Source organism: Streptomyces sp. NPDC094147, assembly GCF_044764265.1.
Taxonomy (GTDB): domain Bacteria; phylum Actinomycetota; class Actinomycetes; order Streptomycetales; family Streptomycetaceae; genus Streptomyces.
The window spans coordinates 1-56,851 of the sequence record NZ_JBIWHT010000015.1 but is presented as its reverse complement, the minus strand read 5'-3'; the positions used below and the strand labels follow the sequence as shown (position 1 = coordinate 56,851).

Annotated in this window: 51 protein-coding genes, 3 pseudogenes, 2 CRISPR repeat arrays and 2 riboswitches (1 of these 58 cut by a window edge); of the genes and pseudogenes, 30 read left to right on the top strand and 24 right to left on the bottom strand. The window is 68.6% G+C overall.

The features are described 5' to 3' along the window. On the bottom strand, positions 1-734 hold the 5' end (the start) of the coding sequence (locus ACIQ8J_RS22135; RefSeq protein ID WP_403273923.1) for a hypothetical protein. Its footprint begins 1,474 nt before the window's first position; the window shows 734 of its 2,208 coding nt (coding positions 1-734); its start codon is at positions 732-734; its stop codon lies beyond the left edge, outside the window. Positions 735-858: 124 nt separating this feature from the next. On the opposite strand from ACIQ8J_RS22135, the gene ACIQ8J_RS22130 reads away from it, so the two are divergent. Continuing rightward, positions 859-1,371: a hypothetical protein gene (locus ACIQ8J_RS22130; RefSeq protein ID WP_403273922.1), complete on the top strand. Its 513-nt coding sequence runs from the start codon at positions 859-861 to the stop codon at positions 1,369-1,371. Positions 1,372-1,441: 70 nt separating this feature from the next. Continuing rightward, positions 1,442-1,936 (top strand): hypothetical protein, encoded by a 495-nt coding sequence (locus ACIQ8J_RS22125; protein WP_403273920.1) that lies wholly within the window; start codon positions 1,442-1,444, stop codon positions 1,934-1,936. An 86-nt stretch (positions 1,937-2,022) separates the two neighbouring features. Here the strand turns inward: ACIQ8J_RS22125 and ACIQ8J_RS22120 are convergent, their stop codons facing one another. Then, positions 2,023-2,523, bottom strand: coding sequence for a flavin reductase family protein (locus ACIQ8J_RS22120; protein WP_403273919.1), 501 nt, complete (start codon positions 2,521-2,523; stop codon positions 2,023-2,025). 133 nt (positions 2,524-2,656) lie between these two features. Between ACIQ8J_RS22120 and ACIQ8J_RS22115 the strand changes: the two genes are divergently transcribed. The 8 genes from ACIQ8J_RS22115 (at position 2,657) to ACIQ8J_RS22080 (ending at position 9,541) form a co-directional block, all read left to right on the top strand. Continuing rightward, positions 2,657-3,256, top strand: a complete 600-nt coding sequence (locus ACIQ8J_RS22115; protein ID WP_403273917.1) for a dihydrofolate reductase family protein — start codon at positions 2,657-2,659, stop codon at positions 3,254-3,256. A 213-nt stretch (positions 3,257-3,469) separates the two neighbouring features. Beyond that, positions 3,470-3,934 (top strand): STAS domain-containing protein, encoded by a 465-nt coding sequence (locus tag ACIQ8J_RS22110; RefSeq protein WP_403273916.1) that lies wholly within the window; start codon positions 3,470-3,472, stop codon positions 3,932-3,934. Positions 3,935-4,111: 177 nt separating this feature from the next. Beyond that, positions 4,112-4,483: an STAS domain-containing protein gene (locus ACIQ8J_RS22105; protein ID WP_403273914.1), complete on the top strand. Its 372-nt coding sequence runs from the start codon at positions 4,112-4,114 to the stop codon at positions 4,481-4,483. Positions 4,484-4,877: 394 nt separating this feature from the next. Next, the gene (locus tag ACIQ8J_RS22100; protein ID WP_403273913.1) at positions 4,878-5,687 is read left to right on the top strand and encodes an SDR family NAD(P)-dependent oxidoreductase; all 810 of its coding nucleotides are present in this window, start codon (positions 4,878-4,880) and stop codon (positions 5,685-5,687) included. A 37-nt stretch (positions 5,688-5,724) separates the two neighbouring features. Further along, positions 5,725-5,799, top strand: a complete 75-nt coding sequence (locus ACIQ8J_RS22095) for a 50S ribosomal protein bL37 (protein WP_397717501.1) — start codon at positions 5,725-5,727, stop codon at positions 5,797-5,799. A 95-nt stretch (positions 5,800-5,894) separates the two neighbouring features. After that, the gene (locus ACIQ8J_RS22090; protein ID WP_403273912.1) at positions 5,895-6,686 is read left to right on the top strand and encodes a GNAT family N-acetyltransferase; all 792 of its coding nucleotides are present in this window, start codon (positions 5,895-5,897) and stop codon (positions 6,684-6,686) included. A gap of 179 nt (positions 6,687-6,865) precedes the next feature. Continuing rightward, entirely contained in the window at positions 6,866-7,417 is a 552-nt protein-coding gene (locus tag ACIQ8J_RS22085) for a hypothetical protein (protein WP_403273911.1), read from the top strand. Between the two features lie 138 nt (positions 7,418-7,555). Then, the gene (locus ACIQ8J_RS22080) at positions 7,556-9,541 is read left to right on the top strand and encodes an APC family permease (protein WP_403274062.1); all 1,986 of its coding nucleotides are present in this window, start codon (positions 7,556-7,558) and stop codon (positions 9,539-9,541) included. A gap of 18 nt (positions 9,542-9,559) precedes the next feature. On the opposite strand, the gene ACIQ8J_RS22075 is transcribed toward ACIQ8J_RS22080, so the two are convergent. Beyond that, complete coding sequence (locus tag ACIQ8J_RS22075) at positions 9,560-10,825, bottom strand: serine hydrolase domain-containing protein (RefSeq protein WP_403273910.1); 1,266 nt, start codon at positions 10,823-10,825, stop codon at positions 9,560-9,562. Between the two features lie 176 nt (positions 10,826-11,001). Beyond that, positions 11,002-11,484 carry a MarR family winged helix-turn-helix transcriptional regulator gene (locus ACIQ8J_RS22070; protein ID WP_403273909.1) on the bottom strand — a complete coding sequence of 161 codons (483 nt, stop codon included), beginning with the start codon at positions 11,482-11,484 and terminating at the stop codon, positions 11,002-11,004. A 114-nt stretch (positions 11,485-11,598) separates the two neighbouring features. Between ACIQ8J_RS22070 and ACIQ8J_RS22065 the strand changes: the two genes are divergently transcribed. Both ACIQ8J_RS22065 and ACIQ8J_RS22060 read left to right on the top strand, forming a co-directional pair. Then, the gene (locus ACIQ8J_RS22065; RefSeq protein ID WP_403273908.1) at positions 11,599-12,138 is read left to right on the top strand and encodes a hypothetical protein; all 540 of its coding nucleotides are present in this window, start codon (positions 11,599-11,601) and stop codon (positions 12,136-12,138) included. Positions 12,139-12,252: 114 nt separating this feature from the next. Then, positions 12,253-13,692, top strand: coding sequence for a hypothetical protein (locus ACIQ8J_RS22060; protein ID WP_403273907.1), 1,440 nt, complete (start codon positions 12,253-12,255; stop codon positions 13,690-13,692). A gap of 78 nt (positions 13,693-13,770) precedes the next feature. On the opposite strand, the gene ACIQ8J_RS22055 is transcribed toward ACIQ8J_RS22060, so the two are convergent. Together ACIQ8J_RS22055 and ACIQ8J_RS22050 are read right to left on the bottom strand one after the other, a co-directional pair. Beyond that, positions 13,771-14,472 (bottom strand): metal-dependent hydrolase, encoded by a 702-nt coding sequence (locus tag ACIQ8J_RS22055; RefSeq protein WP_403273905.1) that lies wholly within the window; start codon positions 14,470-14,472, stop codon positions 13,771-13,773. A gap of 187 nt (positions 14,473-14,659) precedes the next feature. Continuing rightward, the gene (locus tag ACIQ8J_RS22050; RefSeq protein WP_403273903.1) at positions 14,660-15,331 is read right to left on the bottom strand and encodes a mechanosensitive ion channel domain-containing protein; all 672 of its coding nucleotides are present in this window, start codon (positions 15,329-15,331) and stop codon (positions 14,660-14,662) included. Between the two features lie 154 nt (positions 15,332-15,485). Further along, positions 15,486-15,659, top strand: a riboswitch (M-box (ykoK) riboswitch). Positions 15,660-15,959: 300 nt separating this feature from the next. On the opposite strand from ACIQ8J_RS22050, the gene ACIQ8J_RS22045 reads away from it, so the two are divergent. Both ACIQ8J_RS22045 and ACIQ8J_RS22040 read left to right on the top strand, forming a co-directional pair. After that, entirely contained in the window at positions 15,960-17,603 is a 1,644-nt protein-coding gene (locus ACIQ8J_RS22045) for an NRAMP family divalent metal transporter (RefSeq protein WP_403273902.1), read from the top strand. An 87-nt stretch (positions 17,604-17,690) separates the two neighbouring features. Further along, complete coding sequence (locus ACIQ8J_RS22040) at positions 17,691-18,059, top strand: VOC family protein (RefSeq protein ID WP_403273900.1); 369 nt, start codon at positions 17,691-17,693, stop codon at positions 18,057-18,059. Here the strand turns inward: ACIQ8J_RS22040 and ACIQ8J_RS22035 are convergent, their stop codons facing one another. Beyond that, on the bottom strand, positions 18,060-18,389 hold the full coding sequence (locus tag ACIQ8J_RS22035) for an ArsR/SmtB family transcription factor (RefSeq protein ID WP_403274061.1): 330 nt from the start codon (positions 18,387-18,389) through the stop codon (positions 18,060-18,062). A 398-nt stretch (positions 18,390-18,787) separates the two neighbouring features. Between ACIQ8J_RS22035 and ACIQ8J_RS22030 the strand changes: the two genes are divergently transcribed. Together ACIQ8J_RS22030 and ACIQ8J_RS22025 are read left to right on the top strand one after the other, a co-directional pair. Continuing rightward, a complete protein-coding gene (locus tag ACIQ8J_RS22030) occupies positions 18,788-19,540 on the top strand; it encodes an MgtC/SapB family protein (protein ID WP_403273898.1) in 753 nt (250 codons plus the stop codon). 44 nt (positions 19,541-19,584) lie between these two features. Next, on the top strand, positions 19,585-20,052 hold the full coding sequence (locus ACIQ8J_RS22025) for a hypothetical protein (protein WP_403273896.1): 468 nt from the start codon (positions 19,585-19,587) through the stop codon (positions 20,050-20,052). Between the two features lie 16 nt (positions 20,053-20,068). Here ACIQ8J_RS22025 and ACIQ8J_RS22020 read toward each other — a convergent pair whose 3' ends face one another. The 4 genes from ACIQ8J_RS22020 to xerC all read right to left on the bottom strand — a co-directional run bounded on the left by ACIQ8J_RS22020 (position 20,069) and on the right by xerC (position 26,181). Next, positions 20,069-21,370 (bottom strand): NRAMP family divalent metal transporter, encoded by a 1,302-nt coding sequence (locus ACIQ8J_RS22020; protein ID WP_403273895.1) that lies wholly within the window; start codon positions 21,368-21,370, stop codon positions 20,069-20,071. After that, positions 21,367-22,713 (bottom strand): magnesium transporter MgtE N-terminal domain-containing protein, encoded by a 1,347-nt coding sequence (locus ACIQ8J_RS22015; RefSeq protein WP_403273894.1) that lies wholly within the window; start codon positions 22,711-22,713, stop codon positions 21,367-21,369. Before ACIQ8J_RS22015 ends, ACIQ8J_RS22020 begins: the two co-directional genes overlap by 4 nt. Before the next feature lie 309 nt (positions 22,714-23,022). Next, a riboswitch (M-box (ykoK) riboswitch) is annotated at positions 23,023-23,195 on the bottom strand. A 117-nt stretch (positions 23,196-23,312) separates the two neighbouring features. Beyond that, positions 23,313-24,278 (bottom strand): pirin family protein, encoded by a 966-nt coding sequence (locus ACIQ8J_RS22010; protein ID WP_403273892.1) that lies wholly within the window; start codon positions 24,276-24,278, stop codon positions 23,313-23,315. 298 nt (positions 24,279-24,576) lie between these two features. Next, positions 24,577-26,181 (bottom strand): tyrosine recombinase XerC, encoded by a 1,605-nt coding sequence (xerC, locus tag ACIQ8J_RS22005; protein ID WP_403273891.1) that lies wholly within the window; start codon positions 26,179-26,181, stop codon positions 24,577-24,579. Between the two features lie 126 nt (positions 26,182-26,307). On the opposite strand from xerC, the gene ACIQ8J_RS22000 reads away from it, so the two are divergent. The 5 genes from ACIQ8J_RS22000 (at position 26,308) to ACIQ8J_RS21980 (ending at position 29,460) form a co-directional block, all read left to right on the top strand. After that, complete coding sequence (locus tag ACIQ8J_RS22000; RefSeq protein ID WP_403273889.1) at positions 26,308-26,553, top strand: DNA-binding protein; 246 nt, start codon at positions 26,308-26,310, stop codon at positions 26,551-26,553. 337 nt (positions 26,554-26,890) lie between these two features. Beyond that, positions 26,891-27,829 carry a recombinase family protein gene (locus ACIQ8J_RS21995; RefSeq protein ID WP_403607930.1) on the top strand — a complete coding sequence of 313 codons (939 nt, stop codon included), beginning with the start codon at positions 26,891-26,893 and terminating at the stop codon, positions 27,827-27,829. A gap of 153 nt (positions 27,830-27,982) precedes the next feature. Continuing rightward, on the top strand, positions 27,983-28,105 hold the full coding sequence (locus tag ACIQ8J_RS21990; protein ID WP_403607928.1) for a hypothetical protein: 123 nt from the start codon (positions 27,983-27,985) through the stop codon (positions 28,103-28,105). A gap of 31 nt (positions 28,106-28,136) precedes the next feature. Further along, the gene (locus tag ACIQ8J_RS21985; RefSeq protein WP_403607926.1) at positions 28,137-28,472 is read left to right on the top strand and encodes a hypothetical protein; all 336 of its coding nucleotides are present in this window, start codon (positions 28,137-28,139) and stop codon (positions 28,470-28,472) included. Between the two features lie 463 nt (positions 28,473-28,935). Further along, entirely contained in the window at positions 28,936-29,460 is a 525-nt protein-coding gene (locus tag ACIQ8J_RS21980; RefSeq protein ID WP_403273887.1) for a hypothetical protein, read from the top strand. Between the two features lie 113 nt (positions 29,461-29,573). Here ACIQ8J_RS21980 and ACIQ8J_RS21975 read toward each other — a convergent pair whose 3' ends face one another. The 10 genes and pseudogenes from ACIQ8J_RS21975 to ACIQ8J_RS21930 all read right to left on the bottom strand — a co-directional run bounded on the left by ACIQ8J_RS21975 (position 29,574) and on the right by ACIQ8J_RS21930 (position 39,874). Next, positions 29,574-29,711 carry a hypothetical protein gene (locus ACIQ8J_RS21975; RefSeq protein ID WP_403273885.1) on the bottom strand — a complete coding sequence of 46 codons (138 nt, stop codon included), beginning with the start codon at positions 29,709-29,711 and terminating at the stop codon, positions 29,574-29,576. 89 nt (positions 29,712-29,800) lie between these two features. After that, a CRISPR array of direct repeats spans positions 29,801-30,622; the repeat unit is 29 nt; unit sequence CGGAACACCCCCGCGTCGGCGGGGAGGAC. 19 nt (positions 30,623-30,641) lie between these two features. Further along, positions 30,642-30,972 (bottom strand): annotated as a pseudogene (gene cas2e, locus ACIQ8J_RS21970) (type I-E CRISPR-associated endoribonuclease Cas2e). A 1-nt stretch (position 30,973) separates the two neighbouring features. Beyond that, positions 30,974-31,900, bottom strand: a complete 927-nt coding sequence (cas1e, locus tag ACIQ8J_RS21965) for a type I-E CRISPR-associated endonuclease Cas1e (RefSeq protein WP_403273884.1) — start codon at positions 31,898-31,900, stop codon at positions 30,974-30,976. A 50-nt stretch (positions 31,901-31,950) separates the two neighbouring features. Then, the gene (gene cas6e / locus ACIQ8J_RS21960; protein ID WP_403273883.1) at positions 31,951-32,607 is read right to left on the bottom strand and encodes a type I-E CRISPR-associated protein Cas6/Cse3/CasE; all 657 of its coding nucleotides are present in this window, start codon (positions 32,605-32,607) and stop codon (positions 31,951-31,953) included. Further along, positions 32,604-32,750 carry a hypothetical protein gene (locus tag ACIQ8J_RS21955; protein WP_403273881.1) on the bottom strand — a complete coding sequence of 49 codons (147 nt, stop codon included), beginning with the start codon at positions 32,748-32,750 and terminating at the stop codon, positions 32,604-32,606. The genes cas6e and ACIQ8J_RS21955 overlap by 4 nt, the downstream gene beginning before the upstream one ends. Next, entirely contained in the window at positions 32,747-33,571 is an 825-nt protein-coding gene (gene cas5e, locus ACIQ8J_RS21950; RefSeq protein WP_403273879.1) for a type I-E CRISPR-associated protein Cas5/CasD, read from the bottom strand. Before cas5e ends, ACIQ8J_RS21955 begins: the two co-directional genes overlap by 4 nt. Further along, entirely contained in the window at positions 33,568-34,743 is a 1,176-nt protein-coding gene (gene cas7e, locus ACIQ8J_RS21945; protein ID WP_403273877.1) for a type I-E CRISPR-associated protein Cas7/Cse4/CasC, read from the bottom strand. Before cas7e ends, cas5e begins: the two co-directional genes overlap by 4 nt. A gap of 23 nt (positions 34,744-34,766) precedes the next feature. Further along, complete coding sequence (casB, locus tag ACIQ8J_RS21940; RefSeq protein WP_403273876.1) at positions 34,767-35,441, bottom strand: type I-E CRISPR-associated protein Cse2/CasB; 675 nt, start codon at positions 35,439-35,441, stop codon at positions 34,767-34,769. A 27-nt stretch (positions 35,442-35,468) separates the two neighbouring features. Further along, the gene (gene casA, locus ACIQ8J_RS21935; protein WP_403273874.1) at positions 35,469-37,079 is read right to left on the bottom strand and encodes a type I-E CRISPR-associated protein Cse1/CasA; all 1,611 of its coding nucleotides are present in this window, start codon (positions 37,077-37,079) and stop codon (positions 35,469-35,471) included. A 65-nt stretch (positions 37,080-37,144) separates the two neighbouring features. Further along, a complete protein-coding gene (locus ACIQ8J_RS21930) occupies positions 37,145-39,874 on the bottom strand; it encodes a CRISPR-associated endonuclease Cas3'' (RefSeq protein WP_403273872.1) in 2,730 nt (909 codons plus the stop codon). 866 nt (positions 39,875-40,740) lie between these two features. After that, positions 40,741-41,808: a CRISPR direct-repeat array (repeat unit 29 nt; unit sequence GTCTTCCCCGCCGGTGCGGGGGTGTTCCG). A 2,953-nt stretch (positions 41,809-44,761) separates the two neighbouring features. Between ACIQ8J_RS21930 and ACIQ8J_RS21925 the strand changes: the two are divergent. The 5 genes and pseudogenes from ACIQ8J_RS21925 (at position 44,762) to ACIQ8J_RS21905 (ending at position 50,872) form a co-directional block, all read left to right on the top strand. Continuing rightward, a pseudogene (locus ACIQ8J_RS21925) lies at positions 44,762-45,624 on the top strand (NADP-dependent oxidoreductase). 1,873 nt (positions 45,625-47,497) lie between these two features. Beyond that, on the top strand, positions 47,498-47,857 hold the full coding sequence (locus ACIQ8J_RS21920) for a hypothetical protein (protein WP_403273870.1): 360 nt from the start codon (positions 47,498-47,500) through the stop codon (positions 47,855-47,857). A gap of 5 nt (positions 47,858-47,862) precedes the next feature. Next, the gene (locus ACIQ8J_RS21915) at positions 47,863-49,164 is read left to right on the top strand and encodes a radical SAM protein (RefSeq protein WP_403607924.1); all 1,302 of its coding nucleotides are present in this window, start codon (positions 47,863-47,865) and stop codon (positions 49,162-49,164) included. Beyond that, on the top strand, positions 49,161-50,066 hold the full coding sequence (locus tag ACIQ8J_RS21910) for a radical SAM protein (protein WP_403273864.1): 906 nt from the start codon (positions 49,161-49,163) through the stop codon (positions 50,064-50,066). The genes ACIQ8J_RS21915 and ACIQ8J_RS21910 overlap by 4 nt, the downstream gene beginning before the upstream one ends. Before the next feature lie 35 nt (positions 50,067-50,101). Then, on the top strand, positions 50,102-50,872 hold the full coding sequence (locus ACIQ8J_RS21905; RefSeq protein WP_403273861.1) for a hypothetical protein: 771 nt from the start codon (positions 50,102-50,104) through the stop codon (positions 50,870-50,872). Between the two features lie 58 nt (positions 50,873-50,930). Here the strand turns inward: ACIQ8J_RS21905 and aspS are convergent, their stop codons facing one another. Beyond that, the gene (aspS, locus tag ACIQ8J_RS21900) at positions 50,931-52,241 is read right to left on the bottom strand and encodes an aspartate--tRNA(Asn) ligase (protein ID WP_403273859.1); all 1,311 of its coding nucleotides are present in this window, start codon (positions 52,239-52,241) and stop codon (positions 50,931-50,933) included. 319 nt (positions 52,242-52,560) lie between these two features. On the opposite strand from aspS, the gene ACIQ8J_RS21895 reads away from it, so the two are divergent. Further along, positions 52,561-52,971 carry a hypothetical protein gene (locus tag ACIQ8J_RS21895; RefSeq protein WP_403273857.1) on the top strand — a complete coding sequence of 137 codons (411 nt, stop codon included), beginning with the start codon at positions 52,561-52,563 and terminating at the stop codon, positions 52,969-52,971. 23 nt (positions 52,972-52,994) lie between these two features. Beyond that, entirely contained in the window at positions 52,995-53,741 is a 747-nt protein-coding gene (locus tag ACIQ8J_RS21890; protein WP_403607922.1) for a hypothetical protein, read from the top strand. 254 nt (positions 53,742-53,995) lie between these two features. Here ACIQ8J_RS21890 and ACIQ8J_RS21885 read toward each other — a convergent pair. Continuing rightward, positions 53,996-54,261 (bottom strand): annotated as a pseudogene (locus ACIQ8J_RS21885) (transposase); the annotation flags it as partial. Positions 54,262-54,796: 535 nt separating this feature from the next. Here ACIQ8J_RS21885 and ACIQ8J_RS21880 point away from each other — a divergent pair. After that, positions 54,797-54,973, top strand: coding sequence for a hypothetical protein (locus tag ACIQ8J_RS21880; protein WP_403273852.1), 177 nt, complete (start codon positions 54,797-54,799; stop codon positions 54,971-54,973). Between the two features lie 431 nt (positions 54,974-55,404). After that, on the top strand, positions 55,405-56,253 hold the full coding sequence (locus ACIQ8J_RS21875; RefSeq protein ID WP_403273849.1) for a helix-turn-helix domain-containing protein: 849 nt from the start codon (positions 55,405-55,407) through the stop codon (positions 56,251-56,253). 304 nt (positions 56,254-56,557) lie between these two features. Here ACIQ8J_RS21875 and ACIQ8J_RS21870 read toward each other — a convergent pair. Continuing rightward, a partial coding sequence (locus ACIQ8J_RS21870) for a transposase family protein (RefSeq protein ID WP_403607920.1) occupies positions 56,558-56,851 on the bottom strand: 294 nt, incomplete at its 5' end.

Sequence of the window (56,851 nt, the reverse complement as noted above, 5' to 3'; positions counted from 1 at the left end):
AACAGATGCCAGGCGACGATGCGCGCCTGCACCCCTTCGGGGTCGGGATGCGCGGTGCTCAGCCAGCGGTGCGAGACGAACACGTGGTGGTGGCCGACGTGGACGCCGACGGCCAGCCGGGATGCCGCCTCCCTCATCTCAAGGAACCGGCCGCCCCGGATGAGCTCGTCCAGGGGCAGCCAGAGCGATTCGGCGAGGTGCGGCCGGATCGAGTCGGTGGGCTGGGGGCGCAGGTCGGCCGGTTCGGCGAGCGCGTCCAGCGTCCGGTTCGGCAGCCCCAGCGGGAACCTGCCGAGGACCTCGCCGTCGCGTTCCGCCATGACGTAGAGCAGGCCGCGTTCGATGCCGTACCGGGCGCGGCCGTCGGGCGGCACGAGCCGACGGTGCGTCAAGTAATCGTGCTGCGCGGCGAGTTCGGCCAGATCGTCCGGCGGTCGCAGCCGCTCCCGGCGCCTTTCCTGCTCGGCCAGGCCCGCGAGGGTCTCGACGGTCGCGTAGGGCTGCTCGGGGCATGCGCTCTCGTACCGGAAGGCGAGGTCGTCGTAGCGTTGCGAGACGCCGCCGTGAGCGTAGCCCAGCGCCCTCGCCGACGCCTCGCCCGCTCGCCGGGCGTACAGCATCCGAGGGTGCCGCCGCAGCTTCTCCGGCGGGAGGGACAGGAGGGCCGCGAAGTCGCCGCCCGGCGGCGCCGCGCGTTCACCCTCACGACCGGGAGGATTCTCGTTCCGATGCAATCAACTCACCCGTTCAGCAACGCTAGTTGGCGGCTGACGCAGCGTCAACACAGCTATTCGGAGATCGAGTTAGCAGTTCTTGAAGGCAGTGGTGGGGAGGCGGGCGGTAGGGAATGATGCCGCCATGGCTGAGATCAGCGAGGTGCTCTGGAACGAGCAGGTGACCGCGTCCGACTACACCGACGCGAAGGCGACCTACCACGCGGCGGTGTTCGAGCAGTACAAGCTGTGCGTGGAGATGGCCGACCGGGTCAGCGCCCGCCGCAACTTGGCCAACACCTTCTTCCTGACGCTCCACAGCGGCCTGGTCGCCTTCCTCGGCGCATGGCTGTCCCAGGAGCACCGCGGCAGGCTCTCCGTCCTGCTGCTCCTCGCGGGACTGCTGGTGCTGCTGGCCATGTGCACGGCGTGGTGGTTCACGCTGCGCTCCTACCGGCAGTTGAACGAGGGCAAGTTCCGGGTGATCGGCGCCCTGGAGGAACGGCTTCCGGCCCGCGCCTTCCGGGCCGGCGAATGGGAAGCGCTCCACCGGGGTGAGGACTGGCGCGTCTATCTGCCCCTGACCCGGGTCGAGCGGTGGGTCCCGGTCATCTTCGGCGCCACCTACGCCCTGGGATTCATCGGGCTCGCCCTGTGACGCGTTCGCAGTGGCTCCGACAGCGGGTAGCGTGACGGCGGAAAACCCCGTCCGAAAAGGGAGTTGCCGCGTGCCCACCATCGCTGTCACCGGCCATATGGACCTGGCGCCGGAGGCCGCCGGGCCCGTGCGCGCCGCCCTGCGTCAGCTGCTCACGGGGCTGGGCGGCGACGGCCTCGTGGGTCGCTCGTGCCTCGCCCGCGGCGCCGACACCTTTTTCGCCCAGGAAGTCCTCGCACTGGGCGGCCGGCTGTCCGCGATCATCCCGTCCCGCGACTACCGGGAGGCCGTGGTGCGCGCGGCGGACCTCGCGCGGTTCGACGCGCTGTGCGAGGCCGCCGACGACCTGGTGGTCATGCCGTACGAGCACGCGGGGCAGCCCGCCTACGAGGCCGCAAACCACCGGCTGCTCCAGGGGGCGGACCGGCTGGTGGCCGTATGGGACGGCAGTACGCCATCGGCGCGCGGCGGCACCGCGGACACGGTGGCCGCGGCGCGAGCGGCCGGAGTACGGGTCGACGTGGTGTGGCCGACGGGGGCGCTGAGGGCCGGCGCCGAGAGCTGAATCGGCCGGATCTTTCCCCCGCCTCGGCGAGACCGGCACCGCGGCGGAGATCGGCGCACTGCCGGCGAAGAGCCGCCCCTGACGCGTCAGGCGTCCGGCACGGGATGGCCGGCCTCGATGCTCCGGCCGTCGCTCAGCCGGAACGGCTCCCAGTCCGGCGACGGCGGCCCGGGAGCGGCGGCCTCCAGCGGGCTGAGCAGAAACCCGACGTGGTCGCCGCCCTCCACGAGCCGCTCGACGCGCCCGACGAACCAGGCCACCGCGTCGTCCAGCACGACCGCGCCCGCGGGGCCCTCGTGCCAGGCGACGCCGGCGAACTTGTCGACCTCGTCCCCCGTCCGCCCCCCGAAGTGCTCGGCCAGCGCGTACTGTTCACAGCCCAGCAGGTGCACCGCCAGGACGTCGGCCGCACGGGCCACGCGGTACGTCCTGTTGGCCGTGGACAGCCACATCATGAACCGCACCGGCACGATCGAGCACTGCGAGGCGAACCCGACGAGACAGCCGGCCCGCTCCCCGTCGGCCGCCGCCGTCACGACGTACATCGGGTAGTCAAGGCGGTCGATGAACGACTCCATGGCGGTCATGGTGCTCGCCCCTTCCTCCATCCGTCGGGCGGGGCCCGGTGGACGCGATTATTTTTGGCCAGGGCGGCAGTCTCCCTTGCCGTACACCCCCGGAACCGCCGTACACCCGAAGTGAGAAAGAGGAGCGAGTCCCATGCGCATCGTGATCAGTGAGTTCATGAGCCTGGACGGCGTAGTGCAGGCACCGGGCGGTGCCGACGAGGACACCGACGGCGGTTTCGCGCACGGCGGCTGGTCGCACCGGTTCTTCGACCCGGAGATCGTGGGCGGCGCGTTCGCCGAGGCGACGGCCAAGGCCGAGGCGCTGCTGTTCGGGCGCCGTACGTGGCAGACCATGGCCGCCGCGTGGCCCGGTCGGGCCGGGGACCCCTTCGCCGACCGGATGAACGCGATCCCGAAGTACGTCGTGACGCAGACGCTGGGCGACGACGAGCTCACGTGGCACAACACCACGCGCATCCCCGGCGACGACGCCGTCGCCCGCATCAGCGACCTGCGCGCGATGGAGGGCGGCGACCTGCTGGTCATGGGCAGCCCCACGCTCGTACGCACCCTCCTGAGCGAGGGCCTGGTCGACGAGCTCCGGCTCATTCACATGCCGGTCCTCCTCGGCGGCGGCAAGTCGATCTTCCCGGAGGACGGCGGGCTGCGCGCCCTCGAACTGGTCTCCACCGTCACCAGCGAAAAGACGGGCGCGCAGGTGTGTACGTACCGCCCGGCGGCCAAGGGGTAGTCCCCGGAGGGGCCGGAGCACACCTCCGCCATACGAGCACCTTCGTCCGCCGAGCAGCCGGCAATGCCGGAGCCACCGGAGCCGAACCCGGCGCGGAAAACTGGCGAAATTACAGAGTGTCACGCACGTGAGTTTCGCTGATCGTTGGGGCATGACGTCTAGCAGGGGCTTTGCGTATCGGCTTCTCTTCACGATCCCCTGAAGTTACGGAGAGTGAGATATCGCGTGCGGGGCGCGATATCCGGGCACCTGGCGCACAGGGAGACGGGCAGGCGCGACGTGGGCGCAGACGAACTGGCCTTCCGGCTACGGACTCGCTCCGTGGACGGCATCATCATCATCGAACTGCACGGCGAGCTGGACATGTTGGCCCATCAGGAACTCGGCCCGCGCGTTCACGCACTGACCCGGCTGGCCACCCGGGGGGTCGTCGTGGATCTGCGTGCGGTGACCTTCTTGGACGCCGGCGGCATCCGGCTACTTTTGACGGTACGTCAGGAAATGGTCCGCCGAGGAGGTGAACTGCGCCTGATACGCGGCATTCCCCAGATATCGAAGGTTCTGCGGATCGTCCGCCTGGACGAAGTGTTCACCATACTCGACGACCTCCCTCCAACCCTGGCGGACGGCACGCCCGCCCAAGAGCCTCCACCCAGCACACCCGTTCCGCTGCACTGAGGCTCGCTGCGGCCGATTACCGACGGCGGGCCCGGCTTCGATGCCGAGCCGCCTTGTACGACTGACGACGTTGCGTAAGGGACCGTCCCCGTCGCGGCGCGGGCAGAGGCGGGACTAGGCTTGTACGTGCACAGTCACAGCCCCGGTGGCGCGAGGATCGCTCCCAGGAGGCGCACGGTGTTCAGAGATGCCGCAACCGCGGACGAGGCCCGCACGGTCGTCGTCACCGGAAGCCTGGGCCTCACCACCGTGCCCGACGTGCGCAAGCGCCTGCTGCGCGCATGCGACGGTCCCGGAATCCGCCTGCTCCTCGATCTGTCGGGCGTCACCTCCTGCGACACCCTGGGCCTCGGGCTGCTCGTCGCCATCGCACGCAGAGCCCGCTCCCTGGACAGCAGCCTGCGCCTCGTGTCCCCGAGCCCCGCCGTGGCCGACGCGCTGAGCGCCAGCGGCCTCGTCCGGCTGTTCCGCGTCCTCCCCGACATCGAGGAGCCGGCAGGAACCCCGGCCGCCGACACACCCGAGCCACACCTGCCGGAAGCGGCTTAGGGGGTGTATCGCCGTCAAGCGCTTGACCTCCATGTCCACCACCTTCCAGGCGGTGAGGACGGAGAGAGCCACCTCGACGGCGTCCGCATCCCACATGCGGGCCTCCGCCGAGCCGTATCAGAGCCTCGTCAAGGACTGCGCGCCGCTCTTGAGCCGCCCCGCGCAAGGCAGTTGTATAGGGCCCGTGAACAGCAGTCTGCGCCATGACGACCGGCCGCCGAATACGGCGCCCCCGGTAGTGCGCGCTGTTCTCGTGCCGGCTCTCTGAGCCAGGCCTCCCTACGCCGTACGCCGCCGTCGCGCCCACGCCCGGCGGCGTACGCGCGCTTCCTTCCCGCACGCCCGCCGCCCCGAATCCGGGCGGTTCCGGCGTACCCACACCCAGGAATTCCTCATGACTTCTGCGTCCCTGTCCGGCCGTACCGTGCTGGTCACCGGGTCCACTTCCGGCATCGGATACGAGACGGCACGCCTGCTCGCCGAGCGCGGCGCCACCGTCCTCGTCCACGGCCGCACCACCGACGAGGCCCAGGCCGCCGCCGACCGCCTCATCGCCACGGCCGGTGTCGAGGCCGGTCAACTCTGCGCGTACGCCGCCGACTTCAGCCGCCTCGAAGAGGTCGAGACGCTCGCCCGACGGGTCGCCGAAGTCCACCCACACCTGGACGTCCTCGTCAACAACGCGGGCATGGCCGCCCCCGAGCGGCACACCATCACCGCCGACGGCAACGAGATCGCCTTCCAGGTCAACTTCCTCGCCCACTACCTGCTGACCTGTCTCCTGGAGCCCGCGCTCACCAGCGACCCCGGCGGCCGCGTCGTCAACGTGTCCTCCTCGCTGCACCGCACCGGCAACATCCAGTGGAGCGACCCCAACCGCTCCCGCCGCTACTCCCGGCTCGCCGCCTACGCACAGTCCCAGCTGGCGCTGACCGTCTTCGCCGCCGACCCGCGCGTGACCGCCGTCTCCGTCCACCCCGGCATCTGCGACACCGCCCTGCTGCCGCTGTACGCACACGAGGGCACCAGCGCCGCCGAGGGCGCCGCCCACGTCGCGCGCCTCTGCGACCCGGCCACCGAGATCATCAACGGCGCCTACTACGACCGCGACGAGCGCGTCGACCCGGCACCCGCCGCCACCGAGAACCGCTCGGTCCAGCGCCTCAACAAGCTCGCGTCGCTGCTCGTCGGCCACAGCGCCTGAAGAACACCCGCTCGAACACCCACTGAAGGAGCCACCCATGTCCAAGCGCGCCCGCAAGAAGAGGGACCGCCGCAAGAAGAAGGCGAACCACGGCAGCAAGGCCAACAGCTAGCAGCCGATGCGCCAGGGGCGGACTGAACCCGGGAGACCCAACGCCGGGTTCAGTCCCCCCACTCCGTACCCCACGACCGAAACAGGTGACCCGACGTGCTCATCGAACTCCCTTCGCACCAACTCCCGGCCCACCTGCGCCGGTTCCCCCGCGGGACCGCCGGGCCGACCGCGCTGGCCGAGCACGTCCTCGCCACCCGGGTCGGCCGCCTCTGGGCGGACCACCCCGACCACCCGCGTGCGGTCGCCGTCGCCTGCGCCGGCCACGTCCTGCTCAGCGGCGACCCGGGCGCCCTCGACCCGGCCTCGCTGGCCCCGCTCGCCGACCGCTATGTGCTGACCCCGGACCGCTTCCTGCCGGCGCTCGGCTCGGCCTTCGACCGGGTCGTGCCCTGGGAGCGGATGGTGTACGTACGCCGCGAGAAGCCGACCTCCCGGCCGCAGCCGCCGCGCGGTGTGACCGTGCGCCGCCTCGTCGCCACCGACGCCCTCGCACTCGCCTCGCTGGACGCCAACTCAGCTTGGATTCACGCCAGTTGGGGTGGCGCCGCCGGGCTCGCCGGGTCCGGGCACGCCTGGGGCGCCTTCCACAAGGACCGCCTGCTCGCCGTCGCCTGCACCTATTTCCTCGGCAGCCGCTACGAGGACATCGCCGTCGTCACCCTCCCTGAACACCGCCGCGAGCAGCTCGCCCTCAGCTGTGTCCTGGCGCTCTGCGCGGATGTCGAGGCCCGCGGGAACACGCCCAGCTGGACCTGCTCCCGCCACCACCGCGCCAGCCGCCTCCTCGCCTGGACCGCCGGGTTCCGCCTGCAACGGGAGTACGTCCACTACGCGACCGGCGACGTCGCCGCGAAACGGCACGCGCTTACCCGCGCCGGGGTCTGAGCGGACTTGCCGAAGTCCGGTGCGGTGTCACGCCTCACAAGGGGCGTGGGGAACCGCACGACTCCTGGTCACGGGGCCGTCAGGGCGGCGTAGGGACCGTGTCAATATCGGCCGCCCCCGCATCAGCGCCGCGTCAATGAGCGGCCGCGGGCGCGTGCGTGCCCCTACCGTCCCCAACCATGGGACGACGGACCATCCGCAGCGCCGCGAGACGTCCTTCGACCGCGGCCGAAGGTGTCGTGCACGACACCACCTGGGCCGGTGAGGCCCGTTCGGCGGTCGGCTGCGCCCTGTTGCTGCTCGGGCTGCTGCTCGCCGTCGACACCGGCGCCGCCACCCTCACCAATGGGCGGGCCGCGGTGTGGGCCGCTCTCGCCCTGCTCCTGTTCGCCGTGCTGTGGCCGGTCCAGGTGTCGGTGAGCCGGGGCCGTCTCGTCACCCGTGGGCTGCTGGGCCGGACCGAGGTCCGCACCGACCGGCTGGTGTCGGTCCGCACCTCCGCGGGGGTGGCTCAACGCCTGGTGCTGCGCGACGCCGACGGCAACCGGGCCGAGATCGATCCGAGGGTGCTCATCGCCAACCCCGCGATGTGGCACGTCCTCGACACGGACGCCCGCACCAGCGCGGACCGCGGCACGCTCCGCTGCGGCGAGCCGGCACTGCGGCGGATCGCGGCCCGCCTCGACAAGGAAACGGCCCGCACCGTGTTCAAGCTCTCCGGTCTCAAATAGCCCACTTCATCACGAATTTGCGCCAAGATCCCGCGAACCTTGACGGCTCCTTAACGGTCACTCCCCCTCAGCTGTTCATACGCTCGCGCCGTGTTCAACGTGACTGGCGTCCTCAAGCGCCTGGTGATCGGCCGTGCCATGCGCAGCGAGGAGCTGGGCGAGACCCTGCTGCCCAAGCGGCTGGCCCTGCCGATCTTCGCCTCCGACCCGCTGTCCTCCGTGGCGTACGCGACGCAGGAGATCCTGCTCGTACTGACCCTGGGCGGCCTGGCCTACCTCCACTTCACGCCATGGATCGCGGCCGGGGTCGTCGCGCTGATGGCGGTGGTGGTGCTCTCCTACCGCCAGGTCGTCCACGCCTATCCGAGCGGCGGCGGGTCGTACGAAGTGGTGTCCACCAACCTGGGCCCGTCGGCCGGTCTGGTGGTGGCCGCGTCCCTGCTCGTCGACTACGTGATGACGGTGGCCGTGTCGGTCGCCTCCGGTGTCGACAACATCATCTCGGCGATACCCTCCCTGGCCGGGCACCGAGTGCTGCTCGCCCTCGGCTTCGTGGCGATCCTGACCGCGATGAACCTGCGTGGCGTACGCGAGTCCGGCCGCGCCTTCGCCGCGCCCACCTACCTCTTCATCGGCGGCGTCGTCATCATGGTCGCCACGGGCCTCCTCCGTTACGTCCTCGGTGACGCGCCGGTCGCCGAGTCGGCGGCGTACGGGATCAGCCCCGACAAGTCCGCCTCGCACCTCACCGGTCTCGCCCTGCTGATGCTGGTGCTGCGCGCCTTCTCCAGCGGATGTACGGCGCTGACCGGCGTGGAGGCGATCTCCAACGGCGTGCCGGCCTTCCGCAAACCGAAGTCGAAGAACGCGGCGGGCACCATGGCGGCGATGGGCATCATCGCGGTCGTCATGTTCGTCGGCGTGACGGCGCTCGCGCTGATCGCGAAGGTCCATATCACCGAGAACTCCTGCCAGTTGACGGGCATCGGCGGCGGCTGCGACAGCTTCACGCAGAAGACCGTCATCGCCCAGCTGGCCTCGGCGGTGTTCGGCGGCGACCACAGCATCGGCTTCTTCGTCATCCAGGCGGCCACCGCGCTGGTCCTGATCCTGGCCGCGAACACCGCCTTCAACGGCTTCCCGCTGCTCTCCTCGATCCTGGCCCAGCACCGCTACCTGCCCCGCCAGCTGCACAACCGGGGCGACCGGCTCGCCTTCTCCAACGGCATCCTGGCCCTCGCGGTCGTCGCGGGCGCGCTGCTGTGGACGTACAACGCGGACGTCACGAGCCTCATCCACCTCTACATCCTCGGTGTGTTCACCTCCTTCACGCTCTCCCAGCTCGGCATGGTCCGGCACTGGAACCGCGCCCTGCGCACCGAAGGCGATGCGGCCGCCCGCCGCCGCCACCAGTCGGCCCGGATCATCAACTCCCTCGGCGCGTGCGTCACCGCGCTGGTCCTGGTCATCGTGCTGATCACCAAGTTCACCCAGGGCGCCTGGCTGGCGGTGCTCGCCGCGATCGTGCTGTGGCTGATGATGCGCGGCATCCGCCGCCACTACGACCGCACGGCCACGGAGCTGGCCGTCGAGGACCCGCGCGAGGAACTCGTGCCGCCGTCAAGGGTGTTGGGGGTGGTCCTGGTCTCCACGATCCACAAGCCGACCCTGCGCGCCCTCGCCTACGCCCGCGCGTTCAAGCCGCACCGCCTGGAGGCGCTGACCGTCGCCGTAGACAAGGACGAGACGGCGGACCTGCAACAGCGCTGGCAGAACCTCGACGTGGACGTACCGCTGAAGGTGCTGGCCTCGCCCTACCGCGAGATCACCCGGCCGGTCGTCGAATACGTCCGCACGATGCGCCGGGAGAGTCCCCGGGACGTGGTCGCCGTCTTCATCCCCGAGTACGTCGTGGGGCACTGGTGGGAGAACCTGCTGCACAACCAGTCCGCCCTGTGGCTCAAGAGCCGGCTGCTCTTCACCCCGGGTGTCATGGTCACCAGCGTCCCCTGGCAGCTCACCTCCGCCGCCCGCGCCGACCGTCCGGCCGCCCGTGCGCCCGGCTCGGTCCGCCGCGGCGAACCGACCGTGCCGCGACGGGAGGACGCCGCACCGCGACCGTGACGAACCCGCCGACCGCCGTCACCGGGAGGGCGACGGGGAGGCCGGAGACGTGGTCGGCGAGGAGGTCGGCCGTGGCTCCACGGCCGGTATGTTGAACACGTGCCCGGGGGTCACGATGCGGGTGATCGCCTGGCCGAAGAGAGTGCTGGGCTCCGTGTTGTTGTGCAGGATGTCCGTGTTGAGGACCACGGTCAGCGTGGCCTTCGCTTCGGGGAGGTACATGGTCAGGCACTCGTACCCGGGCAGTGAGCCGTTGTGGCCGATCCAGCCCTGGATGTTGAAGACGCCCAGACCGTAGCCCGCGCCCGGAATCCCCGTCGGGAGGGTCTTGAGCCGCTCGGCCTGCGTCTTGGGGGACAGCAGGGTGCCGGTGGCGAGAGTGCTGGCCCAACTGCGCAGGTCCGACAGGTCGGAGATCATCGCTCCGGCCGCCCAGCCCCAGGAGGGGTTCCAGTCCGTGGCGTCCTCGACCTTTCCGGAGAGGGTCTGGTCGGTGTAGCCGTGGGCGTGCGGGCTGGGGAATTCGTTCCCGGTCGGGAAGAGGGTGTGGGGCAGCCCGGCGGGTTTCACGACCTTCTGCGCGATGAAGTCGTTCAGCGGCATGCCGCCTGCCTTCTCCACGACCAGGCCGAGCAGGATCAGGTTGGTGTTGCAGTAGACGAACCGCTCACCGGGCTGGAACTGCACCGGGTGCTTGAAGGCGAAGGCCAGCAACTGCTGTGGCGTGAACGGCTTTTTCGGGTCGGTGAGCAATGCCTTGACGAAGCCCGGGTCAGCGGAGTAGTTGAACAGCCCGCTGCGCATGTCCGCCAGGTCGCGCAGGGTGATCTTGTCTCCGTTGGGGACTCCCGTGACGTACTTCGAGATCGGATCGTCCAGCCCCACCTTGCCCTGGTCGACCAGTTCGAGCAGGGCGGTCACGGTGAAGGTCTTGGTCACGCTGCCGATCCGGGTGTTCAGATCGGGCGCCATGGCGGCGCCGGACGCCTTGTCGGCGACACCGAAGGACCGGAGGTAGCTCCCCTTGCCGGGCGCCGACAGACTGACCGTCACGCCGGGCACGTTCGCCTCGCGCATGACCTGCCGGACGGCGGCGTCCAGGCGCGCGGCGACCGCCGGACTGAGCTCGGGGAAGCCGGTGTTGCTGGAGCTCGACGCGGAGGGGGACGGCCCCGGGGGCGGTGTGGCACCGTACGCGGTTCCCACGGTCGCCGGTACGGCCAGCACCGCGGCCGCCGTCAGCCCCACGCACGCCCTGCGCCAATGGATCCGTGAATACCTCATGGGCAGGCCTCCTGCCGGACGAGGACACCCGGACGACGACGTCCGGGCAGGACATCAATCCTGTTCCACGCTAGGCCCGCCGGGTCACCCTCGCATGGCGGCGCCCGGGTTGCGGATCCCGCGAGAGCGTGCTGCCGTCCCTTGCGGCGCGTGGGCGCCTTCGCCCGAGGCGGCCGTCACGCCCGCCTCGTCTTCCGGACGGACGGGCCTGATGCCGCGTCGGGGAACCGGCGAGGCGTCTGGTCCGCCACGAGGAGTTGGTGGAGGCGGGTGAGGGCGGCGGTGAGGGTGGCCCGTTCGTCCTCGCCCGCTCCGGCGAGGGCCGCGGTCAAGGTCTTGTCGGCGCGTGAGGCGCGGCGCTTCGTACCGGCCGCGCGGACGTCCTCGGTGAGGTCGACGAGGGTCTTGCGGCCGTCGCCGGGGTCGGCCGAGGTGGTCGCCCAGCCGCGTTCGGTGAAGGACCGGACGCTGGTGGAGACGCGGCTCTGGGCCAGGCCGGTGCGCTGGGCGATGTCCTTGATGGGGCTGCGGCCGTTGAGGAAGAGGTCCTGAAGGACGAGGAACTCGCCGGGGGCCAGGCCGAGTTCATCGGCACCCATGTCCTCCAGTGCGATCTCGGCGAGCCGACGGCCGAGCTGGTACAGGTCACTCATCTCCATCCCTCCAAGATACATCTCTGTCTATACATCCTGACTGATTCATCTTGACAGATGCATTTTCAGGGATGCATCTTTGGAGATGTAGATGAGCGGTCACTCTTCCTGGAGGACACCATGAGCGTCAGCGACTACCTGCTCTACACCGGCCTTTTCGTCGCGATCCTCGCCACCCAGCTCGGCACCCGCCGTCCGGACGCCAAGCGGCTGCTGCTGCCCGTCGCGATCGTCGCGGGCGTCGGCTTCAAGTACCTGCACACCATGCCCTCCGGGAGCACCGCCCGGCTGATCGAGGCGGGCGGGCTCGCGGCGGGGCTGGCGTTCGGGCTCGCCTCGATCGCGCTGATCCAGGTCCGCCGGGACCCGGCCGACTCGCGAGTGGTCACCGTGGCCGGCTGGCCGTACGCCGCGCTCTGGACGCTCGCCATGGTGCTGCGCCTCGGCTTCGCGTACGGCTCCACCCACTGGTTCACCCACGCGCTGGCCGCGTTCTCGATCCGGCATCACGTCCCTGCGGCCACCTACGGCACCGCGTTCGTCCTCATGGTGCTCGCCATGATCACAGTGCGGACCGTGGGCGTCCTGGTCCGCGCCCGCGCCCAGGGCGCCACCGTGAACCTCGGCTCACTGCGCATCGCCCGCCGCCTCGCCCGCTGAAGACTCCCCGCCGCGCACCACTGCCGCCAGGGCCCCGCTTCGGCGAGCGAGGGTTCACATCCCCTTCCGCGGGGGAGTTCCGTACTCTCTCCACTGCTTTGGACAGGAGTCCTCATGCGTTCCGCATTCTCTTCGCGCGTCGCTGTCGTCGCGGCCGCCTGCCTCCTCTCCGTGGGGGCGGCCTCGGCCACCGCCTGCCCGAACCGGGTGCCGCTGCCGCCGCACAACCCGTACGCGGGTCCGGACGGCACCGCGACGATGCACGCCGACACCGGTTCCTCGGACGCCACCCGCCTGTCCGGCCCCGGCACCGGCCCGCTCACCTCGCACCTGGCCGCGCTCGCCGCGGCCTGCCCGACCGTGCTCGACGGCTCCGACGGCCATCCCGTCGCCCTGTGCACGACGCACGCCGGGCAGATCCCCACGGTGCATCTCCTGGACCCGCACACCGGTGACTCGCTTGCCCAACTCCCGCTAGCCAAGGGCTCGTTGCTCGGTGGCGTCTACGCGTATCTCGACAACCGGGACCGCCTGGTGGTCGTCGACGGCAACCGCGACCTGCTGCGCATCGCCCACCGCAGGAACGAGGACGGCACCTGGCGGCTGTACGTGGATCACTCGCTCTCGCTGGCCGGAGCGGTGCCGGCGGGCGACGCGGTGGTGGGCCTGTCCCCGGACTGGCGCGGGCGGGTGTGGTTCGCCACCGCAGGCGGCGTCGTCGGCACCGCCGACGACCGAACCGGGGCCGTGAAGACCCTCGCCCTGCCCGCCGGTGAGCACATCGCCAACAGCATATCCACCGCCCCCGAGGGCACCCTGGTCTCGACCACGTACGCGACGTATCTGCTCACCGCCCCGGCCGACGCCACTCCCCGCATCCGCTGGCGGCAGGGCTACGACCGGGGTCCGGGCCGCAAACCCGGGCAGCTGAGCTGGGGCACCGGCTCCACACCGACCTTCTTCGGACCGCGCACCGGCACCGACTACGTCACCCTCGTCGACAACGCCGCCCCCACCGTGAACCTCCTCGTCTATCGCACCCGCGACGGCCAACAGGTGTGCAGGGTACCGGTGTTGAAGGCAGGAGGCAGCGGTAGCGAGAACTCCCCCATCGGTGCGGGCCGTTCGGTGTTCGTGGCCAGTACGTACGGCTACCCCTACCCCGCGCTGCCACCGGACGCGGGCCCCAGCGTGCCCCCGTCGGCGCCCTTCACCGGCGGCATGAGCCGAGTTGACGTCCGCCGCGACGGGACGGGCTGCGACCTGAAGTGGGACAGCACGGTCCGCTCCGCCGCCGTGCCCCGCCTCTCCCTGGGCGACCACCGGATCCACACCGTGCTGCGCGAGCCGGCGACACCGGGGTCCGGCACGCCATCGCCGCGGGACTCCTTCTCGTACGCCCAGATCGACCCCGACACCGGCAAGGTCACCCGCACCCTGCCCCTGGGAGCGGGCGCGCCTTACGACACCCTTCAGCAGGTCGGCACCATCGCGCCCGGAGGTGTCGTCTACGAAGGCACCATCGCCGGCATCCTGCGCATCGCACCACGCTGACGTGCCGCGGCGGCGCGCACGGCGATGACCGGCGCATCGCACCGCTGCGGCCGATGGCGAGCCCGTGAGGCCATTCCGTCAGCCGAGGGGGTGGGGCGACAGGACGCTGAACCACAGCATGGCGATGGTGGCGACGCCCATCAGCGGGGTGAGTATCTCCGTCTCCATCTTGTTGCCGCTGCTCTTGATCAGCACAATCTCGTAGCGGGTCTTCAGCGGCCACAGCCACGGGGCACCGCGCTTGGTGATGGAGTCACCCAGGAGGTGCGCCACACAGCCCAGGCCGATCGCGTAGGGCAGCCAGCCCGGCGCGGACGGAATGAACTTGGCGATGGCGGCGGTTCCGAGACCGGCCATGGCCACGATGGTGCCCCAAGCGTGGAAACCGTGGCCGGGCGGGCAGAGATTGAGGGCCCGGACCGCCAGCGCCAGCAGAAAGAACGTCATGCCCACGGTGAACGGGCGGCCCAGGTAGGTGACCCCGGCCCAGCTGCCCAGGGTCATGAAGGCCACGAAGAACAGCGAATGCGTGGCGTGGCGGTGCCCGCCGGAAATCCAGGCCACGAAACGGCAGAGCGTTTTGGAGACCGGGCCCAGGAAGTTGGCGATGGTGCCGTCATGGTGGTCGAGATCGGGCAGCAGCGCGGCACCCGCGCAGAGCACGGTGCCCATCAAGATCTCCTGCGGCGCCAGGTGCGTGTGCATGATCAGCGGCGGCAGGTACGGCGCTGTCCCTGCGAAGAGCAGTGCACCGCTGACGGCGTGCGAGTGGCCCATCATGGCGTGTTCGTTCTCCCCCTCGGATCTGTCGCGTTCCCGGGCCTCGCGGCCCCAGCGGCATGGACACACCCGCGAGGAGGAACACCTTCGCCCCGCATGCTAGTTGCTTGATTGCGCAATGCGAAAACAGTGTCGAAGGTCAGGCCCCCAGAGGCCGTTGCAATGTGTCAGGGGGCACTCCCCCCCTTCAGATCAGCGGCGTCTCGCGGGCGGGCGGGCCGATCGCCGCGCCGAGGACCGCGTTGTTGGGGAGGAGCATCTTGCCGTCCTCCGTGTGGAGTTCGACGAACAGCAGAGTCATGTCGGTGACCTCGCCCTCGATGCGGCCGCCGAGCGGTCCCGACTGGACGCTGACCTTCTCGCCGATCGTGAAGGGGTGCGAGACCAGCAGCACCAGGCCAGCGAAGATGTTTCCGAGGACGGGCTGGGCGGCGATCCCGAGGACCACACCGGTCAGCGCACCGCCCAGCAGCAGCTTGCTCCACTCCACCCGGAGCAGGCTGAGCGCGCCTAGGATCACCAGCGCGTAGCCGGAGAGCAGGCAGATCACGCGCAGCGCGGCGGACCGGTTGTCGCTGATCCGGCCGGTCAGCAGCTTCACCAGATCGTCCGTGGCCCCGCGCACCGCGATGAGCGCGCCCACCAGGAAGATCCCGGCGCTGATGCCGGCGATCACCCGGGAGGTCATCGACTGATGGCTGTCCGGGTTGCCCAGCAGTCCGCCGAAGTTGAGCGAGACGACGAGGCCGCCGACGGCGAGCGACGTGGTGATGACGGCCCGCCGGGTACGGATCACCCCTCGCCAGTGCAGACCGTGCCCGACGGCCGTGCTGCCTGCGGGTTTGCTGTCGTGATCCACCGATGAGCTCCCTGTGGTGTGCATGTCGCGGAGCAGAGTACCCGCGCCGGGGCGGCGGTGCCGAGGGGACCCGAACGAGCCGTTCCGCGTCAAAGGTTCACCAAGCAGTTGCGTGATCGTGCAACAAAGAGGCTATGCTTCTGGAGGTTTGAAGAGGGCACCTCGTTCGGTGAGGCGTCTGCACGGACACAGGCCACTGACCCCACGACGTCGAGAGACGCCCAGGGTCAGGCCAGGTCTCCCCGGCCTAAGGGGTGACCCCAAGTGGCTTCCCCGGCAAGGGGATTACGCCGTGCAGTGCCAAAGCTCTGACGAGTTGGGGTGAACCGGGTCACGCCCGGTCCGCTCCTTGCCGCGTCGTCCAGCGCCCACGTGCGCTCCGGCCGGAAGGAGGCGAGAGACATGGATTGCAGTTGCAGTAGTCCGGGCCACAGTTGCCCCTCATTCCGTATGCCCTCGCTCTTCCGTGGCGCACGGTAACCACCTTTCCCGCAAGCGCAGCAGCGACACCGCCCATGCCCGGCGCGGCCCCCTGGCCGCCCCGGGGCGATGAGCCGCGCTCGCGGGCAGGATTGCTGCCGTGCGTCCCCCAACACCTCCCCCTGCCAGGGGAGTTGGGAGACCCACCATGACCACCGCACCCGTCAGGCCCACCGTTCCGGCACCCCGCGCGGCAGTTCTCGACGACGCCCACGTCGGCGACATCCGCGGCGCGCTCGGCACCATCAAACTGGACGACCAGGCCGAGCGCCGGGGCCTGTCCGCCAAGCTCAAGACGCTGCTCGCGATAGTCGGCCCGGGTTTGATCGTGATGGTCGGCGACAACGACGCCGGCGCGTTCGCCACGTACGGCCAGGCCGGACAGAACTACGGCACCAGCCTGCTGTGGACCCTGCTCCTGCTGGTCCCGGTGCTGTATGTGAATCAGGAGATGGTGCTGCGGCTCGGCGCGGTCACCGGCGTCGGCCACGCCCGCCTCATCCTGGAGCGGTTCGGGAAGTTCTGGGGCGCCTTCTCCGTGATCGACCTGTTCCTGCTCAACGCCCTCACCCTGGTGACCGAGTTCATCGGCATCACGCTCGCGGCCGGCTATCTGGGGCTGCCCAAGGTGGCGTCGGTGATCCTGGCCGCAGCGGTGATCATCGCCTCCGCGTTCACCGGGTCGTTCCGCCGCTTCGAGCGGATCGCGATCTTCCTTTGCGCCGGTTCGCTGCTGCTGATTCCGCTGTACTTCATCATCCACCCGGCGTCCTCGCAGATGGCGCACGACTTCGTCGTACCGTCCATGCCGGGCGGCTCCGGCGAGCTGGCCACCGTCATGCTGCTGATCATCGGGATCGTCGGCACCACCGTCGCCCCGTGGCAGCTGTTCTTCCAGCAGTCCTACGTCATCGACAAGCGCATCACCCCGCGCTTCATGAAGTACGAGAAGGCCGACCTCGTGATCGGCATCGCCATCGTCGTCATCGGCGGCGCCGCCCTGATGGGCATGACCGCCGCGGCCTTCGCCGGCACCAAGGACTTCGGCAACTTCGACGACGCCGCGGGCCTGGCCACCGGCCTTGAGGCACACGCCGGGAAGATCGCCGGAGTCCTCTTCGCCGTCGCCCTGCTGGATGCCTCGATCATCGGCGCGTTCGCCGTCTCGCTCTCCACCGCCTACGCCATCGGCGACGTACTTGGCATGAAGCACTCGCTGCACCGCGGGGTCAAGGGCGCCAAGGGCTTCTACGCCATCTACGCGGGCCTGGTGGCCGTGGCCGCGACCATCGTGCTGATCCCCGGCTCCCCGCTCGGCCTGCTCACCCAGGGCGTCCAGACGCTCGCCGGAGTGCTGCTGCCCTCCGCCTCCGTCTTCCTGCTGCTGCTCTGCAACGACAAGCAGGTCCTGGGCCCCTGGGTCAACGGCCCCAAGACCAACGCCTTCACCGCCGCGGTCGTCGGCGTCCTGGTCACTCTCTCCATCATCCTCACCGCCTCCGTCCTCTTCCCCGACATCACCGCGAACGCGATCCTCGACATCATGGCCGGCTGCGGCGTCGCCGGAGTGCTCGCCGCCGGATACTCCTTCACCCGGCGGCGCACCGGCACCAAGGAAGACCCCATCGACCGCACCGGCCGCGACACCTGGCGGATGCCGCCCCTGGAGACCTTGAGCCGCCCGGTCATGGCCACCGGCCGCAAGATCGGCATGGGAGCCCTGCGCACCTACCTGCTGATCGCGATGATCCTGGTCGTCATCAAGATCGTCCAGGTCGCACTCGGCCAGTGAACACCCGGCCGCCCGGCGTGAGTTGACCCCGCCCCGGGCGGCGTGCCCGGAACCTCGTCACACCCACTGAACGGAGGTCCGTTCGCCATGCTCGCCGCACTCGACCACGTCCAACTGGCTGCCCCGGCCGGCTCCGAGGACGTTCTGCGCAGCTTCTACATCACCGCCCTGCAGATGACGGAGATTCCCCAGCCATCCGGGCTCGCCCGCCGGGGCGGCTGTTGGTTCGCCGCCGACGGCGGCCAGGTGCAGATCCATGTGGGCATCGAGGACGGGTTCCACCCGCCCCGCAAGGCTCACCCCGCCGTGCGCGTCACCGACCTCGACGAGCTCGCCACCCGGCTGGAACAGCACGGTGCCCCGGTCGTCTGGAACGTCAGCCTGCCGAGCTACCGCCGTTTCTACACCCAGGATCCGGTCGGCAACCGACTGGAATTCCTCCAGCCGACCACCTGATCAGGACTCCCCGTCGACCTGTACGTGAGTCTCCTGTGCCCGCGCGACGAGCAGGGCGCCCTCCAGCAGGTGCCGGGCGTCCGCGGGACCGGTCCGGTAGTAGATCCGGGTACCCTCGCGGCGGGGGCTCACCAGGCCCACCGCCCGCAGCCTGGCCAGGTGCTGGGAGGTCGCGGCGACATGGGTGCCGAGCAGTTCGGCAAGGGTGCTCACCGGAAGCTCCTGCCGGCTGAGCGCCCACAGCAGCCGGTACCGCGTCGGGTCGGCCACCGCCTTGAGCACCGCGACGGCCTGGCCCACGGCGACGGAGTCCGGCGAGGTCACTTGCATATCCACGCAAATAGAATAGCCGCAGCGACCTGCGGGGTGGCGCGCCGACCGGGAATCCGGGCAGGAGCCCCCGGGGGCAGGGCCTGAGGGCGGCCCCCGTTGCCCCTTGTTGCGTATCTGTGCAAGTATTGTGGTGCAGCGGTCGACGGGCGTGAATCCAGGCCCTCGGCCACCCGTACCGCGGCATCAGCCGCACCACTGCGCGGCAGGACGCCGCGCGCCGACAGGAAGGGGGCGACACCATGGACAGCAACAGTCCCGGCCACCATCGGCCGCACACCCACCCGCTCCCGGCCGCCCCGCCGCGCACGCCCTGACCGGCACCCGCGCCCCCGGGAGCACCCCCGTTCCGCCCGCCGTCGCGACCACCACGCCGACGGCTATCGAGGAGGTGCCCCATGCACGCTCTGACCACCGCCGACTTCCTGCTGCGCCTGGCCACCGGCCTGGGCTGCGGGGCGCTGATCGGCATCGAACGCCAGTGGCGCGCCCGCATGGCCGGGCTGCGCACCAACACCCTGGTCGCGGTCGGCGCCACCGCCTTCGTCCTGTACAGCGAGGCGGTCTCCGACACGGGCAGCCCGACCCGCGTCGCGTCCTACGTCGTCTCCGGCATCGGCTTCCTCGGCGCCGGGGTGATCATGCGCGACGGCGGCGGGATACGCGGCCTCAACACCGCCGCCACACTGTGGTGTTCGGCCGCCGTCGGCGTCCTGGCCGCATCCGGTCACCTCGCCTTCGCCCTGATCCTCGCGCTGACCGTGCTCGGCGTCCACGTACTGCTGCGTCCGGCCGGACGGCTCCTGGACCACGCCCCGGCCGGCGGCACCGACCGGGACGCCGAGCTCCCCGCCATCGTCCACGTGGAGTGCGACCGCACCGAGGAGACGCACATCCGCGCCCTGCTCCTGCAGTCCCTCACTGCCTCCGGTCTGGCTCCCATCGGGCTGCGGGCGCACCGTCGCGAATCCGGCGCCACCAGCCTGAGGGCCACCGTCGTCGTCAGCGGCGACGTCACCCGCTCGCTGGAACAGGTCGTCGCCCGCCTGTCGCTGGAACCCGGCATCCATGACCTGCACTGGCACCTCGACGGCAACCGCGACGCCGACGACAACGAGGCCGCCCGACCCACCCAAGCCGTACTCGCCTGAGCCGTACTGCCCTGCGTGGCACGGCAGTTGGGAAGGAGAACACCGTGATCACGACCCATCGCCCCCACTCCCGGGAAGGCCGGGAGGGTGCCGTCCTGCTGGCGGTATTCCTGGTGGCCGCCCTGGAGCTCACCGCGCTGCGTCTTGCCCCGTCCGGGCTGCGCCCCGGGATCACGGGCTTCCTGCTCGGCGTGTCCATCGCCGTCCTCGCCATGACCGCCGTCCTGGCTCACCGGCATCGCAGGATCGCGGTACGCCACCAGCCCTCCGTATCCCCGGAGTCGGTGGACGCGTCCTGGTTCACCGCCCGGACGCTGGACGGCTTCCCGATGGAAGCCGTCCGCCCCCTGCTGCTGGGCCCCGACGCCCCGGACCTCAATCGCCTCTACATGGCGTGGGTCCTCGCACTCCACGGCCATGACACCGCCTGGATCGTGGGCCGCCTCGGCCTGCCCCACGACGTCGCCGCCCTCCTCGTCGACGCGGCCGAGGCGCGCCACAGCCAGGGTTGAGTGCGCTCGGCGCGGGTCAGGCCCAGCCGATCCAGCTCAGGAGGGTCTGGACGAGAAGGATGGTGGACATGGCGGCGACGGCGAGGACGACGAGAGTGGCGGCGATGCGGTAGCGGGGGCCGTTGGCGGCGGCGCCCAGGACGGATCGGCGGTTGGTGAGGACCAGCAGGTAGACCAGGACGACGGGGCTGATCAGGCCCTGAAGCACCTGGGTACCGATGAGGAGCTGGATGACGTTGACGGGGGTGAGGGCGACGGCGGCGCCGAGGATGATCTGGGCGGTGAACAGGCCCAGGAACAGGGGCGCGTCGCGGAAGCGGCGGGAGACGGAACGTTCGACTCCGGCGGCCTCGCCCACCGCGTAACTGGCGGACAGCGGGACGACGGCTCCGGCCAGGGCGGAGGCACCGATCAGGCCGAACGCGAAGAGGAGTTCGGCGCCTTGTCCCGCGACGGGTTTGAGTGCTTCGGCGGCTTGGGCGGCGGATTGCAGGGGGCCGGTGCCGCCGATGGCGGCCGCGGTGGCGATGATGATGGTCAGGCTGATGAGACAGGCGAAGACCGCGCCGAGGACGGCGTCGGCGCGGATCAGTTTGTAGTCCTCGGGTTTCGCGCCGCGGTCCACGACGCCGGCGGCGGCGTAGAACTGCATGTACGGACTGACGGTGGTGCCGATCAGCGCGACCGCGAGCAGGATGAACGCCTGACTGCCCTCCATGTGGGGGATGGCCAGGTTGGTGCCCACCTGGCCCCAGTCGGGGTGTCCGAGGACCATCGCGACGGGGTAGGCGAAGAACGCCAGGGACATGATCAGGAAGATCCGCTCGGCCCAGCGGTAGGACCCGAAGAGCACCAGGGCCCACAGCAGCAGCGCGGCCGGGGGGATGACGGCCCATTTAGGTACGCCGAGGAGTTGGAAGGCGGCGCCGATTCCGGCGAATTCGGAGACCACCAGGCCGGTGTTGGCCAGCAGCAGGCAGAACACCGCCAGTGCGGTCAGGCGCAGGCTGAACTGTTCGCGGATCAAGGCGCCCAGCCCCTTGCCCGTGTAGGCGCCGAGCCGGACCGCCATCTCCTGGACCATGACCAGGGCGATCGTGACCAGCACCATGAAGAACAGGGTGCCGTAGAGGAATTGCGAGCCCGCCGAGGCGTAGGTGGCGATACCGGCGGCGTCGTTGCCGGCGTTGGCGGCCACCAGTCCGGGGCCGGCGATCGCCGCCACCGCGGCGATGCGCTTCCAGCCCTTTCTGGGTTCGGGCTCCCTCGCGCCGTCCGGAGCGGTGTCCGATGTGAAGGTGTCCGCGTCGCGGGTCACTGCAAGAACCTCCGGAAGTGGCGGCGCCCGCGTTCGGGCAGGAGGGCGTCGAGGATGTCGTCGGCGAGCATGCGCCCCAGCGGGCTCTCGTTCTCGTCGACGACCAGGAGGGAGGAGGCGCGCGAGGCGAGCAGGTGGTCGGCCACCTCGTCGACGGGGGTGTCGGGGCCGACGACGACCTGCGTTCCGAACTGGGCGAGCCAGTCCACGACGTCGCCCATGGTCGTGCTGTCCTCGGCGACCGTGAGGTGGAACAGCGGGATGTCCGCGATCAGCCGACCGTCGCCGTCCAGGACGGCCACGGCGTCGATCTCGGTACGGTGCTCGGACTGTTCGGCGAGCTGTCCGCGGACCTGGGCGACGGTGTGCTCCCGCAGGGCGGTGACGAGCCGAGTGGTCATGGCGCCGCCCGCGGTGTCCTCGGGGCGGGCCAGCAGTCCGCGCAGGCCGGTGGCCTGGGGCGGGGGCATCTGGTCGAGCAGGGTCTCGCGCTCGTCCGCGCCGAGGTCGCGCAGTGCGTCGACGGCCTCGTCGGGTTCCATTTCCCCCAGCATCCGCGCTGCGTAGGCGGGTCCGGCCTCGCGGAGCAGGTTCTCCAGTTCGCCGGGTTCCATCTCCTCCAGGGCGTCAGCAGCGTGACCGGGTTCCAGCCAGGCCAGCAGCTGCTGTCGCTCGGCGCGGCCCAGGTCCTCCAGTACGTCGGCCAGGTCCGCGGGCCTCAGCTGGTGCAGCGAGGAGCGCGTGCCGCGCAGGTGGACCTGGGCCGGTCCTTCGGTGGCGTGTTCGGCGAACGGGGCCACCGCCTGCCAGTCCAGCACCCGCTCCGGGGTGGGCCGAGCCTGCCAGCGCCGCGGCCCCAGCCTGCGCAGCAGTGTGGGCAGCGAGACGTCCACGCCCACCAGCACGATGCGCTCGGCCAGGGGCGCGAGGTAGAGGTCCGCGGCGCGGGTGACCTGGATGCCGTCGACGTCCACCAGTTGGTGGTCGAGCACGTCGCGGGCCAGCAGTACTTCGCCGGGGCGGCGTTCGTACTCGCGCAGGTCCATCCGTGCGGTCCGCAGCCGGACCTGTCCGGCGTTGACCTCTTCGACGGCGTCGACCTGGAGGAACGCGCTTCGGCGCCCGACCCGGACGACCAGTCCGGTCACCGGCGGATAGGGGTCCGTGCCGTACAGCCGGGCGACCACGTCGACCACGCGTCCGACGTCGTCGCCGGCCTGGTTGGTGACGGGGCCGCCGACCAGGCCGGCCACGGACACGAGGGAGCCGCGCACCGCCTTAGAGGCGGTGGCACGGCGTGCGAGCTGGACCCGACGGTCACGCAGACGTGCGGATGTGGTCATGAGCAGATTGTTGGCAGACAGAGTGAACACCCCCTGGCCCCGACACGGCGGGGAACCGGGCAGCACCAGGACGCGCGTCGACACACGAGCCGCCGGGACCGGGCGCGCTCCGCCGGTCCGCACACGAGTACGGTCGGCGGCAGACGGGCAGGTCACGCGTGGCTGTGGCTACCTGGCGCCGCGAAGAGACGGCGAGGAACACGGATGGTGGGGCCGACTGTGGCCCGGACTACTGTCCATCTCGCCTCCCCCGGGTCGTGAGCGCAGGCGCTCCGGCATCGCGGCAGGGGGCTCCGGACCCGTTAGACCGGCTCACCCCAACTCGTCAGAGCTTTGGCACTCCACGGCGTAATCCCCTTGCGGGGGAAGCCACTTGGGATCACCCCTTGAGCCGGGGAGACCTGGCCTGATCGGGAGCGTCTCTCGACGGGTGGGATCAGTGGCCTGTGTCCGTGAAGACGCCTCACCGAACGAGGTGCCTTGAAAACAACGGTGCGAACCCTACGCCCCAGCCGTGGATGCACGCCAACCGAGTGGCGCGATCCGGCCCACCGCGGCAGCCGCGGCGGGCCGTTCGCCACCCATGGCGCAGTCCCGGGTCAGCGCACCCGCCCTCGCGGCTTCAGCGGCACCAGCGGCAGCTCGGGGGCCGGGATCGGACCCCCGTCGTACCCCTTCACCTCACCGAAGCGCGAGCCCGACATCCAGGCCTCCCGCGCCTCCTCGATGTCCCTCTGCGAACGGCCGATGAAGTTCCACCACATCAGGATCTCCTCCTCGAACGGCTCGCCGCCGAGCAGCATCACGGCCGCGTCGGAGGCGGCGCGGAGCGGGAGTTCGGTGCGGCCGCAGCCGAGGTAGAGCATCGAGCCGGGGAGTACCGGTACGTCGTCCACGTGGGCCTCGCCGGACATCGCGAGCACCGCGTACTCGAAGTCGGGGTTCAACGGCAGCCGCGCCTCAGCGCCCGCCGTGAGGGCGAGGTCGGCGCCGACGATCGGGGTGTAGGTGCTGCCGGGCGAGGTGGCGCCGTCGAACTCGCCCAGGAGCACCGTGGCGTCGACGCCGGGCGCGGTGGCGTGCGGCAGCTCGGCGTGGTGCTGGAAGTGCGGCTCGACGTCGCGGTGGGCGTCGGGCAGGGCGACCCACAGCTGTGCTCCGTGCAGGAACCGGCTGTGCGACTTGGGGGTTTCCTCGGAGTGGCTGATGGCCCGGCCCGACGTCATCAGGCCGAGTTCCCTGGGGCGTACGGTCTGGAGGCTGCCCAGGCTGTCGCGGTGCAGCACTTCGCCCTGGTGCAGCCAGCTGACGGTCTGCAGGCCCATGTGCGGGTGGGGCGGCACCTGCATACCGGGTTCGTCGGCGATGTCGTCGGGGCCGTAGTGATCGACGAACGCCCAGGCGCCGACCATCCGGCGGCCGAGGTTCGGCAGCAGCCTGCGCACCTCGGTGGACTCGCCGAGCTTGACCGTGCGGGGCGAGAGGAGCTCGCGCACCGGCTCGGCGACGACGAAGCCGCGTCCGCCGCAGACGGAGAGCGCGGGCTGGCGATCGAGATTGCTCATGCGGTCAACCTACTCGCTTCGGGCACGTGTCCCCATGACCCTTGCAAAGCGGGTCAGTACGCGGCACGGCCCGGCAAACGCCCGTGTTTCAGCAGGTCAAGACCGACGGCTGGGCCGACTCGCCGGCTGCAGATCCGGAGCCGCCGGACTCCTCACGCCAAGATCCGGTCCTCGCATGCCCTTGTCCTTCCCTCTTTGTCCGTAGCCTTCTGTCCCCCGTCTGTCCCCCAGACGCTGGTTAGCGGACATCCGGTCCGGCGGCCTGCCTCAACGACCCTCCCACCACGACATCGCTGGCTCACGCTGCGAGTCGACTACCGGAGGGGTTTGAGGGGACGAGCGTGAACCTCGGTTCCCTTTGCCTCGCTGGTGTGGGCTTAGCGTCTGGGTCAGAGGGAGTGCCAGGTGCCCTCCTGCGGGGCACTATTGCGGCGGTGGCTTCCGCCTCTGCCTTCGCGAATTGCGGCATGAGGCTCGTGTAAGTGTCGGCGGTCAGCGAGAAGGAGGCATGGCCGAGCAGGGCTTGAATGGCCTTCATTGAGAGGCCAGCGGCGAGGCTGAATGACGCGGCGCGGTGGCGTAGGTCGTGGAGACGGATGGGCGGTAGTCCAAGCCTCTGGATGAGTCGGCTGAAGGCCTTGGAAACGTTGTCGGGGTGCCAGGGCTGGCCGTCTGGTGCCGTGAAGACGTACCCAGAGTTGACGTATGGTCCGTACTTGGTCGGATCCTTGCGGTGCTTCGCTTCCCATTGAGTACGCTGCTCTTGCTGTACGTCACGCCAGGCTGTCATCAGGGCAAAGGTGGCGGAGTCCAGCGTGATGGTGCGGTTGCCAGCTCGGCTTTTGGTGGTTTCTTCCCAGACTTCGTAGGCCGAGTTGCTGACCAGGGTGTCCACGATGTGGGCGGTCCCTCTGGTCATGTCGACTTCGGCCCAAGGGAGTCCCGTTGCCTCGCCGCGACGGGGTGCGCGGAAGACCATGAGATGGAACATGGCGTACAGGCGGTGGTCGACTGCTGAATCAAGGAACTCGCCAGTGATCTCGGGGGTCCAGACCATGACGGGTCCCGGGACATCGCCTGTTTCACGCCAGCGGGCAACACGTTCGTCAGTCCAAACCAGGGGCTGGGGCTTCTCGTACTTCGGGAGTGTGACGTGGTCACACCAGTTCTCAGTGATCAGTTTCTCTCTGACTGCCGCCTTGAGCGCGCTGGAGAGAGTATCCAGGAACTTGAGCTGGGTCCCGGGTCCGGTTTCCTTTCGAGGCTTGGCCTGGGATTCGTGTAGAGCCGCCTTCGCTTCGTTCCAGGTTTGGCGAAGATGGGGCGGGCGAGGCTTGGCTGCTGTCTTCCACTTCCGGTGCGCAGCTTCGCATATGGCTTTGGCCAGGTCTGCGGTCTGGCGGTTTTGTGCCTTGACTGCGTTTGCTGCCCAGATGTCTTCAAACACGGCCTGGATGTGTCGGGTTCGCAGTTCCCTCATGGCTAGGTGGCCGAGGGTAGGGATGAAGACCCGTTCGAGGATGCCGATGTAGTCGCCGCGGGTGCTGCGTTTAAGGTCGACGCGTGTGGCTAGCCAACGGTGCAGGTACGCAGCAACAGTCTCCTTCGAGTCGACGTCGATGCCCTGTTGCGCTTCATTCCAAAGCTTTTGCGCTTCTTCCTCGGCCTTCTTCTGGGTGAGGAAGCCGCCTTTGCGGGGGCGTCGGCGTTCGCCGCGGGGGCCGTCGGGAAATTTGAGGTAGTAGTACCAGGAGCCGTGGCCGCGCTTGTTCAGGTCGGGGCATGCGGAGCCAAGTTCACGGACTTTAGGTTTGCCGGCGGCTTCGAGCAGTGGTTGCCCCGTGTCGTCGGTCTTGGGCTCAGTGCATTTGCATCGCCGGTAGGTGCTGCCGCTGAAGGCCACGCTGGTTTCCCCTTGGTGAGCTGGGAGGTCCTTACGTGTCCTGATCTTTCTGTAGCGAAGGAGACGCTTCCTTGACCGCCGTATGCTTCTGGCCAGGTGGCGCGGGGAAGAGGAATGTGACCACCTATGACCGCATCTGTCCCTACCCCTGGTGAGCGGGTTCGTGCGCAGCGCGGGATGTCTCGGGAGGAGCTGCTGGCGTTGCCGGTGGCGGTGAGTGTGTCGACGGCTGCGCGGGCTCTGACGATCGGGAAGGACAAGGCGTACGCGTTGATCAAGGCGGGGTCTTTCCCGGTGAAGACGTTCCCGGCTGGGGATACCTTGCGGGTTTCGACGGCGTCGCTGTGGAAGGTGCTGGACGTCGCGCCTTGAGTGATACGTATCGGCCTATGTGCGTCCTGCCAGTCACAGGAGGTGCGGATCACCGCCTCCATCATGAGGACAGAGCGCCGCATACGGCGCGTGGGACTCTTGGAGCCTCGAAAGGGTTGTTGTGCATCAGGTCACATCAGTGAGGGGTGGCAGGGCCTTCACCTGCAAAGACTGTGTACACAAACTGCTGCCCCTGCACCTGGGAGGCATGTGCGGCTAGGCCACACATATACATTGGCCTATGCCGGAGCTACGTGGTCGCTAAGTCGCAGGTGACCGCACTTCCGAGGTGGATGGAGTCAGCGTGGGACGGATGTACGGCTATGCGAGCCCAGGAGTGCTGGCGCCCGCGGAGGCCGCAAACCTGAGGAAGGCGGTTGCCCGCCTCTTCGGCGAGCCCTCGGATGCCGGACGTCAGCCGGACCTCCCGCCGCAGTCGGAGGGAGCGGTGGTGAGCTGGATGAATGCGGAAGGCTTCACCACTGCCCGGGGTAATCCGTGGCGCCGCGAGGTGTTGCACCGGCTGCTCACCAATCCGCGCATCGCGGGTCTGGACCCGTCAGGCGAGCCCATCGAGGGATGGGACGAGTCGGTCCTGACGCCCGAGCAGTTCCGTCGACTGAAGACGTTGTACGACGAGCGGAGCGCGCAGCGGGCTCCCGGGCGGGAGGCGCACGAGTACCTCCTCACCAGCGGCTGCGCCGTGTGCGACAACTGTGAGACAGCGATGACCGGGGCGCGTGTGCACTCCGACGCTCCTCCTTCTTACCGGTGCCCTCCCCCGACCGAGACGGTGGCGTCGTGCGGCAGCGTGCGCATGAATGCCGATCGCCTTGAGGACCCGGTTGCCGAGCAGGTGCTCGCCGAGATGCTGAAGCCCGGCGCCCAGGAGCGCCTTGAGGCATTGCAAGCAGACGTCGAGGCCGAGGCTTCCCGGCTGCGTGAGCACATCGCGGGTGCCGACGTGAGGTTCGTGAGCATCGGCGACTTGTACGGTCGCGGCCTGATGGTCGAGTCGGCGTTCCTGGCCGCGCAGAAGGCCAACAAGGAGGATCTGCGCGCTTCTCGGGCCCGCTTGCGGTACTTGGAGCCGATGTGTGATCTGCCGATTGGCGGGGTGCATGACCTGGTCCACTGGTGGAACACCGTCCCGCACACGTCGAAGAAGGCACTCGTCCTCCTTGAGATCGAACAGGTCCGGGTCCTGCCTCAGCCGGAGGGGAACAACGACCCGCACAACCGTTTCCGGATCGTGTGGCGCCAGTCCGCAGCGTGACCTAGTCCGGCTCTGAAACGTGGTTTATCTAATGCTCCCGCGAGGAGTGTTGCCTTTCGCTGTCGTGCTGTGGGAGCCCGTTGAACAGGGAGATGTTCGAGCGGTAACCGCCCCCCTGCCCTGCGCCCGCTGTCCGCTACGACCTGGGCGCGGATGAACGACCGTGCAGACGGGGGGTTCAGTAACTGCGGACTTGTCGTCTCCGACGGCCAGGGGCTGCTCGTCGACACCCAGTTCATCCTGCCGGGCAACTCGGCAGTTGCTCACGGTAGTTGAGGAGGTGGCGCCCGGCGCGGACCTCTCGACCGTGGTCAACACCCTTGGCAACGGGGCCCGCACCTGGGGCAACGCCCTGGTGCATGCCTCGGAGGTGATCACCTCCGAGGCCTGTTCGGGGGGCCTGTGTCACGAGTTGGGCCCGGAGCAGCTCACCGCTCTTACGCGGTCAGCGCCCGTGAACGGGGCAACTGCCTACGTGGTCAGGCACTTTGGCCGCTTCAACTTCACCGGCGTAAGTATGCTGCCCCCGACGCGCACTTTCTCCGGACGGGAGATGCTGCTGGCCACAGGGGCCGAGCCGTTCGAGCCCGGGCTCGTGCCCGCCATAGGCGGGGTGCTGTCTGCGCGGTCCGTGATCGGCTGAGCCGGGTCGCTGAGGCTGCCGACTTGATCAGCGTCTTCGCATTTCAGCGGACGTGAGGGCGGCCTTCGTCAGAGCCACCGGTAGCCGTGGCTGGTGATCGCCGCTTCTAGCCAGCTCCGGCTGGCGCGGCCGCTAGCCACCGATCTCCGGCACCCAGGGAGAAAACGGCTCCGCCGAACAGGCCCACGCCCGCCGGGGGTTCAGGAACCTGTGCACGAGGACCGGGGCTCCCCAGCCAGTGCACCGAAACCATCTCGTCCCGGGCCTGGCCGGCCGCCCGGTTCGAAGAACCGCCGCCCGGCCACCGTCATGATGTGGGCAGAGTCCTTGCTACCGGCGAGGCTGATAGTGTCCCGCCCACCACAAGAAGGGCACCAAACCCCGGCCACTGAGGAGCGGCAAACTTGATGGCCTGGGCCATGTGTAGCGGGCACGAGGCCGAAGAAGTTCACGGGGTACGTCGGTGGATCTCAGCTCAGCGATCATCGCGGTGGCAGGCGTCGCAGGAACCCTGGGAGGGGCGCTACTCACACAACGCGGCTCTGAACGAGCGAAACGCCGGGAGATCGAGCTCGTTCGAGACCATGAGGAGATCCGCGAGAACCGTTCCCTGCGGCGCACCTGCTATGTGGAACTCAACCGAGATGCCCGGCAGTTCACCACTGCACTCAACCGCCACCTGCACGTCATGAGGGAACGCGGCGTGGAGGACGCCGACAGCGACGCACTCGACGAGGCGAAGAATGCGCACCGTGATCGATACTCCGAAGCACAGATGATCGCTCCTGACGAAGTACTCATGCGAGCGAGTGTCGTCAACCAAGCCCTGAACAAGGTCTACGGCCAGGTCAAGCGCCTCGAACGCGCCGCCCCCGGACCAGGCGAAACGATGGAGACCGCGGCCCAGGCTCAGTACGAGGTCTGGGACATGCTCCGAACCATGAGAACCGCTATGCGCCACGACCTCGGTGTGTCGCATGAAGATTGAGAGCTGGCACTCAGCTCCGTGCGAGCTCTCTTGTCTGCCTCGACCAGCTAAAAACTGACCGAGGCCGGGGTTAAGACGCAAGCTGAGCGGCTGTTCACTCAGACCGCGGCTGCTTACGCCGAGGCGGGGGGTACGGGAGTGCCGTCGAAGACGCTGGGGATGGTGGAGGGTATGGCTGCGCTGGCCTGATCGGCGATGTCTGCGGGCATGACGACCATCAGGCGGATGTTGTTCTTCAGTCGGCCGAACATGACGAACTCGACTGCCGCCTCCCCTGTCTGGTTGGGCAGGTAGAGGCGGCGGCGGTGCCCGTCGGCGTGGATGACTGCAGTGACGTCGTCGGAACACCCCCGCGTCGGCGGGGAGGACGTCAGGTTCAGCAGGAACCAGGACGCCTTCTCCGGAACACCCCCGTGTCAGCGGGGAGGACCCGGCCGTGGAAGTCCTGGCCATCGCGCGGTTCGGAACACCCCCGCGTCGGCGGGGAGGACACCACTACCGCCTCCGGTTCCTTCGGGCGCGGCGGAACACCCCCGCGTCGGCGGGGAGGACCCCGGATCGCTGGTGCTGGTGAGTCCAACCGTCGGAACACCCCCGCGTCGGCGGGGAGGACGCCCAGTCCTTGAGCGGGGTGATCCGCACCGGCGGAACACCCCCGCGTCGGCGGGGAGGACCAGTCCGGACGGGCCGATGCCTGCGGCATAGCCGGAACACCCCCGCGTCGGCGGGGAGGACGTCCGGGCGATCTCGCCGAGCCCTTTGCCGGCCGGAACACCCCCGCGTCGGCGGGCAGGACCCATTCTGAGCATGCCCGGTATCGGGCCCTTGCGGAACACCCCCGCGTCGGCGGGGAGGACCGACCCGTCAGAGCATCCGCGATCGGCCCGAGCGGAACACCCCCGCGTCGGCGGGGAGGACGCTCGCGCGTCGTGACTCGCCGCCCCCGTCCTCGGAACACCCCCGCGTCGGCGGGGAGGACTTCGAGGAGGCGTTCGGTGAACTCGACCTCGGCGGAACACCCCCGCGTCGGCGGGGAGGACGACGGCGACTGGGACCAGTTCGCTGGCATGTGCGGAACACCCCCGCGTCGGCGGGGAGGACCCCCGGGCACCGGGGTGTGGGCCGCGCTCGAACGGAACACCCCCGCGTCGGCGGGGAGGACACACTTCCTGACCTGCGCTCTAGAAGGGGCTTTGCAGTTCATTTACCGATTTGGGTTGGTGAGTTAGGGCGGCCATGCGCATGAGGGTGAGGCCGTCGAAATCTATGGGGGGCACGGCGGCGGGTTCCTGCGGTGCGGATTTCGTAGCCCTGCTCAGTAGCTGCGGGGTGGATCAAGACTGCGGCGCCGTCTCCCACGACTGCAGTGGCGGCGTCCCATAGTTCGCCGCGCACGCGGGCAGAGACGGTACCGACGAAGATTCCGGGTACCACCTCGATGGTCCAGCGGCTGAGTGCTCCGCGAAGGTGGTCGGGGACTGCGGTGGTGGCGATGACGAGCATGGAGGGCATTTCAGTCGCCCTCCTTGCCGTAGTTGACCCCGGCTGGCAGGGCCCCGGCTTTGGGATCCCAAAGATGAACCATGTCAACGTCCTGCCGCTCCGAACGCTCCTCGGTGTCCCCTTCAGTCGGGGTCAGGAGTCTTTGGATGTCCTCAACGATGCGGGGCAGAAGGCGGAAAAGTCGAAGGCCTTCGCGAAACTTACGGCGGGCATCTTGCTCCGGGTTGGGTGACTCGTGCAGGGAGAACGCGACCGGGAGGGTCGTGTCGGCTTTGTATAGATCGGCGATGTCGTACACGAAGGCGTGTTGGGTTCCGGCGTGGACGAAGCCGAGTGCTGGTGAGCATCCCAATGCGAGCAGAGCGGCGTGGACGATCCCGTACAGGCAGGTGTTGGCTGCGGACAGGGCGAGGTTGACGGGGTCTTGTTGCTGCCACTGGTCGGGATGGTAGTTGCGCCGAAAGCGCCCGATGCCATGTTGTTGGGCGAGGTAGCGGTAGAGGGCTTTCATCCGCTGGCCTTCCATGCCGCGCCACTGGGCGAGGGTGACGTTCTGGGGCACGTCGTCGGTGAAGCGCATCCCGTACGTACGGACCGCTGTGTCGAGTCGCCTGTAGGGGTCGGCCCAGGCATGGACTTGCTGTTCGAGCCAGTGCGTGGTGAGGGAGTCGGACAGGATTCCGGCGTAGGCGCGTACTCCACCGGCGCCGGTGCATACGACGCTGGTCCCGTGGCGGGCGAGTGTGGCCAGGGCGCGGGTGGTGATGGAGACTCCGGGGCCGAGCAGCAGGCAGGACAGCGAGGCGGTGGGAATGTAGACCAGGTCTGTGCGGCCTTCGTTTACCTGGATCTGGGCGCAGACTCCGGTGTCGTCCTGGACCACTTGGACCATGTCCAGGTAGAGGAACGACAGTGAGTCGGCGACGCGGGGCAGCATGGCGAGAGCGGGGGCGGCGAGGCGGGGGTCGCCGCCCTTGTATGGGGCACTCAGCCGCGGATGGAGGCCGGGGCGAGGGAGAGTAGGCCCGCTCCGTATGGTTTGGCGCGGCCGATGCCTGTGAGCACGGCGTGGGTGAGAGCATCTGGATCGGTGACCGTCGCGGTGCCGTCGTAGCGGGTGAGGTGGTGTCGCATGGGGGGTGCGTCTTTGCCTCGGGGCCGGACGGAGTCGAGAGTGGTGGGGGCGAGTGTGTTGAGGTGCAGGCCGGCGGCGGTTGCACGTTGCTGCCACCAGTGGTCGGCGTCAGCTCCGGTCAGGGCGATAATTTTGCCTCGGCTGCCTTTCTGCTCCAGGGGCAGGCGTTGGGTTTTGCTGGGGTTGACCGTGATGCGGTAGCGGACGCCGAGGCCGGGCCGTAGGGCGGTGAACATCGGTGTGAGGTCTTTGAGTTCGGTGGTTCCGTAGGCCGTCGGCAGACGGGCGGGGTCGATGGTGTGGGTGGCCTGGACCAGGACGGTGGTTGCGTGGTCGGTCTGGTCCAGGCGGAAGAGCAGCCCGCCCGCGTGGCGGGGGCTTGGGCCGAGGCCGTCGGGGAGGAGCCGCATGAGAGTTTTGTGCATCTGTGTGGCATCCCGCAGGTCGCGCTGGACGTCACGGCTGTGAGGATTGAGGCGGATGCGGGCAAGGGTGGCTGCGGGTGTCACGCGACGGTCTCTTCCTGGGTGGCGTAGGTGACGAGCTGCTCGTGCAGCGGGGTATGAAGGTTGCCCTGGGTATTGCCGCTGAGAGCTCGGCGGGCCTCGGAAGAAGTGGGCGAGGGCACGATGCGGGTCAGCCACGCAGTCACTGGGTGTTCTTCTCCGGATGGGAGATGTGGGCATCGATATAGCTCTGGAGATTCTCCAAGTAGCCGGTGCCGAAGCCTTCGTATCTTGCATCCGGAAGGTACACGGCACGCCGGTACAGAGGCCGGGGCCGGTACAGGCGCTCCAGCGGTGCGAACGAGATCGGCTCGTCGGTGACTTCGCCGCTGGGGTGGTCACCGTCACCGCTGTCTGGGGCGTCGGTGTTCACGGGGAGCACTCCGAGCGGTCTGTCGCCGTAGAACTCGATCGGCTGCGTGCCGCCGCGCGGTCTTTTGGCTGCCAGCGGCATCCGGACCAGGTGCTGCAGCGGATCGTCCACGGTTCCCAGCAGAACCGGGCCCTCTGGCGGGCAGGACCGGCGGCCGAGAAAGAGGGGCCAGTGCGGGTCGCGCAGGGCACCGGCGCATGCGTGAAGCAGTTCTTCATCGTCGGACGTGATCGCGAGGGTGAAGGCAGCGTCGGCCAGATACTGACGCTTGGAGACCAGAGTGCCTTTGCCCTTGGGCCGGCGTTCCCCATCAACGGTGATCACCGTCTCATCGGCGGGTAGCCCACCGCCTACGGTGTGAAAGTCGGAGAGCACGACGCCGGGTCGGTCGACACGTACCGTCATCGACAGTTCCGTGAGGTCGTCCAAGGGGGCTTGGCGCTCCCGTCCGAGACCCGCGGCGAGCATACCCACGACGCCGGACCGGGTGGGGAATCGGGCTGTGTCGCGGCGCAGGTATTTGCTGTGGGTGCCCCAGGACTGGAGTGGGCCTGCCAGGCGCAGCAGCAGGCCGCGGGCGGGGATTTCGGTCACTGCGGGGCCCCGGCGAGAGCGATGTCGATGGAGGTGGTGACGAGAGCTTCGAAGGACGCGTGGCGCTCGCCGAGGTGCTCAAGCTTGTGGAGGTGGAGGGATGCGTGTGCCGCGTGCAGGACTCGCTCGGGGCCGAGGAGTGTGTTCGCCGCCTTGGAGTAGGCGTCGATGCTTTGCACGGAGCGCCCGACGTAGCCGCCGTGTTCGGCAGACCGTACGGGTTCTTCGAAGGCTGCAGCGAACGAGAGGGGCCGGTCGGAGCGGACGGCCACGTGGACCAGGTGCGGGAGCGTGTGCGGGGCGGTGGAGTTCTTCTTGGCCTGCGGTAGCGATTCGATGAAGGAGAGCAGGAACTGGCCGGCGAGCTCGCGGGCCACCTCCAGGCCGATGTCGTTGTCGTCGCTCAGGTTCTTGGTGAGTTCCTTGAGATCGATGGTGGCGAACCGGTAGAGGGTGCCGGTGCTGAACTCGGCGGTGCCCATGTGACCGCTGCCGGTTTCGTCGCCCCTCGTCGCGGTGACGTCGTCGACAGCTGCGAAGTAGTCGAGTTCGATCTCGGTGGTGTGTGTGGTGAAGGCATGCGCGACCTGGACGGCACCGTCGACACCGGCGTGGTCGACCTCGGCCAGCATGCGGCCGAAGAGGTTGATGACCCCGTTCCTCTTGGTCAGGATCGTGTCGATCTTTCCTTTCAGGGCGCTCTCGGGCTTGGTCTTCCCCTTGCCAGTGAAGTCCGTGGTGAGCGCGTCCTTGTGGGTTTCGGCGATGTCAGCGAGCTTCTCGACGGCGTCTTCGGGGAGGTAGACAAGTGCGTTGGTCAGGACTTTGTTCGTGAGGGGCTGCTTGTCTTTCCCTTTGGCCACCTCCCACTTGATGCTGCTTCCCGCCGCGACATGCGCCCCCGCACGTTCGGCAAGGGCCTCATCCCATCCACGGTCGCACAGCACTTCGGCGACCCGCTCGCCGATGCGGCGTGTGCGCAGCGCGTTGTCGCCGAGCGTGTGCTGGAAGTGCTCGCGGATGGCCCGCTTCCAGGACTGGCTGGAGATGCGGGTACGCAGGGCGTCGCCGTAGAGCATGGTTTTCACCGAGTTGGTGTCGTCCCGGTTCAGGTTGGCGTAGGGGACGGGTTGGACGACGTGGATGTCGATGAAGCGTGGCTTGCGGTCCATCGGGATCTCCTGTGGTGAGGGGTTCAGTCCTGGTCGGCGCGGGCGGTGATCCGGTAGAAGTCCTGCAGCCAGCGGCGGCTGATGCGCCCGGACTGGTAGGGCCAGTCGACGAGGTCTGTCAGCAATTGGCCCCAGTCGATGGTGGCGTCGGTGGTGCGTACCTGGTTCACCGCGGCGGGGAGGTGGAGGTGGATGCCGCGGATGCTCTGCCGCGTCAGGAGGTTGATGCGGCTCTCTGCGGCGCTCATCCGCATGGAGGCGCCCTTCGCCATGACGGCATGGCCCAGCGTGGCGCCGAACGAGGGGCCGTAGGGGGTGGGCTCGGGCGGGGCGGCCCCCTTGTCGGGTTCTCCGTACTCCTGAAGTACCTGCTGCGTCACCGCTCCCACTTCGTCGGCGGTGTCTTCGTCGTCTTCCTGGTCGGTCGCGAAGGCGTGCCGGGGCTGGGCCGCGATCAGGGCGGCCACCGTGTAATGTGCCTGCGCTGACCTGTCGTCGCACCCCTCCGGCAGGAGCGGCGTCAGCAGCCGGTGCATGGCGCGGGCTCGCGGGTGGTCCAGATCGCGGCGCAGACCCGCGCGCAGCCCTGCACGGGCGCCGGGGTCGGTGCGGCACAGTCGTTCGATGCGCGCGGTGAATGCGGCGTACCCAGCACGATTCCTCTGGTACTTGCTCGCCTCAGGGGCTTGGAAGGTCATGCCTGTCCTCGGGTCGGCGGGCGACGGTCACGACTTCTTGGCCGCCCGTTTCGTCTGCGGTTGCTCCATCGCCTTGTACGGGTCTTTCAGGGCGGCCAGGAGGATCACTTTCGCCCTGGTGACGGCCTTCGCGCCTCGTGGGGTGCGCGTCACGGAGTCGGTCACCGTCTCGTAGGCATCGAGCGCGTGTCGCCCGAAAGCCCTGCACGTGGCGTCGAAATCGAAGCCGGAACCCTCGACACCGTCAGAGCGGGTCAGTTGCCGGAATCGTGACCAGAACTCGTCCTCCGCCGACGGCCAGTACCGTGCCGCGACCGCGTCCAGCCAGGCTCCCGGATCGTTCTTCTTGTCATCCGTGTACTTCAGCCAGGCTTCCTTCGTGGCCTGCACCAGCCGGTCTCCGAAGAGCTCGCCGAGTTCGCGGAGCTGGCGCACAGGCAGGTCTGTGCTCACCACGTCTTCCTCCACTCGGGACAGGAGGACCGGGGTCGTGGAGTCGACGTATTGGTGGTTGGCCGCCTGGCTGGTGTCCTGTTCGAAGCCGAGCGCGCGTACGCGCAAGTACTCGTTGACGTCGAAGGCGTGGTCCATGACCTTCGGCTGGATGGGGCTGGAGTCGTCCAACTGCTTCAGCAGAAGGGCGTCGACGTCCCGCCACAGAGACCGGGAGGCGCTTGCGGGCCGGGGGGAGGTCTTCCCGTCCTTGTCGATGTCCCAGATCAGGTAGTCGTCTTCCGGTCGGATGCGTTCGGCGTTGTAGGCCCAGGTGATGTACGCGTCGGCGGTGTGCTCACCGTCCTGGTCCGGGACGAGCTGGAGAGCGTGCTGTGAACAGGCGGTGAGCCGTGAACAGGGACCCTGCGGCTCGGGCATCGGCTGGAGCGGGTCTGGGAGGTCATCGCGCTCCCAGGGACACAGGTCGCTCTGCCGGCTGACGTCGCCGTCCGGCGGTGTCAGACCTGCCAGCAGCGTCAGGAAAAGGTTGTCGCACTCCGGGTGATACGACAGCGCAGCGCGCAGTGGTGAAGCCTTCGCATAATGGTGGCTCACCTGGCCGACCGCACGCCTCGAGAGACCGCCGGGAGCTCCCCAGTAATGCCAGGTCAGCAACGACAGTGCCGCCTGCGAGAGGTTAGGGAGTATGAGCTGGTCATGACTCCAGTGCCCGAACCAGGAGTGGTTGTTGCCCGCTGACCGGCTCATGACCAGCTTGTGGACCCCGGCGGTCTGGCTCCTGTCGCACTGGTCGGGGAGGCGAGGGTCCTGGAGCCAGGGACGATCGCGATCGAACAGGTCGAATCGGTGGGTCCACTGCTCGAAGTAGCCGGCGATGCCAGTCTTGCAGCCGTCGGGGAGTTCGATGCTCTGCTCCGGAAACCCCTGCACAAGGATGTCTTCCCGCCGATCGCCCCAGCTTCCGGGACCGGCCTCGTCCAGCGCAGTGATCCGGGCGGTGAGCGCGTACAGCAAGCGCAGCAGCGCAGAGTGAGCCGGCGCTTCCGGTATCGCCAGTGTGCGGATCTCTCGGGCCTGCAGGAACAGGCTTCTGAGGCTCACGTGAGATGGGCCTGACTTCCCGTCCAGCCATGCGACCGGAATCCATGGCTGGTCGATCAGATTGGACGCAGACGTGGACACGCCCCTCCCCCCGTGGTCGGACTTCCACCGCATGTTAGAAGGACGTACCCGGGCGGCGTGGGCGGTTACGGCAACCGATCAATTTTCAAGCCGAGTTCACTCATGCAGAAACGGTGCGTCGGGCTGGCGTACACCCACTCGCCGTCATCCTGCTTCAGGTTCAGTCGGAGAACATTCTGGAGGGCGGCCATGCTGCGCCAGGCAGGGTTGGCATCGCCCTCCACACCCTCGACGAGTCGCTTCGCCACCGGTATCAGATAGGGGACCAGCTGGCCCGGCTTCGGTCTCCCCTTAGGGCGGCGTTGCTCAAGTTTCTGCTCCAGGACGCCGTTCTCCAGCAGGTACACCGTCTGCCCCTGCTTGTTGGGCCCGGGGTAGAGGCAGACCACATGCACCATCTCCTCACCGAGCACAAAGGAGAGCAGCTCGGGCTCCAGGCCGGGTTGGTCCCGGCTCAGCAAGCCAAGGTCGCCGTCGAGCTCCCGCGGTCCAGGCACCGCCAGCCAACCCGCAGTACCGCCGGCTCTGCGTTCCCGGACCACGCGCTGGTTGTCGAGCTCCTGGAGCTCACGCGCCGCGGACTCCCCCAACCTGCCGACGAGCTCGTCGGCGTACACCTCATCCAGCAGCAAGGGCAGTTCTTCAGGCAGCGAAATGGTCCTGCCGGCCCCCAGGAGCAGGTCGGTGCGCCGCACCAGCGCGGCGTCCTCCCGTGCGGACACGTTGTCCGCACGGAGCACCACCAGCCTCGGCCGATCACTCACGCTCTGCGCCGCGCGGGCCAGCAAGTCCGCGAGCGGTGCCGGTCCAGAGATGACGAGGTCGAAGTGCAGGCCCCGGACATGCTCCAGCATCGGCGTCGTCACCAGCACAGAGGGCCCGGAGACTCCACCGCTGGGGGCGAAGGCGTTCCGGCAGGCTGCAAGCCGCTTCCATCGGTCCTTGTTGCGCATCTGTTCATGGACCAGGGTCACATCAAGGCCGGGCAGATCCTGTGTGAGCTGATGAAACGTGCGGATGGCTTCCGCCGGCGTCGACCGGTAAACGACGGCCCGTCCGTTGCCTGCTGCGACCATCGGTGCAACAGCCGCCCGGGTCTCCCCGTACGGCGAACCGTCAACAACTCTGATGCCGAGCGTGCGGGCACGCGTGGTCCCGGCAGGTTGCTGAGGCAGGTGCCCGCCTCCCGACCGGGCATCCACGAACGACCACCCCGGCGACTGGCGAGGCTGGGTCACCGGCTCCTGACCGCCTCCTACGCCCCGGCGGTAGGCCGCCAGCATCGCATCCACCGACGTGTCCGCAGCCGTCGCGGCCAGGACAACGGGAATCCGCAACGCAGCGGCCCACTCCAGGAACCGGAGCATCAGCTTCTGCCCCCAGGCGCCACGGGCATGGGCTTCATCCACCACGACGACCTTGCCGGAAAGAGCAAAGAGCCTCATGACGTTGAACTTCACCGGCATGACAGCCTGCAGAAGCTCGTCCACCGTCCCCGTGCCGAGCGCAGCCAAAAGCGCGCGGTGATGGGAGTTGAGCCAGCTGTTCGCTGTCGGGGCCCACTCCTCACCAGGCTCCGCACTGACCCCCTCGGTCACGTTGGCATGCGCCCACTGCTCCACCGCTTCCGCCGGCTTCAATCGGGAAGAGCTGTGGAGCAGCAGCGACCGCCAGGGCCCGGTCAGCGCCTGCCCGGCGAACGCGTGCACCTGCGCCATGTGACTGTCGGCCGCTGAACCGGTCGGCAGTGCATAGAAGAGGCCCCGTGCGTTCGCTGCGTGCCCAAGGACTGCCGCTGCGCGAAGGACCGCTTCGGTACGGTCCTCTGACGGCGGAGCAGTCACCACCACCAGGCCCGGCCCATATTCGGCTACCAGATCCGGTATCTGTCGCGCCATGCTCACCCCAATACCCGTCTCCCCCACGCCCTGCGCAGGCTCCGGCGGCCGGGCGAAACCCGTCCCGAGCAGGTCCGCCTGCTCCACCAGACGGCGAGCCGCCCTGCGGGCGATCTGCCAGTAGGAGTCCAGATCCTCGGGAGTTCCAGCCCATCCCTCGTCCGGGAGCCGGGGCAGGATCTCCTCTTCGATACTGGCCAGCCAGTCCGACAAGGTCACCAAGCCCGTCAGGACAACAGCCGCCCCCGGCGTCATCCGCCCCTGCGGAACCGAGGCCGCGCCGAGCACTCTGCGCACCTCCTCGAAGTGGATCCGGCGCTGCTCCTCCCAACTGCCCGCACCCAGACCGGGGTGACGCGCAACTGGGCACCTCAAGTCCTTGTCGTAGACCACCGGGTGGAAACGCCCACCGTGTCCACCGAGGAGCTGGGCCACCGCATGGCTGAGCCTGGACTGCGGACGCCGCCTCGAGGCCGGATAGCCGCTCTCCCTCAAGGCCCCCGCCAGCCACCAGTGCGCCGCCGCTTCGTGCGACTGCCTGTCCTGTGCGGCACCAGCACCGAACCCGTACCCCGGCTCACCGCCCAGCTCCTGAGCTTGTAGCTTCTTGTCCGCGTACTTCGGTCCGTTCGGGTGCAGTTGGAACGGCACACTGATCTTCCCGATGTCATGCAGCCCCGCCCAGAATGCCGCGAGCACACGAGCCTGCCCAGGCGAAACCTCCAGCGCCTCCACCACCATGCTCCGCTGGTGCTCGGTCAGCAGTTCATCCCAGACCAACTCCGCGACGGCCGCCGTGTCCAGCAGGTGACAGATCAAAGGATGCGTGTGGTCTGCACCACGAGCGTCCTTGCCCAGTCCGGCATGTTTGCCCCAAAGGCGGGCATCCAGCGGCATAGCTCTCCTTGTCACAGATTCCTCGGCAGAACGCAACAGCGCGATCCTGGCCTGCAACATCTCGTCGCCTTGCCGCGCCCCCCGTGAGGACCGGCGGAGGGGAATTCAGTCAACCGCAGGTACACGAACTAGGTCTGCCCGTAGAGTACTTACTGCTGCACGCCTCCCTGGGAGGTGCGCGGAATCCCATTGGCTCTCCAGCCGACGGCACACCGAGATGAAATCACGACCCTCTCGAGGGATGTGGCGCAACCTCGGCCCTGTAGGCGCTACGGAGAAACAATGTCCAGGTTCCGGCAGAAGTTCGTCCAGCGACGCGAGGTCCTCCTCGAGGTCTCCCGCGTCGTGGTCAGCGCGGTACTCCGTGTCCTGATCAACGAACTCGTCAGCTGGCTCTTCTGAGCCAACGGTGGCGGATCCCAGGGGTCCGTCACCTCTTTGCATAACGGCGATGCCCCGCAGGCTCGCCGCTCTCCGCACAGCCGTACTCCACCGACGCCTGGGTACTGAATCCATATTTTTCTCCGTCGTGGAGCCAGGCCCGCGCGAGCGGGTATGAGCCAGTGGTCAACGACGAACGGCGGGTCTCATTGCCTCTGCGTCCGTTCCTTGAAACGTGAAAAGCGAAACCGTGGCCCCCACGCGCAAGCGGGAACCAGTCAACCTCCCGACACGCCAGAGACAAAAATCCGAGTGGCCCCTGCGCAAGCAGGAACCACCCGGCTTCGAGGCACTGGTGTGAGACCTCGAGGGTGGTCTCCGCGCAGGCGGAGGTGAGCCGTACGGCGCAGTGATCTTCCCGCTCTGGTGGGGCTGGTCTCCGGGGGTGTTCCGACGTGACGGGCCGCGCGGTGACAACTCGGGGTGTTCTCCCCGCCGACGCGGGGGTGTCCCGCACGCGGGGAAGTGCCCGCAGGTCACCGCATCGTTCTCCCCGCCGGTGCGGGGGTGTTCCGGTCCGACAGCTCGAACGACTCCTCGGCCCCTCGTCTTCCCCGCCGGTGCGGGGGTGTTCCGATGACGGGCAGGGCACCCCAACCGGACCAGCGGTCTTCCCCGCCGGTGCGGGGGTGTTCCGGTGCTGCGGCTGTCGCAAAAGGTGCTGGTGGAGTCCTCCCCGCCGACACGGGGGTGTTCCGACGGCCGGAGCAAGCCCGTACAGGGCCCCGTGGTCCTCCCTGCCGACGCGGGGGTGTTCCGATGTACGAGGACCAGGTCGTCTCGTACCCGCGGTCCTCCCCGCCGACGCGGGGGGGGTTCCGGCGGCGGTTGCGGCGGCTGTCCAGCCGAGGGTGTCCTCCCCGCCGACGCGATGGTGTTCCGAAACTGTCGGCGCTTTCACCGGCCCACGGCACGTCTTCCCCGCCGGTGCGGGGGTGTTCCGGCATCAACCCGGTTCGTTGAGGAGCTGGGCGCGTCTTCCCCGCCGGCGCGGGGGTGTTCCGATCACGCGTGAGGGGTCGTCCACGTCCAGGAGGTCTTCCCCGCCGGTGCGGGGATGTTCCAACGGCCGCCGTCTCGGCAGGTCCGGCACCGGCGTCTTCCCCGCCGGTGCGGGGGTGTTCCGCAGTCGCGGAGGGCTGCGAAGGTGTCGGTCCTGCCTTCCCCGCCGGTGCGGGGGTGTTCCGTCCTCGCGGGCTTCCATGGCGACCCGGTTCTTGTCTTCCCCGCCGGTGCGGGGGTGTTCCGACCGTCCTCACGGGGGTGTGGAACAAGGTCAGGTCTTCCCCGCCAGTGCGGGGGTGTTCCGGTCACCGTGGGCACCTTCGTGTCGTTCGTGACGTCTTCCCCCGCCAGTGCGGGGGTGTTCCGCCCTTTGCGACGACGTGGGCGACCGCGCCGACGTCTTCCCCGCCGGTGCGGGGATGTTCCGCTGTCCCTGCCGGCCTTGCAGGTCTCGAACGCGTCTTCCTCGCCGATGTGAGGGGTGTTCCGGTCGCCCTCGCCGGTGTCCCGGTCGTGTCCATGTCCTCCCGCCGACGCGGGGGTATTCCGATCACGTCGTCGATGCGGCCGATCTCGCCCAAGTCCTCTACGCCGACGAGAAGGTGCTCCGACGCGGACCGTGCCGTTGCCCATGCACCATTCGTCCGTGTTCCGCCGATGCGGGAGTGTTCCGGGCGCGGTCGAGCAGAGGGCCGCGTGGGAAGCGTCCTCTTCGCCGACGCGAGGGTGTTCCGGCGCCGCGCATCTTCCGCATGGCGGTGCGCATGTCCTCTCCGCCGACGCGGGGGGGTTCCGGCGCCGGCGCCTTCGCTGCCGAGGGTCTGGTCGTCTTCCCCGCTACCGCCGGGGTGTTCCGCCGGTGAGCATCGCATTCGCGGGCGACTGGGAGTCTTGGTGTTCCGACCGGAGGGATGGAAAAGGCCACGCCCAGGGGGGTCCTCCCCGCTACCGCGGGGGTGTTCCGTTCAGCCCCGAGCAGCTTCGCTTCGTGCTCTGGTTCTCCCCGTCGACGCGGGGTGTTCCGAAGGTGGCCGAGGCGAACCGGCGCAGTGAATCGCCTTTCCCGCCGACGCGGGGGTGTTCCGGTCGCCGACAATAACGCTGCGCCCCTGTCCCAGTTGCTCCCCTCCGACTCGGGGAAGGCTCCGGGGCCAGCTTCGAAGTGGGCGGCGCCCTTCTTGCTCTGCATCGCTCCAGAGAAGGCCCCAGGGCACGCTGTCGTCGCTTGGGGTAACCCTCCTGGCTGACCAGCCAATCAACCAAAGTCACCAACCCAGGCAGCACGCCCCCTCGACCCAATCAGTCAGCACCGACAACGCCCCAACCCGACAACTAGTACGGTGCCTACATGGCCTGTCTACAGATCACGACCAGCTCGACAAAGGGACGGCAAAGCCCCTGCTAAGACGCAGGTCAGGAAGTGTCTTCCCCGCCACCGCGGGGGTGTTCCGTAGTCGGTGGTGCTGACGCGGGTCTTGTGGTCGTCTTCCCCGCCACCGCGGGGGTGTTCCGACCTACGCGGGCGTCGTCATCGTGGCGCTCTTGTCTTCCCCGCTACCGCGGGGGTGTTCCGGAGGAGGGGCTCCTCGCGAAGCCCCGGGCGGAGTCTTCCCCGCCACCGCGGGGGTGTTCCGGTGCCGCCGCCCGTGGCGGACTTGATCAGGTTGTCCTTCCCGCCGACGCGGGGGTGTTCCTCCGGCGATCGTGTCCACGCATCCGCCGCTCGCGTCCTTCCCGCCGACGCGGGGGTGTTCCGTCCTGCGCCGCGCCCACCGAATCGAGATGGCCGTCTTCCCCGCCACCGCGGGGGTGTTCCGGTCGAGGGCGGGAGCGCCGTCTGGCCCGAGCCGTCTTCCCCGCCACCGCGGGGGTGTTCCGTCGGCGCCGGTACCGCTTCCCCGCGTCGTCCTGTCTTCCCCGCCGGTGCGGGGGTGTTCCGTACTGGACCGTCGAGCAACACACTGGCGTCGGGTCTTCCCCGCCGGTGCGGGGGTGTTCCGACGGTGGACGGCGGCGCGGAAGGGCATGTCCCGTTGTCCCCGCCGACGCGGGGATGTTCCGGGCGCCGGGTTCGGCAAGGTCTACGGGGGCGGGATGTCCCCGCCGACGCGAGGGTATTCCGCCATATAGGACAGCGCGGAAGGCGCGCGCAGGGTTCTCCCCGCCGACGCGGGGGTTTTCCGTTCTTGGCCAGGCCGCCCGGAGTGGTCTTGGGGTTCTCCCCGCCGACGCGGAGGTGTTCCGTTGCCGTTCTTCTCGGACTCCTTGAGCACGGCGTTCTCCCCGCCGACGCGGGGGTGTTCCGCTCAGAAGGCCCGCGCTGACCGCCTCCAGGACGTGCTCCCCGCCGATGCGGGGGTGATCCGTCCCGTGCCCTGCAGGCGTTCCTCGCCGCGTGGTTCTCCCCGCCGACGCGGGGGTGTTCCGCCTCCGCCGTACCCGCCCCGCCGGTAGCCGCCGTTCTCCCCGCCGACGCGGGGGTGTTCCGAGCACGGTGGTCAGTCCCGGGGGCCGGGTGCGGTTCTCCCCACCGACGCGGGGTGTTCCGTCCAGTGCCACACTGCGGGCAGGCGCTCACGGGTTCTCCCCGCTGACGCGGAGGTGTTCCGGACTTCGAGCCCGTGAAGATCACGGCTCCGAATTTCTCCCCGCCGACGCGGGGGTGTTCCGGACAGACCGAGCCCCTCGGCGTTCATGGGGTCGTTCTCTCCGCCGACGCGGGGGTGTTCCGCGCAGGGGCCGACCCAAGAAGGAAGAAGTCCTGTTCTCCCCGCCGGTGCGGGGGTGTTCCGGCATCAACCCGGTTCGTTGAGGAGCTGGGCGCGTCTTCCCCGCCGGTGCGGGGGTGTTCCAACGCAACCGACCGGTGCTCGACCTCCTCGGCGGTCTTCCCCACCAGTGCGGGGGTGTTCCGCAGCTAGCCCGCGCCATGCGCGACCTAGACCTGTCTTCCCCGCCAGTGCGGGGGTGTTCCGACTCTTACGGTGGCGTGGAACCTGCGCCTTGCGTCTTCCCCGCTGGTGCGGGGGTGTTCCGTACGCACGGCTGTCCGGCGCCGTTCCTCCCTCGTCCTCCCCGCCGACGCGGGGGTGTTCCGCCGCTCAAGTACTGCTCGATACGAAGGTCAGCGTCTTCCCCGCCGGTGCGAGGGTGTTCTGTCGGCGACCTCGGGAACTCCCCCCCTCCTCCCCCCCACGTACGGCCACCGATGTCCTCACTCTCCGTCGAGGTCTCGCGTGCTCGGGTTGCACAGTCCAGGGCAGGCCGCAGGTGCGTTGTCAGTGAGGCCGACGGTGGTGCGAACCTCATCGCTGTCGGCGGTGATTCTGGGAAGACCCCTGCGTTCCTGATCGTTGAACGCGGTGTCACGGTCAAGGCGTCGTCGTCCGGCGCGTGGCTGCCCAAGGTTTTGTCCGAACGACGAAGTGCGGTGATCACGCGATGAAGGCTGTGCGGTTCCACGAGTACGGCGGGCTCGATGTGCTGCGGGTGGAGGATGTGGAGCGGCCGGTGCCCGGCCCCGACCAGGTGCTGGTCGAGGTCCGGGCGGCCGGAATCCAGCCCGGCGAGGTGAATATCCGTACGGGCGCGTTGCACGAACGCTGGCCGGCGACGTCCCCTTCCGGGCAGGGCAGCGATCTGGCTGGCGTCGTGGTGGGGGTCGGTTCGCAGGTGCGCGGCTTCGCGGTGGGCGATGAGGTGTTGGGCTTCACTCATAACAGGGCGAGCCATGCGGAGTTCGTCGTGGTCGACGACGTGAATCTGGCACGACTGCCTATGCCACCGTGTTCGCGGTGGACCCTCAACCGGCCGACACGGTGGTCGTGTCCGGTGCGGCGGGCGGTGTCGGGTCGCTTGCCGTGCAGCTCGCGCGGCGGCGTGGCGCCACGGTGATCGGGCTGGCGAGCGAGCCGAACCACGCCTGGTTGAAGGAACGCGGTGTCCTCCCGGTCGAGTACGGGGACGGCGTGGCCGATCGGATCCGGCAGGCTTCCGGCGGGAACGTCGACGCGTTCATCGACACGTTCGGTGACGGCTACGTGAATCTGGCCGTGGAATTGGGGGTGCGGCCCGAGCGGATCAACACCATCCGCGATTGGCAGGCCGCGGCCAGGGTCGGTGCGCGAACCCACGGTGAAGGCTCAGCGGCGTGCGCGGTCGTGCTCGGCGAGCTCGCCCGGCTCGCCGCACGCGGGGAACTGGAGGTGCCGATCGCCCACACCTACCCCCTGGAACGGGTACGAGACGCGTTCCACGAGCTGGAACAGCGGCACACCCACGGCAAGATCGTGCTGCGGCCATAGTCCCGGCTGTCCTGGGTAACCAGCGAGCAGCCACCCTGGAACCCAACGCGGTGTCACTGCCGACGGCCAGATAACTACCTGCCAAGTGGCCACCAGCAAGGAAATCTCAACTAGCCATTGACAGTGTTCCGAGTTGAGGCAGGTCAGCATGACTGCTGCGGGAGTCTTCCCCGCCGGTGCGGGGGTGTTCCGAGGCCGCTCGGCGCCGCATGCGCCGGGCGCTCCGTCTTCCCCACCATCGCAGGGGTGTTCCGCCCCGGGCCAGTGAGCTGAGCGGATCGCTGTCGTCCTCCCCGCCGACGCGGGGGTGTTCCGCCTGCCTCGTGCACCACTGCTGGGTTGATCAGGTCCTCTCCGCCGGCGCGGGGGCGTTCCGAGCACGGTGTGCGAGCTGTTGAAGACCGTCCTGCCCTTCCCGCCGACGCGGGGGTGTTCCAACAACGCTGCGCCCCTGTCCCAGTTGCTCCCCTCCGACTCGGGGAAGGCTCCGGGGCCAGCTTCGAAGTGGGCGGCGCTTTCTTGCTCTGCATCGCTCCAGAGAAGGCCCCAGGGCACGCTGTCGTCGCTTGGGGTAGCCCTCCTGGCTGACCAGCCAATCAACCAAAGTCACCAACCCAGGCGACACGCCCCCTCGACCCAATCAGTCAGCACCGACAACGCCCCAACCCGACAACTAGTACGGTGCCTACATGGCCTGTCTACAGATCACGACCAGCTCGACAAAGGGACGGCAAAGCCCCTGCTAAGACGCAGGTCAGGAAGTGTCTTCCCCGCTACCGCGGGGGTGTTCCGACGCAGGACGAGCTGTGGGCCCTCAGTACGGCGTCTTCCCCGCCACCGCGGGGGGTGTTCCGAAGCTGGTGTACGCGCCGTGCGCGTTCTTCGGGTCTTCCCCGCCACCGCGGGGGTGTTCCGTCCATCGACCCGCTGCTCCTGGAGTACCAGCGGTCTTCCCCGCCACCGCGGGGGTGTTCCGCCTTGATGACCCGGCCCGCCTCGGCGTGACCGGTCTTCCCCGCCACCGCGGGGGTGTTCCGCCGCGCACCGCGTCCTCGGCCCGGCCGATCCGGTCTTCCCCGCCACCGCGGGGGTGTTCCGAGGGTGATGGCGCAGGCCGGGCACGAGGGCCCGTCTTCCCCGCCACCGCGGGGGTGTTCCGTCACGGACGCCCGGTGGCAAGCCACCCTTGTGGTCTTCCCCGCCACCGCGGGGGTGTTCCGATCACTCGCATTGTCGGCTCGATGTGGTGCGGGTCTTCCCCGCCACCGCGGGGGTGTTCCGTCGGTGCGATGGGTCGAGGACCTGGAAGCGGGGTCTTCCCCGCCACCGCGGGGGTGTTCCGACTGTCTGTGCCCGCACCGGCTTGTCCGGGCGGTCTTCCCCGCCACTGCGGGGTGTTCCGTCCGGCCGGATCCTTCGGCTTCGCTGGGACGAGTCTTCCCCGCCACCGCGGGGGTGTTCCGTTGACGTCCGCGCGGGCCTTGGCTCCCTCGGCGTCTTCCCCGCCACCGCTGGGGTGTTCCGATGTCCTCCCTGGCCTCCAAGGCGATGCGGGGGTCGGCGCTCGCCCCGGCGGACTTTGACGACGTGTCAGAGCCCTCGAATGGGACCTCCTCACCCAGCAAGATGTCACCACGACGCCACGCCCCACCACTCCGCTCTACATCCGGAACACGGAGACTGGCGCCGCAGGGAGCCGGGCCAAGTCGCGTCGCGAGAACGTCCCGGGACGTCTCGCCGATGTCCGCACGGGCGGTTATGGCGTCCCGGCCGCTGCCGCCAAGCTCAAGCTCCCCGAGCGGGGCGTAACCGTCGGGCTCGGGCAGCTGCAAGGGGTTGTTCCAGCGCATCCAATCCAGAGAGAGGATCCGTCATGCCGCAAGCCAGGCGAGAGAAGAAGGACCATTTGATCTACGCGGACGTCGTGGACTCCAAGTCCAAGGCGGGCGTGTGGATGGGTGAGCGTGCCTCCTTCCAGGAGAAGCAGGGTCGCATCATCGAGGCACTCAAGGAGCAGACGGACTGGGTTGAGCTGAAGGACGCGGTGATGGTCATCAGCGCCGACCCGGCCGGTATCACGGTCATCGCGCCGAACCCGTCGCTGCCCGGCGTGATCGTCCTCGCCGATGGCGGCTCTCCGGCCACGTCCGCGAAGCTCCAGGCGGCCGCCGAGGAGAAGGTCCGCACGGTCATGGGTGAACTCGGGATCGCCGAAGAGGAAGCGGCGGCCTGACCACCATGGCCGTCCCCCGGATGCTGTGGGGGAAGTACTTCCAGTACGAGCGGGACGGGGAAGCGGTTCTCCTTGACCCGGTCGCACTGGACAGTGTGTTCATCGGCTCCGGCGAGGTCCATGACCTCGCCGGGGTCCCCCCGACCGCGACCCATGAAGCCCTCGCAGGGCTCGGCTTCACCCCCGGCGGCCCTGTCCCCGACCGGCGCGAAGCACTCCATGACCGCCTTCGACTCCTCGGCCTCGATGCCGCCCCGCGTCGCATCAGCGGGCTGCGCGTGGTCGTGACCGACCGCTGCAATATGGCCTGCACCTACTGCTTCGTCGACACGAACAGTGGCAAGCCGGACATGACGAAGGAAGAACTCTCGGAAGGGCTGGAGTTCTTGTTCCAGCAGAACGCCGGGCAGGACGAGGTGTCCATTCAGTGGTTCGGCGGCGAGCCGACCATCCGCTTCGACCTCATGCAGTACGGCGATCGGCTCGCCGACACGTTCGCCGACCGCTACGGCGTGGCCAGGGTGCGGCGCACGGTCGTCACCAACGGCGCCCGGCTGACGGACGAGGCCCTCGAGCACTTCGTCGCCTACGAGTACGGGGTCGGCATTTCCATCGACGGCCCGCCGGGCATCAATTCCGCGAACCGGCTTCTCCTCGGTGGGCAGCCCGCCGACGATCGGATCCGCCGCAACGTCGCCCGGTTCGTGGCGGCCGAGGGGTTGCACGTGGGCTGCAACCTCACCCCGACGGCCGCGAACATCGGACGTCTCGCTGAGACTGTCCGGTGGATCATTGACGACCTCGGGCTGAAGTTCATCTATGTCAATACGCCCATCCCGACTGCGGGCCGTTGGATGGTCAACGGGAATGATTTAGCTGGGGAGTTGTACGAGGCCCGCGTGGCTGCCCTGGGGCGGGGCGGCATGCTGTTCTCCGTTCTGGACCGCGCCTTCCAGGGACTCGACACCCGCCGGCCGATGCTGTTCGACCACATGCAGGGCGACCGCAGCCTGAACGCCGCCCTCCTGCCCGGCAATCGGGTCAGTCTGTGCGACATCAACTTCACCGAGCCGTCGTTCCTCCACACGCTCGACAAACTGCGCGCCGATCCCGGCCTCCTGGCCGGCGTGGCGAAGAAGGTCGCCCCGGTACCCGAGTGCGGCAACTGCCCGGCGCTCGCCATCTGCGGCGGGCCGTCACGCAACGAACAGGCCCTCATCGGCGGCGTCACTCCGGACCCCGAGATGTGCGCGTTCTACACGAGCACCGTGGAAATCGCGGTGTGGGACAACACGGGGGTGCAATGAGCACCCCCGCGCGTACGGCGCTGATCTCCACGGCCGGGCACTGCAAGGTGGCCTGCGGCTTCTGCTTCCGCGCCGACCGAGCCCACGGCTTCCTCGACACCGCAACCTACATCCGCACCCTGTCGCGGCTGAAGGAGACGGGCGTGGCGGGGGTGTGCCTGACCGGTGGCGAACCCACCCATCACCCGGAGCTCCGGCAACTCGTGCGGCTTGCCCATCAGTTCGGCATGTCGGTGTCGATGGTGACGTCAGCCCGCACCGCGGCCGAGAGCGTCGCTCTCTCCCAGGTCGCGCACCTGCTGGCCAACGTGACCGTTTCCGCCGACTCGCAGGGCGCCATGCTGTTGGGGCGCACCACCCGCACCGCGGCCTCGGGCATCAGCACCCTGCGCGCCATCGGCACCGAGACGAGGATCCTGCACGTCACCTGCTGGAGCCTGACCGACGGGGAGTGCCAGGACCTGGCCGACCTTGTGGTTGCGGCAGGGGTGGAGGTCCAGTTCAGCCCCGTCGTCCTCGACGAACGGACCCTGAGTCGCGACGGCAAGTCGGTCCAGGACTACCTGGCACAGCAGCAGCTCGACGCTGATCTGCTGGACCGGTACTTCAATCTGTCCGACCGTTATCGGGCCTACCTCGGCGAGCTGCGGGCCCTGCAACTGCCCGGGGCCGGGGGTGAGAGGTGGTCATGCCGCTCGGCTGCCGCGTATGTCTCCGCCGACGGTCGCATCAGGCGATGCCCCTACGGCCGTGCGTCGGTCAGCGCCCATGCTCCTCGCTCCGAAATCAGGCAGTTCCTGACCTCTGCCGCGCAGGACCAGGTGACTCCGGACTGCGCCGCCATCTGCCGCACCGCTGCCCCGTCCGACGACCGCAGCACATCTTGCCCCGCCCCTGTGTGAAGGCAGCTGACACCAACGATCCGATGGACCCCTCAATGAAGATCACGACTCCCGACGACTTCACCCAGCGGTGGCAGCAGCCGCCCAACTTCCCGCTGGAGATCCCGTTCAACTACACGTTCCTGCCCGCCGTCGACGTCCTCGACCACGTCCGTAGAGACGAGGAGGTCCGGTTCACGATCCTCGGGGACGACGACTGGCAGGTGCGCATGGACCGCACCGCCGCGTTCCGCACCGCGCCGATCGAGGAGATCGTCACCTGGCCGTTCCGGCTGGTGCACTTCAACCTCGGCCGCTTCTACGACGACCTCTTGGACGGTTTCCAGGAGGAGGTCATGATCCCCTGGCGCACGCACCTGTCCGTCCAGGGCTTCACCTGGCAGCGCCTGGCACCGATCCTTTTCCTCTCAACCAGCGGCGCCTCATCGACGTACCACAACGACAACTCACACGGCCTGGTCTGGCACGTCGATGGCGTCAAAACCTTCCACAGCTACCTCGACCCCGACAAGCACCTGTCGGCCGACGCGGCGGTCATCGGCGAGACCACCGGCGAGGTCCCGCCAGAGCACGATGAGGCCGACCGCCAGTCCGTCATCATGCGCCCCGGGGACCAGCTGTGGAGCCACGCTCTGACCCCGCACTGGGTCACCACCCAATCACCGCTCGCCATGAGCGTCACCCTCTCCCACGGCGGCCTGTGCCACCAGGGCCGCTTCAGTGAGCGGGAGTTGGCGTTGCGGGCCTACTGGGACAAGAACCCTGGCGAGGCGTGGACGCATGACCTGCGCAATGTCCGCTACTGAGACCGCGTCCCACGACACGAGGTGCTCGCCCGTGTCGTGGGACGCAACCAACGGCCGGTTACGGGGTGAGCCGGTTCGGACCGCGGAAGAGGAAGGTGGCCTCGCGGATCGAGTCCAGGCCGAGCATCACCATCAGCACCCGGCCGAGCCCCATGCCGAGTCCGCCGTGCGGCGGGCACCCGTACCGGAACGCGTTGAGGTAGTCCTGCAGAGGCTCGGGACTCATGCCCTTCTCGGCGGCCTGCTTCAGCAGCACGTCGTACCGGTGCTCACGCTGTGCACCGGTGGTGACCTCCAGCCCTCTCCACAACAGGTCGAAGCTCAAGGTCACGGCCGGGTCGCCGACGGGCCGCATGTGGTAGAAGGGCCGGATGCTCACCGGGTAGTGCGTGATGAACACGAACTCGTGCCCGGTGGCCTCCTTGATGTGAGCCGAGATGCTCCGCTCGCCCTCCGGGTCCAGGTCCTCCTTGACGCCCTCCGGGTCCCAGCCGCCCTTGCGCAGGATCTCGTGCGCCTCAGCCATGGTGGTGCGAGGGAACGGCGTCGTGGGGACGGTGACCTCGACACCGAAGTGCTCGCGGATCGCCCCGCCGTGCGCTTCAGCGACCTTGCCGATCGCGTGCGCGAGCATCTGCTCTTCGAAGACCATCACGTCCTCGACACTGTCGATCCAGGCCAGCTCCACGTCGACGCCTGTGAACTCGGTGGCGTGCCGGGAGGTGAACGACGGCTCGGCACGGAAGACCGGACCGATCTCGAAGACCTTGTCGATGCCGGCCGAGATCGCCATCTGCTTGTAGAACTGCGGCGACTGCGCCAGGTAGGCGGAGCGGTCGAAGTAGCCGAGTTTGAAGACCTCCGCCCCGGACTCCGAGGCGGTGCCCATGAGCTTGGGGGTGTGCATCTCCGTGGCGCCCTGCGCATACGCGTACTCGCGCATGCCCTGCTCCAGGGTGGTCTGCACAGCGAACATCAGCTGGGTGGCGGGACGGCGGCGTACGTCCAGGAACCGCCAGTCCAGTCGTTGCTCCAGGCCAGTGTGCTCGTCGATCGGCAGCGGCGTGACGGCCAGGTTCAGGACTTCCACCTGCTCGGGGACGATCTCCAAGCCGCCGAGCTTGACCTGGGCGGCGTCGACGACACGACCGGTAATACGGACGGCGGATTCGGTGGTGAGGGCTTCGAGCTGGGCTTCCAGCGGCCCGTCGTCGCGCTGGTGGGTCACCTGCACCATGCCGGTGCTGTCCCGCACGATGACGAACTGCATCTTGCGCTGCAAGCGGAGGGTGTTCACCCACCCGCAGACGGTAACGGCATGGCCGACGTGTTCTCGCAGGTCAGAGATGTGTACGCGGCTGTGGATCATTTCGGTCCTCCGAAGGACGTCGTCATGATCCCTTGGGAGTGCGGGCGAGAAGGGCAACTCGCGGTACCACCGCACTTTCGCCGCCACCAGGTGGCGGCCTCATTCAGGCCCAGTGACGGAGGCCGGCCGGCGGGGCATTGGGCCACTGGGTGGGGCCGTTCCTCCCCGCGCTCAGGAGGGTCTTCGCCTCGGGGTGCGAGGCCGCCTTCACAGCTGCTGGCGGCTCTCTCGGCTCGCGTGGTCCCTGGCTACTCGTCTCCATCAACGCGTTGCTCAGCAGCATACGGAGTGCGTTACCGCGGGGCAATCAAGAACGGCAGTGTCCAGCGGAACGTCCCAGGACGTCCCGCTGGTGTCCGCGCGAGCGGTTATGGCGTCCCTGCACCAGGCACGAAGCTCTTGCGACCTGGCCGACTACATGCGCGACAAGCAGAAGGCCAAGGTCGACGAGTTGAAGACGACCGGCATCAAGGTGGCGTTCGCCGACGCCATCCCGGCCTTCCACGGCCACGGCCTGTGTGACAGCGACGAGTACATCAACGGCATCGTCGCGGGCCCAAACGGCGACGGCGACTACCACAAGGGGGATCCGGCCAACCCGATTCCCTGTATCCCCGTGTCCGGCATCTGCGTCAGCCTTGAGTCATTCCACCCGAAGAACTCGGGCACATCGAAGTACGCTCAGGTCATGGACCAGACACTGGCCGACATCGGCTACACGGGCGGCTGATGACACACATGCCCAACAGCCCCGTGGCCGCACGGCGGTTCACCCGCCGCGCGGCCACCGGAGGCCTCATCCTGCTGATCATCCCGGCCGGTCTGCTCGCCTACTTCTGGTACTCGGCCTGGCACACCAGCCATGTCAACGACCAGCGCAGGCAAGCCGCCCTCACCTCAATACTCGCCCAAGCCCGCGACGCGACAACCGACACCACCCACGCTCTCAACACCAACAGCACCACGGACACCGACGCCCTGACAGGTATCATCTGGCAGCACACGCACGCGCCGTTGATCGCCTACGACGCGTCCCGCCGCACATTCACCGCCACCGCGTCCCGGTCCGCCGACTACAGCGAGGAAGTGCTCCTGCCCGGCGGCGGCCCCGTCACAGTGAACCGCTGCTTCACCTTCACCTCCACCCGAGGCACCAGCGCGATCTGGACGACGACCATGACGGAACAGGACGAGCAACTGTGCCGCCCAGGCCAGACGATCGACCATCGAGCGACCTTGGCGAAGGAACGCATCAGGAACATGTCCGCCGCCCAACTCACTCGCGCCGACGTGACCCAAGCACTGGACCCTGCCCACCAACAAGACACATACGTCGTGAAGGACACCGTGCGCCACGGACAGACGGTCACCATCACCATCCTCATCCGCGCCCAACGCGACGTATCCGCAACAGCCGCACAGTGCTACCAGTTCACCCGAAACCTCGACGGCAACGATGCAGAACGAACCACCGCCAGCATGCCCATAGGCACCTGTTGAAGGTCCGTCACATTCCAGCCCAAGACATCGTTGCACTTGGTGCCGCCGTGTGACGGGCCGGTAGCGCCCGTACGTCAGTCCGGCAGGCAGGAGCGAAATCAGCGGAGCAGTTCCCAGGCAGCGAGAATCTCCGCGTTCGACGGTTCGCCCTGCTGTTCCACAGAATGGTCCTGCCCCAGACCTCCACCAAACGGGCGAGGAGGCTCTGCCACAGGCATCTCGCCCTGGTGTTCTGTCGGCTCAGCCACCTTTGACGCCGGAGTCGGCAGCGGATCGGTCCGGGCACCGGCCGCGTGCTGGTGAGCCGCACGATGGTGGAGTCCACCGGGATATCCCAGTCGATCTCACCCTCGGCATCGGCCGCGGCCTGAGCCTGCTGCAGCAGAAGCTCCCACGTGCCGTCGGCCGACCACGGCGTTCATGCACGGTCTTCCACGGCCCGCTCCGGCAGATCCCGCCACGGCACCCCGGTCCGCACTCGGTGCAACATCCCGTCGATCACCTGCCGATGATCCCGCCACCGGTAGACGAGGTCGGCAGTAACGTCACGAGATGACGCAACTGGCCCCGCGCCTGCGGGTGGAGGCCCGGCGCCCCTCGGGTGCCTCAGCGGCGGTGCCGGCACCGCGGCCAGGGGCCGCACCCTGCGATGGCATGGGAATGGAGGAGTCCCGCTGACCTCGTGGGTTGTCCCGCCGACGAGGCCCGTCGCCCGGCTGCTACCCCAAATGAGCCTTCATATCAGAGGCGTTTACCGTCGCGAAGCGGTTTTCGTGAACTGGGCATCAATTACCTGCAGAGCCTCTACGAAAGTGTCCGATCGGCCCGCAAATGTGTTGCCCTTGGGAGTATATGCCCGAATAGCTTTTCGGCAGCCTGTGTCACTACGCTCACGGAGCGCGAGCCCGTTCTCTTCTGACGGGTCACGGGCTCGCGCTCTTCGCAAATCAGCAAACCCGGGAGGATCAATGGGTAATTCCCCAGGTCGCCGATGGTTCAAACGCCAGGAGCGCCGAACCGAGTCAGACACTAACAGCGCGCTACTGCCTTCGACTGTGACGGGCAACACCCTTCCGTCACCGGGCAACGCCCTGCCGGCACAGTTCGCCGCCGCGCCGCCGATCGTGCTGTTCGCCGGGCAGCCGACCACAACCCAGGTGTGCGCCACCCTTGTTACCGCAGGGTTGTGGGTGGTCGGGGTGTATCTAACCAAACGTTCCAGCCAGACCTGACGGACACACCGGGGGTCGCCGTCGGCGGCGGCGACCCCCGGTGCCCTCCGCGGCCTTTGGTTCCCTACGAAACGGAACAAGATCACCGCTATTCGTTACGCAACCCGGGCGACGAAATCCGTTACGTCGCCCGGGCCGCAAACGCCGTCAGGAGACAAATCCGCATGACATCGAACAGATTACCGGCCAAAACCTGCGAATGGTGCAGTGAAAACTTCTATCCGGAGAACATCGGAAGGCCCGGACGCTTCTGTGGCACCAGGTGCCGCCAGGCCTGGCACCGCGACCAGAAACGCCACAGGGAACCAGCCAATACGAGCCACCTTGACGAGATAATCACTGAAGATGCCGAATCCGCCCACGACGACCTCGATGAACTGGTCGCCGCACTCCACTATCCCGGCGCCCCACCGGAGCAGCCCCTGCGTCTGGTGATCGGTCTCCAGCGCCGGCTGGACGCGTTGGTGCCCGCCCTCGTCGGCCGCGCCCGCACACGAGGCGCCTCCTGGAACGACATCGGCGGCGTGCTGAACATGAACAAGGACACCGCGCGCCGCAAATACGACAACGCCACCGTGGAACGCTCCGTCCAGCGCATGCCCCGCCCCCGCCAGCCAGCTCCTCCGCCTCCTCCCAGGGCCCGCCGCATCCCAGCCCGGGACTACAACGCGGAGACCCACCCCCAGCTCCCCCCGGCCCTGTCCCCGCCCGCCCCTGTCGCCTGGGCGAACGAGCTCGCGCCGCTCCTGTCCAACCTGCAGCGTGCCTCCGGCCGTTCGATCCGGGCCCTCTCACGGGAGACGAGGCTGTCGCCCAGCTACCTCTCCCGCATCTACTCCGGCGAACGCCAGCCCAGCTGGGCCACGACCGTACGCCTGGCGCGCGCCTGCGGCGCCGACCCAGCCACGCTGCGCCAGGTGTGGCAGGAGGCGGACGCGGTGCGCGCAACGAACCGGAAGAAGGAGCCGCACAGCCTGCACTCCGCACTCAGCTACCTGCTCCAGCTCGCGGGCCAGCCCACCGCCCTGCAGATCTCCCTCAAGGACGGCTGCACCCTCAGCGAGGAACACATCGCCCAGGTCCTGGACGGCACCTTGGTGCCGGACTGGGACAGCGTCCGCCACCTCGTCCAGCTCCTGGACGGCGAGCCCACCTATTTCCACCCCCTCTGGGAGACCGCGTCCGGACACCATCAATCCGCCCCGGACGAGTCCGCGCCGACACCCCACCCCGCTGCCCGCCCCAGCCGACCGTGCAAGAGCAACCGGGCCGCCGCCTGAGCGACCTCTTCGCAGTCTTCAGCGCCACCTTCACCTCCACGGCGCCCGTCACAGGCAGAGCCCCGGACACCGACCCCGCAACCGTCCGTACCCCGCCCGTTCTGGGCGCCCTCAACACGGCACGGCGCCTGCTCGCCCCGATCCCCGCCGTCACCCACTGGCACCCCTAACAACGGGCATGCATCGACACCCGCAACATTGGCAAAGTCAGGTAGACGGGCAATCTGCCCACCGGGGGGGGCGCTCCGACCCGAGGGCTCCGAGTCGGGCTCGGAGCCCTCCCACGCTGTTCAGTGAACCTCTTTCATCCTGAATAGCTGCAGGTGAGGAGGGTGTGAACGGCCGCGACGATCTGTCCAACGCGGTTGGTGGAGCATCTGGTCCGGCGCAGGACGCGCCAGGACTTCAGGCGGGCGAAGGCGCGTTCGCCCGGAGCGCGGAGCCGGGCGTGTACTCGGTTGAACCGCTGGTACTGCGGCGGCTGGATGCGGTGGTGGTAGTAGGGGGTGCGGACGGTGGCGCCGGCGCCTTGGTAGGCGCGGTCGGCCAGGATGAGGATCTGCCGGGTCAGACAGGCCTGCACGATGCCGTGAGCGCG

Bases quoted from the DNA above. Each gene is read 5' to 3' on its own strand.
- ACIQ8J_RS22080 (WP_403274062.1), top strand. From the start codon at position 7,556: ATGCGCAGCGAGGAGCTGGGCGAGACCCTGCTGCCCAAGCGGCTGGCC.
- ACIQ8J_RS22045 (WP_403273902.1), top strand. From the start codon at position 15,960: ATGACCACCGCACCCGTCAGGCCCACCGTTCCGGCACCCCGCGCGGCA.
- ACIQ8J_RS22070 (WP_403273909.1), bottom strand. From the start codon at position 11,484: ATGGAGATGAGTGACCTGTACCAGCTCGGCCGTCGGCTCGCCGAGATC.
- casB (WP_403273876.1), bottom strand. From the start codon at position 35,441: ATGACCTTCCAAGCCCCTGAGGCGAGCAAGTACCAGAGGAATCGTGCT.
- ACIQ8J_RS22130 (WP_403273922.1), top strand. From the start codon at position 859: ATGGCTGAGATCAGCGAGGTGCTCTGGAACGAGCAGGTGACCGCGTCC.
- ACIQ8J_RS22085 (WP_403273911.1), top strand. From the start codon at position 6,866: ATGGGACGACGGACCATCCGCAGCGCCGCGAGACGTCCTTCGACCGCG.
- ACIQ8J_RS21910 (WP_403273864.1), top strand. From the start codon at position 49,161: ATGAGCACCCCCGCGCGTACGGCGCTGATCTCCACGGCCGGGCACTGC.
- ACIQ8J_RS21975 (WP_403273885.1), bottom strand. From the start codon at position 29,711: ATGTTCGGCCGACTGAAGAACAACATCCGCCTGATGGTCGTCATGCCC.
- ACIQ8J_RS22015 (WP_403273894.1), bottom strand. From the start codon at position 22,713: ATGACCACATCCGCACGTCTGCGTGACCGTCGGGTCCAGCTCGCACGC.
- ACIQ8J_RS22035 (WP_403274061.1), bottom strand. From the start codon at position 18,389: ATGCAAGTGACCTCGCCGGACTCCGTCGCCGTGGGCCAGGCCGTCGCG.
- ACIQ8J_RS22120 (WP_403273919.1), bottom strand. From the start codon at position 2,523: ATGACCGCCATGGAGTCGTTCATCGACCGCCTTGACTACCCGATGTAC.
- aspS (WP_403273859.1), bottom strand. From the start codon at position 52,241: ATGATCCACAGCCGCGTACACATCTCTGACCTGCGAGAACACGTCGGC.
- ACIQ8J_RS22010 (WP_403273892.1), bottom strand. From the start codon at position 24,278: ATGAGCAATCTCGATCGCCAGCCCGCGCTCTCCGTCTGCGGCGGACGC.
- ACIQ8J_RS21990 (WP_403607928.1), top strand. From the start codon at position 27,983: ATGAACGACCGTGCAGACGGGGGGTTCAGTAACTGCGGACTTGTCGTC.
- ACIQ8J_RS22115 (WP_403273917.1), top strand. From the start codon at position 2,657: ATGCGCATCGTGATCAGTGAGTTCATGAGCCTGGACGGCGTAGTGCAG.
- ACIQ8J_RS22075 (WP_403273910.1), bottom strand. From the start codon at position 10,825: ATGAGGTATTCACGGATCCATTGGCGCAGGGCGTGCGTGGGGCTGACG.
- ACIQ8J_RS21905 (WP_403273861.1), top strand. From the start codon at position 50,102: ATGAAGATCACGACTCCCGACGACTTCACCCAGCGGTGGCAGCAGCCG.
- ACIQ8J_RS22030 (WP_403273898.1), top strand. From the start codon at position 18,788: ATGCACGCTCTGACCACCGCCGACTTCCTGCTGCGCCTGGCCACCGGC.
- cas1e (WP_403273884.1), bottom strand. From the start codon at position 31,900: ATGCTGCCCCGCGTCGCCGACTCACTGTCGTTCCTCTACCTGGACATG.
- ACIQ8J_RS22000 (WP_403273889.1), top strand. From the start codon at position 26,308: ATGACCGCATCTGTCCCTACCCCTGGTGAGCGGGTTCGTGCGCAGCGC.
- ACIQ8J_RS21920 (WP_403273870.1), top strand. From the start codon at position 47,498: ATGCCGCAAGCCAGGCGAGAGAAGAAGGACCATTTGATCTACGCGGAC.
- ACIQ8J_RS21915 (WP_403607924.1), top strand. From the start codon at position 47,863: ATGGCCGTCCCCCGGATGCTGTGGGGGAAGTACTTCCAGTACGAGCGG.
- ACIQ8J_RS22055 (WP_403273905.1), bottom strand. From the start codon at position 14,472: ATGATGGGCCACTCGCACGCCGTCAGCGGTGCACTGCTCTTCGCAGGG.
- ACIQ8J_RS21930 (WP_403273872.1), bottom strand. From the start codon at position 39,874: ATGCCGCTGGATGCCCGCCTTTGGGGCAAACATGCCGGACTGGGCAAG.
- ACIQ8J_RS22060 (WP_403273907.1), top strand. From the start codon at position 12,253: ATGCGTTCCGCATTCTCTTCGCGCGTCGCTGTCGTCGCGGCCGCCTGC.
- ACIQ8J_RS22100 (WP_403273913.1), top strand. From the start codon at position 4,878: ATGACTTCTGCGTCCCTGTCCGGCCGTACCGTGCTGGTCACCGGGTCC.
- ACIQ8J_RS22065 (WP_403273908.1), top strand. From the start codon at position 11,599: ATGAGCGTCAGCGACTACCTGCTCTACACCGGCCTTTTCGTCGCGATC.
- cas7e (WP_403273877.1), bottom strand. From the start codon at position 34,743: ATGGACCGCAAGCCACGCTTCATCGACATCCACGTCGTCCAACCCGTC.
- ACIQ8J_RS22040 (WP_403273900.1), top strand. From the start codon at position 17,691: ATGCTCGCCGCACTCGACCACGTCCAACTGGCTGCCCCGGCCGGCTCC.